Source organism: Gibbsiella dentisursi (assembly GCF_039539505.1).
Classification (GTDB): Bacteria; Pseudomonadota; Gammaproteobacteria; order Enterobacterales; family Enterobacteriaceae; genus Gibbsiella; species Gibbsiella quercinecans.
On sequence record NZ_BAABDG010000008.1, the window covers coordinates 1 to 57,671 of the forward strand.

Sequence of the window (57,671 nt, forward strand, 5' to 3'; positions counted from 1 at the left end):
TAGCGCCGATGGTAGTGTGGGGTCTCCCCATGCGAGAGTAGGACACTGCCAGGCATCAAATCCAGTAGAAAGCCCCGTACTTGCGTACGGGGCTTTTTGCGTTGTGGGCCACGCTTCGGCGCGGCCTATAGAATGCCTTGTGGCGATCTTCTCCACTAAAGCAGAGAAGAACAGGGTAGGACGTTAAGGGGGAAACTTATCCTGCGCCAGGCGTAAGTCCAGCGGCGTTTTGCTGGGTTCACCGCCAATCTCGCGTGTCAGGCGGGGTACCAGATAACCAGAAACCTTGCGCAGCAGCGCATGCATAATCGCCCTGGCTTCATCATCGCTCACCATAAAGTGTGCCGCGCCTTGCACTTTATCCAGTACGTGAAGGTAATAAGGCAGAATGCCGGCATCGAACAGGGCATTGCTTAATGCCGCCAACGTATCGGCATTATCATTGATGCCCCGCAGCAGAACGCTCTGATTCAGTAACGTTACCCGGGCCTGCCGCAGCCGCGCCATGCTGCTGCGCACCGCACGATCGATTTCGTTGGCATGGTTGATATGCGTGACCATCACCACCTGCAGATGGGTGCTTGCCAGGCGCTGGCATAAATCGGCGGTGATCCGTGCCGGGATCACTATCGGCAGGCGGCTATGGATGCGCAGCCGCTTCAGGTGGTTGATGCTTTCCAATTCGCTAATCAGCCAGCTAAGTTCATGATCCTTGGCCATCAGCGGATCGCCACCGGAGAAAATGATCTCATCCAGCTCGGTGTGCTGGCGAATATAGGCCAGCGCCTGGCGCCAGTTGTTTTTATTGCCCTGGTTATCCTGGTAAGGGAAATGACGGCGGAAGCAGTAGCGGCAGTTAATCGCACAGCCGCCCTTGACCAACAGCAGCGCGCGGTTACCATATTTATGCAGCAGGCCCGGCACTGCGCTGCGTTGTTCATCTAGCGGGTCGTTACTGAACCCCGGTGCGCTGATAAACTCCTCTCTGGCGGTGAGCACCTGGCGCAGCAAAGGATCGTTGGCATTGCCCGGTTGTATTCTGGCGGCAAACGCTCTCGGCACACGCAGCGGGAACAGGCGACGGGCATCGCGCCCTAACGGCAGCTCCGGATGGTTTTCCAGAGACAGCAGTTGTAGCAGTTCGTCGGGATCGGTAATAACATCGGCGAGTTGCTGCAACCAATCTTCTCTATCTACCGTATTTTGGGTTATAATGTGTGCCATTTTTTTGGCTAAGTTACCAGTTTAAATTTTTTAGAGGGCCATCATGGCAACATATTCTAGCAACGATTTCCGTCCGGGTCTTAAAATCATGTTCGAGGGCGAGCCTTACGCGGTGGAGTCCAGTGAGTTCGTTAAACCGGGCAAAGGTCAGGCATTTGCGCGTGTAAAAATGCGTCGTCTGCTGACCGGCAAATTGTTGGAAAAAACCTTTAAATCCACCGATTCCTGCGAAGGCGCAGACGTGATGGATATGACCCTGACTTACCTGTACAACGACGGTGAGTTCTGGCATTTCATGAACAACGAAACTTTCGATCAGCTGGCTGCCGATGAGAAAGCTGTTGGTGATAACGCCAAATGGCTGCTGGATCAGGCCGAGTGCATTGTGACTCTGTGGAATGGTCAGCCGATCGCCGTGACTCCGCCAAACTTCGTTGAACTGGAAATCGTTGATACCGATCCAGGCCTGAAAGGCGATACCGCAGGCACCGGCGGCAAGCCTGCTACCCTGTCTACCGGCGCTGTGGTTAAAGTGCCATTGTTCGTGCAGATCGGCGAAGTGATCAAAGTTGATACCCGCTCTGGCGAATACGTATCCCGCGTTAAATAAAATAAGCGCGAATACCAGGGGTTAAGCCCCTGGTATTCAAATCTCTTCCTGCAGAGCGGCTATCCGCTTTCGCGCCAGCCCGCTTCCCATGTTATTGCCTGCCAGCATTGTTTACTTTATTGATGCAGAAAAATCCGTATAAAAAAAAAGCTTCCTGAATTCTTTACTAAACTTAGAAAGCTACACTTTTTCATCAAAACCAATAAGGATGATTTTATGCTGAAAAAAGGTATTATCGCGATTTTTTCTTTACTGATGCTGTCTTCTCTGGTGGCTTGCAACACGACGGAAGGTGTTGGTAAAGATGTTGAAGCTGGCGGTAAAGCGATTCAGCGCAGCGCGCAATAATGTTCCCGTAATGGTATTCCCACGAGCTGACATATTATGCCCGTGGGGGTACTTTCCCCGTAATTCTCGGTTAGCGCTCGTTCCCCAATTCTGCTTACCCCTACCTGCTGGCCGCTATCATTTATCGGCCGTCAGGGGCGCGCTTTTGGCACATGCTGAGCTAGGCCTGGGGATTGTGCTGCTTTACCCAAATGAGCTTTGAGGTGTCAAAGCCATAGCCTTGTGCTGTTTGCAGCAGTTTGGCGCGCACCCCGGCATCCAGGGTAGGTGTGCGTGACAGAAGCCACAAATAATCCCGGTTTGGCCCGCATACCAGCGCATAGCGATAGTCAGGATCCAGTTCAATGATGTTGTAGCCACCATAAAACGGACCGAAGAAAGAGACCTTCAGCGCGCCCACCTGTTCCGAACCGATAAAGTAGGCTTTGCCTACGCTTTCCTGCCATTTTTGCTTTTGGCTATTGAAACCACGGTTGATCACTTTCAGGCCGCCGTCTTCGCGCGGGCTGTAGTTGGCGGTAACCTGTTCCAGGCCGCGTTCAAAGCGGTGATTAAAACGCGCCACTTCATACCAGGTGCCGAGATAGCGTTGGCTGTCGAAATTATCGACGACCTTAACATCCTTGGGTGGGGTCACGTTGCTGCAGGCTACGGAAAGAAGGCTGGAAAACATTACGCAAAGCTTTGACCAGAAACGCATTGGCAACTCCTGTTTACCGAATGATAGGTAAACAGTGTAGCGGAAAATCAGGCAAGGCGGCCAACGGGCGCTGGCCGCCGAAGAAATTTATAGGGTAATCACCCCAATCAGGGTAATGACGCTGAGGATCGCCGCCAGACCGTAGAATACCCATTTGCCCGCGGGCACGTGAATTTTCAGATCGTGCATTCCGTGGTGGATACGGTGCAGGCCGCACCACAGCGGCAGAATGATCATCAGCAGCAGGAACAGCCGGCCAATCAGGCTCTGGCAAAACGCCAATACGCGATCGTAGCCCAGCGTATCACCGGGGAACAGGCCCAGCGGCAGAAGTATGCCGACCAGTAAGACGATGGCCGGTGCAACAATGGCGCTCCACATACCGCCGGCGCCGAATAATCCCCAAAAAACCGGCTCATCAGAGCGTTTGGGTGCTGGATTAATCATGTTTCCTCCAGATTACAGTAAGGCCACGGCCAGGATGATCACGCTGACGACAATCGTGACGGCCCACAGCGCTTTGATGACAGGCCCAGGCCCCATTTTCTCGTCGTGCACGACGATGTTGGCCGCTTTCGGCGCCAGTTCGAACCAGGTTTTGGTGTGTAGCAGCGCGGCCAGCAGCGCAATGAAGTTAATCAGCAGTACCAGCGGGTTTTGCAGGAAGCCGACAAAACCGGCCCAGCTTTCCGGGCCGCCTTTGAGCGCAAAAACGCCATACAGCAGCACGATACTGAACCAGACCGCCGGCACCGACGTGCCTTCGCGCAGCATATAAAAGCGGTAGAACCCCAGCTTCTGCCACCATGTCTGCTCCATGGGGCGCACATAAGGCTTACGTTGTGTTGTCATTGCCATTTCTCCCTTATTGCGGCTTCAGCATGGCGATCATGAAATCTTTGGCGCTTTCCACTTTGCCTTGCTGGATCGCGGCAGCCGGATCGACGTGTTTCGGGCAGACTTCGGAACAGAACCCAACGAAGGTGCAACTCCACACGCCGTTATCGCTGTTGATTTGCGCCATACGTTGTTTCTTGCCGTGATCGCGGTTGTCCAGGTTGTAGCGGTGGGCCAGCGTGATGGCGGCCGGGCCGATGAACTCTGGGTTGAGGCCGAACTGTGGGCAGGCGGCGTAGCACAGGCCGCAGTTAATGCAGCCGGAAAACTGGTGATACTTCGCCATCTGCGCCGGGGTCTGCACGTTGGGGCCTTCCTCCGGTTTGCGATTGTTGCCGATGATATAGGGCTTAATCGCCTCCAGGCTTTCGATAAAGTGGGTCATATCGACCACCAGATCGCGCTCGATCGGGAAATTACCCAGCGCCTCTACCCGCATACCGGCGGTGTAGTCGCGCAGAAAGGTTTTGCATGCCAGCTTGGGGATCCGGTTGACCATCATGCCGCAGGAGCCACAGATCGCCATGCGGCATGACCAGCGGTAGGAAAGATCGGGCGCCAGGTTATCTTTGATGTAGCCCAGCGCATCAAGCAGCGAGGTTTGCTCATCATAAGGGACGGCATACATCTCGGCGTGCGGCTCAGCGTCGCTTTCCGGGGTGTAGCGCACGATCTCTATGTTCAGCGTCTTTGTCTCAGCCATTTGCCTGCTCCTTATCCTTCTTGTCCTGCGCGTCGGCAGCACCACCATATACACGTTTGGCCGGAGGCAGTTTGGTGATCTTCACATCGCTGTATTCAAGGCGCGGCGCGCCGTCCGCGCTATGGAACGCCAGCGTATGCTTCAGGAAATTCACATCATCGCGCTCGGTGCAGCCCTCATCCAGGCGCTGGTGAGCGCCGCGCGACTCTTTGCGTTGGAAGGCTGAGTGCGCCATGCATTCCGCCACATCCAGGCCGTAGCCCAATTCGATGGTATACAGCAGGTCGGTATTGAAGACGCTGGAGTTGTCGGTAATTTTGACGCGTTTGAAACGTTCTTTCAGCTCGGCCAGTTTATCGATGGTCTTTTGCATCAGCTCCGGCGTGCGGTAAATGCCGCAGCCTTCTTCCATCGAAAGCCCCATTTCGTCGCGAATCTTGGCCCAGTTCTCATTGCCTTCCTGCTTCATGAGGTTAACCAGGCGGGTGTTTACATCGCGGCTCTGGGCATCCAGCGCGCTGCCGTTGGCCGGGTTGGCTTCCAGCGCGCGTTGCGCCGCCTGTTCGCCGGCCAGACGGCCGAACACCACCAGTTCGGCCAGTGAGTTGGAACCCAGGCGGTTGGCGCCGTGCAGGCCCACTGATGAACATTCGCCGATGGCAAACAGCCCTTTGATGCGGGTTTCGCATTGCTGATCGGTTTCAATGCCCCCCATGGTGTAGTGGGCGGTGGGGCGGACCGGGATAGGATCGGTGACCGGATCGACGCCGACATAGGCCTTCGCCAGCTCACAGATAAACGGCAACCGTTCGCGCAGCTTTTTCTCGCCCAGATGGCGCAGATCCAGATACACCACATCGCCGCGTGGCGTGGCGATGGTGCGGCCGGCGCGCCATTCATGCCAGAACGCCTGTGAGACTTTATCGCGCGGGCCCAGTTCCATGTATTTGTTCTTGGGCTGGCCGAGCGGGGTTTCCGGGCCCATCCCGTAGTCTTGCAGGTAGCGGTAGCCATCTTTATTGACCAGGATGCCGCCTTCGCCACGGCAGCCTTCGGTCATCAGGATACCCGAACCCGGCAGGCCGGTTGGGTGATATTGCACAAACTCCATGTCGCGCAGAGGAACGCCGTGGCGGAACGCCATGCCCATCCCGTCCCCGGTGACGATGCCGCCGTTGGTGTTGTAGCGATAAACCCTGCCGGCGCCGCCGGTGGCCATAATGACGGCGTTGGCGCGGATTTGCACCTGCGTTCCTTCCATCATGTTCAGCGCCACCAGGCCGCGGGCCTGGCCGTCATCGATCAGGATATCCAGCACGAAATGCTCGTCGAAACGTTGAATCTGGGGATATTTGAGCGAGGTCTGGAACAGGGTATGCAGCATATGGAAGCCGGTTTTATCGGCGGCGAACCAGGTGCGTTCTATTTTCATGCCGCCGAAACGGCGTACGTTAACGGAGCCATCGGGTTTACGGCTCCATGGGCAACCCCACTGTTCCAACTGGGTCATTTCACGCGGGCATTGATGCACGAAGTGATCGACGACGTCCTGTTCACAAAGCCAGTCGCCACCGGCGACGGTATCGTTAAAGTGGTAGTCGAACGAATCGTGATCCTGCGTGACGGCGGCAGAGCCCCCTTCCGCCGCCACCGTATGGCTGCGCATCGGGTAGACCTTCGAGATCAGTGCGATTTTTAATTGGGGATTGGCTTCCGCTGCGGCGATAGCTGCACGTAAACCAGAACCCCCGGCGCCAATAATGGCAAGGTCGGCATTAAAGGTTTGCACTGCATTCCTCCAGTATTCTTGTGAAAACGGCAAATTAGAAATCTATGCTTAACGTTTATAATTTGGACCTATAAAACCGGACGACGATCTGCTCTAAACATTAAGGATAGATAACTCACAATAAATATAGGGTTAACTATACCTAAAGTTAGTGAATAGAAATTTGACATGAACGATTGTTTTGTTGTTTATCGCGTGAGCAGTTGCACGTAAAAAAGTGGCATCGCATCTGGGAGAATTGGCCCTGCGATCGCAGGCACGAAGGGTTTCTGCCCGGGGTTTTTTACCCTGACAGTTTGCGCTAGGGTGAAGCGTTTGTTTGCGCAGCCGGATACGGGTAGACTGCATCCCCTGTTTGATTTCGGAGTAATAATCATGAGCGAAACGGCAAGCTGGCAACCTAGTGCACCCATCGCCAATTTGTTAAAGCGCGCAGCCATTCTGGCGGAGGTCCGGCGGTTTTTTGCCGATCGTGGGGTGTTGGAAGTTGAAACGCCGACCATGAGCCAGGCGACGGTGACCGACGTTCAACTGTTCCCGTTCCAGACGCGTTTTGTTGGCCCGGGGGCCGCTGCCGGCATGACGTTGTACATGATGACCAGCCCGGAATATCACATGAAACGCCTGTTGGCGGCAGGCAGCGGCCCCATCTACCAACTTGGGCGTTCGTTCCGTAATGAAGAGGCCGGGCGTTATCACAACCCGGAATTCACCATGCTGGAATGGTATCGCCCGCACTACGACATGTACCGCCTGATGAATGAGGTGGACGACTTATTGCAGCAGGTGCTGGATTGCGACAGCGCGGAAACCCTGTCCTACCAGCAGGCGTTTTTGCGCCATCTGGATGTGGATCCGCTGTCGGCCGATAAGGCCCAACTGCGGGAAGTGGCGGCCAAGCTCGATCTGAGCAACATCGCCGATACGGAAGAAGATCGCGATACGCTGTTGCAACTGCTGTTCGTCATGGGGGTTGAACCGCATATTGGCCGTGAAAAGCCAGCGTTTGTTTACCACTTCCCGGCGACGCAGGCTTCGCTGGCGGAGATCAGCACCGAAGATCACCGGGTGGCGGAGCGTTTTGAGGTGTATTTCAAAGGCATCGAGCTGGCGAACGGCTTCCGTGAACTGACCGACAGTAGCGAACAGCGCAAACGCTTTGAGCAGGATAACCGTAAGCGTGCGGCACTGGGCCTGCCGGAGCACCCCATCGACAACTATTTACTGGATGCTCTGAAGCACGGCATGCCGGAGTGTTCCGGCGTGGCGCTGGGGGTCGATCGCCTGGTGATGCTGGCGCTGGGTGCCGAAAGCCTGGATGAAGTTATCGCCTTCCCGGTGATGCGCGCCTGATGCTCCCCGCGCCCGTACAAGTGCGGGCCATCACCCGTTCTTGAACCATGCCAGCCGCGGTAAACGGGCTGGCATGGTTCGTTTTAGCCTGCGCCGCTCATGATTATCTCAATTATCTCCTTACCACTCCGATGGCTTATCCCCTGCGGCGCGCGTAATGAAACATTTTCACCTACCGGTTGAATACTCGACATTCAATGTGAAAAACGCTATCTTCGGGCATCTAGAAGTCTAAACGTATAAACGGATGTGAGAGGATCAAGCAATGCCGATTCGTGTGCCTGACGAGTTACCTGCAGTTAATTTTTTGCGCAATGAGAATGTCTTCGTCATGACATCCTCGCGGGCAAAGACACAGGAGATCCGGCCGCTAAAAGTATTGATCCTCAATCTGATGCCAAAGAAGATTGAAACGGAAAACCAGTTCCTGCGCCTGCTGTCCAATTCGCCGTTGCAGATTGATATCCAACTGCTGCGTATTGACCGCCGTGCGCCGAAAAACACCCCGGCTGAGCACCTGAATAACTTCTACTGCAACTTTGAAGATATTCAGCATGAAAACTTCGATGGCCTGATTGTCACCGGGGCACCGCTGGGGCTGGTGGATTTTTGCGATGTGGCTTACTGGCCGCAGATTGAGCGCGTGATTGACTGGGCGAAAGAACACGTTACCTCAACGCTGTTTGTGTGCTGGGCGGTGCAGGCGGCGCTGAACGTGCTGTACGGCATCCCCAAGCTGACGCGCGACGTGAAGCTGTCTGGGGTCTATCTGCACCACACGCTGCAACCGCATGCGCTACTGACGCGCGGCTTTGATGAAACCTTCCTGGCGCCGCATTCGCGCTATGCGGATTTCCCTACGGACGTGATCCACGACTATACCGATCTGGATATTTTTGCTGAATCCGAGCAGACGGGCGCCTACCTGTTCGCCAGCAAAGACAAGCGGATGGCGTTTGTCACCGGGCACCCAGAGTATGACGCGCTGACGTTGGCAGGGGAGTTTTGTCGGGACAAAGCCGCTGGCCTCAATCCCACCGTTCCGCTGAATTATTTCCCCAATGACAACCCCGAACTGGCACCAAAAGCTTCCTGGCGCAGCCATGGCCACCTGCTGTTTTCCAACTGGTTGAACTATTACGTGTACCAGATTACGCCGTTTGATCTGCGCCAGATGAATCCTACCCTCGATTAGTTTTTTGCATGTTTAAGGCGGCTGAATCGTGGCCGCCGTTGCGCTTCCTCGGTTTTTCCTTCCCGCGTTGTTGACTTTCTTGCCGTGAAAATCCCTGTATAAACAAACGAATAACGCCATTTCTTTAGCCTGTGGGAAACGATTTCCTATCGATTTTTTATGCATTTTTTTATTAATACATTGAAAGTAAAAGGGTAAATAAAAATGTTTTATAAAAATGGAAATCGTTTTTGATTTTTTTATTTTATTGGTTAATCTTAAATCGGAAAGGGTAATAAATGAGCATGCGTTGGCGTTTGATCGGCGGTGAACCGTCATTTTTTCTGATGAAAACCCACTGCCCACTGTTCAACATTCGGGCGGTTAGATGGAGGGGAGCAAGACCATGACGCAACAGATAGTGGGCACGGAATTAACCTTCAACCAGGCTTTTGGCGCCGCAGAGCGGCAGATCCTCACGGATGACGCCGTTGATTTTCTGGCTGAACTGGTGGGGCGATTCACCCCGCGGCGTAATACATTATTGGCCGCACGTTCGGCCTGGCAGGAGAACATCGATCGCGGCGCGCTGCCGGTTTTTATTTCGGAAACGGCTTCCATTCGTGAATCGGACTGGAAGATTCGCGGTATCCCGAGCGATCTGCAGGACCGCCGGGTAGAGATTACCGGGCCGGTGGAGCGCAAGATGGTGATCAACGCGCTGAACGCCAACGTGAAAGTGTTTATGGCGGACTTCGAAGATTCGCTGGCGCCCAGTTGGGACAAAGTGATCGACGGGCAAATCAACCTGCGCGATGCGGTCAACGGCACGATTTCCTACACCAATGAAGCCGGGAAAATTTACCAACTGAAACCCAACCCGGCGGTGCTGATTGCCCGGGTGCGTGGCCTGCATCTGCCGGAGAAGCACGTGCACTGGCAGAGGGAGGCGATCCCCGGCGGCCTGTTTGACTTTGCGCTGTACTTTTTCCACAACTATCGCCAACTGCTGGCGAAAGGCAGCGGCCCTTACTTCTATCTGCCCAAAACCCAATCCTGGCAGGAAGCGGCTTGGTGGGGCGATGTCTTCAGCTTCACGGAAGACCGCTTTGGCCTGCCGCGCGGCACCATCAAGGCCACGGTGCTGATCGAAACGCTGCCTGCTGTATTCCAGATGGACGAAATTCTCTATCACCTGCGCGATCATATCGTGGGGCTTAACTGCGGGCGTTGGGATTATATCTTCAGCTATATCAAAACGTTGAAAAATCATAGCGACCGTGTGCTGCCGGATCGGCAGTCGGTCACCATGGATAAACCGTTCCTTAGCGCCTATTCACGGCTGCTGATCAAAACCTGCCATCAACGCGGCGCCTTTGCCATGGGCGGCATGGCGGCGTTTATCCCCAGTAAGGATGCTGAAAAAAACGCCTGGGTGTTGGACAAAGTGAAAGTGGACAAAGAGCTTGAAGCGACTAATGGCCACGATGGCACCTGGATCGCCCACCCGGGGCTGGCGGATACCGTTATGGCGGTGTTTGACCGCATCCTGGGCGAGCGCCCGAATCAACTGGGGGTGTTACGGGAAAGCGATGCCTCAATCGGCGCGGCGCAACTGCTGGAGCCCTGCGAAGGGGAGCGCACCGAAGCCGGGATGCGCGCCAACATTCGCGTGGCGGTGCAATACATCGAAGCCTGGATCTCCGGCAACGGCTGCGTGCCGATTTACGGCCTGATGGAAGATGCGGCGACGGCGGAGATCTCGCGCACCTCGATCTGGCAATGGATCCACCATGAAAAAAGCCTGAGCGATGGTCAACCGGTCACCAAAGCGCTGTTCCGCCGGATGCTGGCGGAAGAAATGTTGGTGATCCGCGAAGAAGTGGGCGCGGCGCGTTTTAACGCCGGGCGTTTCGACGATGCGGCGCGCCTGATGGAGCGCATCACCACGCAAGATAAGCTAATTGATTTCCTGACCTTGCCGGGCTACGAACTGTTGGCCTAAGAACGGCGGTCTACGCGGTGGCTATCTGTGCGCCACAGCCGTAAACGCCGGTGCGTTACCCCTACAACTGACAACGTAAGGATAAGAATGATGACGACCTCTCGTACCCAACAGATTGAGCAACTGCAACAGGAATGGCAATCAGCCCGCTGGGAAGGCATTACCCGGCCCTACAGCGCCGAAGAGGTGATTTCTCTGCGGGGTTCGGTTAACCCGGTGTGCACGCTGGCGCAAAACGGTGCGGCCAAGCTGTGGCACCTGCTGCATGGCGAATCACGCAAGGGTTATGTCAATTGCCTGGGGGCGTTAACCGGCGGGCAGGCGTTGCAACAGGCAAAGGCCGGCGTTGAAGCCATCTACCTTTCCGGCTGGCAGGTGGCGGCGGATGCTAACACCGCTTCGGCCATGTATCCGGATCAGTCGTTATACCCGGTGGATTCGGTGCCGGCGGTCGTCACGCGCATCAACAATACTTTCCGCCGAGCGGATCAGATCCAGTGGGCGAACAATATCACCCCCGGCAACAAGGGCTACGTGGATTATTTCCTGCCGATTGTCGCCGATGCCGAAGCCGGTTTTGGCGGCGTGCTGAACGCGTTTGAACTGATGAAGGCGATGATCGAAGCCGGCGCCGCCGGGGTGCATTTTGAAGACCAACTGGCGGCGGTGAAGAAGTGCGGCCATATGGGCGGCAAGGTACTGGTGCCCACGCAGGAGGCGGTACAGAAACTGGTGGCTGCACGGCTGGCAGCCGATGTGCTGGGCGTGCCGACGCTGCTGATCGCCCGTACCGATGCGGATGCGGCGGATTTGTTAACCTCCGACAGCGATCCGTACGACAGCGAATTCGTCACCGGCGAGCGCACTGTGGAGGGGTTCTTCCGCACCCGTGCCGGCATTGAGCAAGCCATCAGCCGTGGTCTGGCCTACGCGCCTTACGCCGATCTGGTGTGGTGTGAAACCTCCGTGCCCGATCTGGCGGCGGCTAAACGTTTCGCAGAAGCGATCCATGCCCGGTATCCCGGCAAACTGCTGGCCTATAACTGTTCGCCGTCGTTTAACTGGAAAAAGAACCTGGATGACCAGACCATCGCCCGCTTCCAGGATGCGTTGAGCGCCATGGGTTACAAGTACCAGTTCATTACCCTGGCGGGCATCCACAGCATGTGGTTCAACATGTTCGATCTGGCCCATGCCTATGCGCAGGGCGAAGGCATGCGTCACTACGTTGAAAAAGTGCAGCAGCCGGAGTTCGACGCCGCCTCGCAGGGCTACACCTTTGTCTCTCACCAGCAGGAGGTGGGCACCGGGTACTTTGATAAAGTCACCAACGTCATCCAGGGGGGCGCCTCGTCGGTGACCGCGCTAACCGGTTCAACGGAAGAGCAGCAGTTCTAGGCGGTACAGCAGGCTGGCGCGTGAGTCTGGATGGGGGCGATATGGCGGAAAAACGGGCATTGTTGATTGCACAAACGATTCTGCAGGGCTTTGATGCACAGTACGGCCGCTTTCTGGAGGTGACCGCCGGCGCGCAGCAGCGTTTTGAGCGGGCGGATTGGCCGGCGGTGCAGCAGGCGATGAGAAAGCGCATCCACCTGTACGATCACCACGTCGGCCTGGTGGTGGAGCAGCTCAAATGCATTTCCGGGCCGGACGTGCTGGATCCCCAGTTCAGCCGCCGGGTCAAGGCCGTCTATACGGAACTGCTGCCGGACTATCCGCGCTTTGAGATTGCCGAAAGCTTTTTTAACTCGGTGTATTGCCGCCTGTTCCAACACCGCGATCTCACGCCGGAAAGGCTGTTTGTGTTTAGCTCGCAGCCGGCGCAGCGCTTTCGTGAAATCCCACGGCCGTTGGCGCGGGATTTCACCCCCAATGGCGAACTGGCCGGCATGTTGCAGGCGATGCTGAATGATTTGCCGCTGCGTTTGCCCTGGGAGGATCTGCCGCGCGATATCGGCTATATCATCCGGGCGTTGCAGCAGGCGTTCAGCGTCCGGCAACTGGCCGGGGCACGTTTTCAGATCGCCAATGAGCTGTTTTACCGCAACAAGGCGGCCTGGCTGGTGGGCAAGCTGCGCTTGGCGGATGCCGTATATCCCTTCCTGCTGCCGATCCACCATAATGAGTCGGGCGCGTTGTTTATTGATACCTGCCTGACCAGCAAAGCCGAAGCCAGCATTGTCTTTGGCTTTGCCCGTTCCTATTTCATGGTGTATGCGCCGCTGCCGGCGGCGCTGGTGGAATGGCTGCGGGAAATCCTGCCGGGCAAAACCACCGCCGAACTGTATATGGCGATTGGCTGCCAAAAACACGGGAAAACGGAGTGTTATCGTGAGTATTTGACCTATATGGCGCACTCGGACGAACAGTTTATCGTTGCGCCGGGGGTGAAGGGCATGGTGATGCTGGTGTTTACTCTGCCGTCGTTCGATCGGGTGTTCAAAGTGATCAAAGACCAGTTTGCGCCGCAGAAAGAGGTGACGCAGGCCCAGGTAATGGCCTGTTATCGGCTGGTCAAAGAGCACGATCGGGTCGGGCGCATGGCCGATACCCAAGAATATGAGAACTTTGTGATTGATAAGGCGCGCATCAGCCCGGCACTGCTGGCGGAGCTATGGCGGGAGGTGCCGGAAAAGCTGGAGGACCTGGGGGAGCGCATCATGATCAAGCACCTCTATATGGAAAGGCGCATGACGCCGCTGAATCTGTATCTGGAGCAAGCGAATGACCAGCAGATGCGCGAGGTGATTGAGGAGTATGGCAACGCGATCAAGCAGCTGGCGGCGGCCAATATTTTCCCCGGCGATATGTTGTTCAAGAACTTCGGCGTTACCCGCCACGGGCGCGTGGTGTTCTATGACTACGATGAAATCTGTTATATGACCGAGATTAACTTTCGCGATATTCCGCCGCCACGTTACCCAGAAGATGAACTGGCCAGCGAACCCTGGTACAGCATTTCCCCCAACGATGTGTTTCCAGAAGAGTTCCGCCATTTCCTGTGCGGCGATCGGCGTATCCGGCAGGTGTTTGAGGAAATACACGGTGATCTATTCGAAGCGAGTTATTGGCGCGGTCTGCAACAGCGTATCCGCGAGGGATATGTCGAAGATGTGTACGCCTACCGCAAAGCCCGGCGTTTTAGCCAGCGAACCGACGCGTGCTTCGCGGTGGCGGAGGGAACCTCCTAGGGGCCGGCAAGCGGCCCCGGGCAGGCTTACGCTTTCGCGCCGGCGATGGCTGCGCGCGCCAGTTCGGTGATGCGGGCGTAGTCGCCGGTTTCCAGCGCGTCTGCCGGCACCAGCCAGGAGCCGCCGATGCACAGCACGCTTTTCAGCGCCAGGTAGTCACGGTAGTTGCCTGGCGAGATGCCGCCGGTGGGGCAGAAGCGCACCTGCGGGAACGGGCCGCCGATCGCCTGCAGCGCCTTCACGCCGCCGTTGGCTTCCGCCGGGAAAAATTTGAATTCACGCAGGCCGAAATCGAGGCCCTGCATCAGTTCTGAAACGGTGCTGATGCCTGGGATCAGCGGAATGCTGCCTGCGGTGGCGGCTTTCAGCAGATCTTCGGTCAGGCCGGGGCTGATGGCAAACTGCGCGCCGGCTGCGGTCACTTCCTGCAGTTGGCGGGCATTCAGCACCGTGCCGGCGCCGACGATGGCTTCCGGCACTTCCCGGGCGATGGCGCGGATGGCGTCCAGCGCGCACGGGGTGCGCAGCGTGACTTCCAGCACCTTGACGCCGCCGGCAAGCAGCGCTTTCGCCAGCGGCACGGCATGCTCCAACTGCTTAATCACGATGACCGGCATGACCGGGCCGGCGGTCAAAATCTGTTCTGGGTTGGTCTTCCAGTTATTCATGGGTGTTTCTCTCCGTTATACCCCAGGCTGCGGGGTTAAAAATGAATGCAACTTGCGCCCTGCTCGGCGCCGGAAAGCTGGCTGCGCAAAGCGCTGAACAGTTCACGGCCGCAGCCGATGTGCTCTGCGCTTAGATCGGGATGGTAAGGCTGGCGTTCGGCCAGTTCGGCGGCGGCCACCAGCAGCGCCAGCTCACCGGTAACGCCGTTGACGCGGATCAGATCGCCGTTTTGTACCTTGGCCAGCATGCCGCCGGTATAGGCTTCCGGCGTAACATGGATGGCGGAGGGCACCTTGCCGGAAGCGCCGGACAGGCGGCCATCGGTGACCAGCGCCACCTTGAAGCCGCGGTCCATCAATACGCCCAGCGGCGGCATCAGCTTATGCAGTTCCGGCATGCCATTGGCCTGCGGCCCCTGGAAACGCACCACGACCACACAGTCTTTGTTCAACTGGCCGGCTTCGAACGCCGGCACGATGTCATGCTGGCTTTCAAACACCACCGCCGGCGCTTCGATAATCTGGTTATCTGCCGGCACCGCCGAGGTCTTCATGACTGCGCGGCCCAGGTTGCCGCTTAGTACTTTGGTGCCGCCGTGGTGGGCGAAGGGCTGCTCGGCGCTGGCGATCACGCTGGCATCCAGCGAGCGTTCCGCACCGTCGCGCCAGGCCAGTTGGCCGTTCTCCAGCCACGGTTCCTGGGTGTAACGTTCCAGCCCGAAGCCGGCGACGGTATGCACGTCCTGGTGCAACAGGCCGAGCTTCAACAATTCGCGCACCACCAGCTGCACGCCGCCGGCGGCCTGGAACTGGTTGATATCGGCCGGGCCGTTCGGATAGATGCGGCACAGCTGGGGGACGGCATCGGACAGCTCGGAAAAATCATCCCAGTTGATGATGATGCCCGCCGCGCGCGCCATCGCCACCATATGCATCGTCAGATTGGTGGAGCCGCCGGTGGCCAGCAGCGCAACGATGCCGTTGACCACCACTTTTTCATCCAACAGTTGGCCGATCGGCATATAGCTGCCGCTGCGGTCGGTCAGGCGCGTCACCTGGCGTGCGGCGGCGTCGGTGAGGGCATCGCGCAGCGGGGTATCCGGTTGAACAAACGAGGCGCCGGGCAGGTGCAGGCCCATCATTTCCATCACCATCTGGTTACTGTTGGCGGTGCCGTAGAACGTACAGGTGCCGATGCCGTGATACGAGGCGGATTCCGCCTCCAGCAGGGCCATGCGGTCAACTTTGCCTTCGGTGTACAGTTGGCGTATCCGCACCTTTTCCTTGTTCGGCAAACCGCTGCTCATCGGCCCGGCAGGAACGAACACCGTGGGCAAATGGCCGAAGGAGAGGGCTGACATCACCAGCCCCGGCACGATCTTATCGCAGATGCCGAGGAACAGGGCGCCATCAAACATATTGTGGGAAAGCCCGACGGCGGCGGACATGGCGATCACATCGCGGCTCATCAGCGACAGTTCCATGCCGTCTTGCCCCTGCGTCACGCCGTCGCACATGGCCGGCACGCCGCCGGCGACCTGGCCGACGGCGCCCACGGCGTGCAGTGCCTGTTTCAGCCGTTCAGGGTAATGTTCGTACGGCTGGTGGGCGGAGAGCATATCGTTGTAGGCGGTGACGATCGCAATGTCGTTGCGCACCATATTCTTCAGCGCGGCCTTATCGTCCGGCTGGCACGCGGCAAAACCGTGGGCCAGGTTGCCGCAGGCCAGTTGGGCGCGGTGTACGGTTTGGCTACGCGCGGCCTCAATGCGTGCCAGATAAGCGGCGCGCGCCGCTTTGGAACGTTCGATGATGCGTTGCGTGACACGGGATAGGGTCGAATTAAGCATACCGTCCTCACATTGTTTCATAATCATTGCCGCCAATGGCGGTGCCTTCCCGGCGGCTGTCAGCCGGGGAGATTCGTGTTGTTATTGCCGTGCGAAGGCTATTATTGCTGCCGTGTGGAACCGCCATGCGCGGTATGAACAGCGCATGGGGCCGTTGGCGATGCCGCCGCTGCTCGGGTGCATTACGGCGGCTAGCGGTACTGTGGCATTGGCGCGCCACCGCGGCGCGTTTCCCGCCACGGCGATGCCCTGCGTGTAGTGTGCCTTATTTTGGCTAAACCGGTTCAGTAAATGCACTGCAATTTGATCCAGCCCCCCGCTTTTTAGCAAGGTTTTATCGCCGGCAGCGGAAAATGCCGCCGTTTTCACGTGCAGGCCTCCTGCGGCATAACGCGTTGGATATGCTGTAGGGTAGCGGCGATAACGCCTTCCAGGGGTTGATTGATATCAATGGCCGCCACGTCTTTTTCATTCGGCCCGGGCTGTTCCAGCGTGGCGAACTGTGAAACCAACATCTGCGGTTTGAAAAAGTGCCCCTTGCGTGCCGCCATGCGGGCTTGGATCAGCGGGAAATCACCGTGCAGGTAGATAAAAGACAGGTTGTCGTTGCCGGCGCGCAGGCGATCGCGGTAGTGCTTTTTCAAGGCCGAACACACGATGATGGATAGGCGGTTGGTGCGCTGCATGGCGAACGCTGCGTCGTTCAGGGCATCCAGCCACGGCGCTCGATCGTCATCGGTCAGGGCGGTGCCCGCCGCCATTTTCATGATGTTGCTGCGCGGGTGCAGAAAATCCCCGTCAAGAAAGGCGGCGGAGAGCCGGCGCGCCACCGCATCGGCCACGGCGGATTTCCCACTGCCGGAAACGCCCATGATGACGTAAATTCGGTTGTATTCATTGCTCATGGTTGGGCTCCAAGCCTGATGACGGCGTTGTTAATTGGATTGTTACCGGTAACATGTTATCGGTAACATTAACGAGGGTTTGCGGTAGTTGCAATCGGCTTTTCTTATCGCAAGCGCTAATTGTGATCGGCCTCATATTTCTTGTGGGTAGTGAAACAGGCGGCCAACAGCCCGTTACAGGAATGCAACTTCTCCCTCACCCCAGCCCTCTCCCAGGGGGAGAGGGAGCGACCGTGCTTACCGTTGGGTTAAGAAGAGGCTTCATGAGCCCTCACCCCAGCCCTCTCCCAGAAGGGCGAGGGAGCGACCGTGCTTACCGTTGGGTTAAGAAGAGGCTCCATGAACCCTCACCCCAGCCCTCTCCCAGGGTGAGAGGGAGCGGTCCGTGCTTACCGTTGGGTTAAGAAGAGGCTTCATGAACCCTCACCCCAGCCCTCTCCCAGAGGGCGAGGGAGCGGACTGTGCTTACCATTGGATTTATAAGAAACCGCTCATCATGCAGGTGCACAGGCCTTAATGCCATCTCGGGCTACTCCCTCTCCCTCCAGGGAGAGGGTTGGGGTGAGGGTGAAGGGCGTGGAAAGAACTAGCGCACTCCGCCGTATTCCAGACTGATCTCTTTAGCCGCATGGATCACCAGCGCGCCCAGCTCAATCACACGATCGTCGGTAATGCGCGACACCGGGCCGGAAATGGAAATGGCGGCAAAGGCCTCGCGGTGCTCATCGAAAATGCAGGCCGCGACGCAGCGCAGGCCGAGCGCATGTTCTTCATCGTCAAAAGAAAATCCCTGTTTACGGATCTGCGCCAAACCCGCTTTCAGATTGTGCGGCGTCAGGGTTTGCGGGGTGTAAGTCTGCATGCCTTTTTTATGCAGCAACTGGGTAACCTGCTCATCCGGCAGGGTGGCGAGGAAAGCTTTGCCCGCGCCGGAGGCATGCATCGGCAGTTTGCCGCCGATCGGCGCCGACATGCGCATCAGCGCCGTACACTGCACCTGATCGATAATAATCGCCTGGTGCTCGGCCTGATCCATCACCGCCAGGTTGACCGTTTCGCCGGATTCTTCCATTAGCCGGCGCAGGATCGGGTGCACCATCGCCAGCAAATTGCGGCTTTGCAAAAAGCTGCTGCCGACCACAAAGGCATGCGCGCCGATGGTCCACAGGCCAAGATCGCCCACCTGGCGCACAAAACCCTGCTGCTGCATGGTGCTAAGCAGGCGATGGGTGGTGGAGTTGGGCAGCCCGGCGCGCTGGGCCAGATCGGTCAGCGCAACGCTGCCCTGCGCTTCGGCGATGAATTCTAACAGTTTCAGGCCGCGGGTCAGGGACTGAACCTGCCCGGTGGCGGTGCTGGCGGCGGGCGCTGCTGCTCTGGGCTTCTTGCCGCGTTTGGCGGGAACGGGAGTGGCCATGGCTGTGCTTCCTTTTTCCGTATTATGGAATCCATTTTCGTTTTTTAAGTGCGAATTGCAATACACTTATCCGCTCATCGGATCTGTTCATGGCATAAGCTGAAAAACTCTCAATTAACGGCCGCCGCTTAACCCTTACAACCTGTGCTAGGATGGCTGTCTGCCTTGGGCGCCCGCGATTGCCGGCGGCAAAGGCGGGGAAACGGGATCACCATGTGTGAAGAGGCGACAGTGACGAATCGAGCAGAGCAATTACGGCAGCAGCTAGCCCAGCGTATTTTAGTGTTGGATGGCGGCATGGGCACCATGATCCAGAGCTACAAACTGGCAGAGCAGGATTACCGCGGAGCACGCTTTGCCGATTGGCACAGCGATCTGAAAGGCAATAACGATCTGCTGGTGTTGACCAAGCCGGACATCATTAGCGCTATCCATTACGCCTATCTGGAAGCCGGCGCCGATATTCTCGAAACTAACACCTTCAACGCCACCCCGATCGCGATGGCCGACTACCACATGGAAGCGCTGTCCGCCGAGATTAACTACCAGGCGGCCTGCTTGGCGCGCGCCTGCGCCGATGAATGGACGGCGCGCACGCCGGAGAAACCACGCTATGTGGCCGGGGTGTTGGGGCCGACCAACCGAACGGCGTCGATCTCCCCGGACGTCAACGATCCGGCATTTCGTAATATTTCATTCGACCAATTGGTGGCCGCCTACCGTGAATCGACCCGCGCATTGGTTGAAGGCGGCGTTGACCTGATCATGATCGAAACCATCTTCGATACGCTGAATGCCAAGGCGGCGGCTTTTGCCGTGGAAAGCGAGTTCGAAGCCCTGGGTGTGGCGTTGCCGATCATGATTTCCGGCACCATCACCGATGCCTCCGGCCGCACCCTGTCCGGCCAGACCACCGAAGCATTTTATAACTCCCTGCGCCATGTGCAGCCGCTGAGTTTTGGCCTTAACTGCGCACTTGGCCCGGACGAACTGCGCCCATACGTGGCGGAACTGGCGCGCATCGCGGAAGGCTACGTCAGCGCCCACCCCAACGCCGGCCTGCCCAATGCCTTTGGCGAATACGATCTGGATGCCGCAGAGATGGCGCGGCAAGTGGGGGAATGGGCGCAGGCGGGTTTCCTGAATATCATCGGCGGCTGCTGCGGCACCACACCGGCGCATATTGCGGCGATGGCGCAGGCGGTGGCCGGGGTACCGCCGCGCCGGCTGCCGGCGATACCGGTGGCCTGCCGCTTATCCGGCCTGGAGCCGTTGAACATTGATGCCGATACGCTGTTTGTCAACGTGGGCGAACGCACCAACGTCACCGGTTCCGCCCGCTTTAAACGGCTGATCAAAGAAGAGAAATACGACGAGGCGCTGGAAGTGGCGCGCCAACAGGTGGAAAGCGGCGCGCAGATCATCGATATCAACATGGACGAGGGGATGCTCGACGCCGAAGCGGCGATGGCGCGCTTCCTTAACCTGATCGCCGGCGAGCCGGACATTGCGCGCGTGCCTATTATGATCGATTCCTCGAAGTGGGATGTGATCGAAACCGGCCTGAAGTGCATTCAGGGCAAGGGCATCGTCAACTCGATCTCGATGAAAGAGGGCGAAGCGGCCTTTATCCACCATGCGAAGCTGGTGCGCCGTTACGGCGCCGCCGTGGTGGTGATGGCGTTTGATGAAGTGGGCCAGGCGGATACTCGTGAACGTAAATTCTCCATCTGCCGCCGTGCTTATCAACTGCTGACGGAAACGGTCGGCTTCCCGCCGGAAGACATTATCTTCGATCCGAATATTTTCGCCGTCGCGACCGGCATTGAAGAACACAACAACTACGCCGTCGACTTTATCGAAGCCTGCGCCGATATCAAAAGCCAACTGCCGCACGCGCTGATTTCCGGCGGGGTGTCCAACGTCTCGTTTTCATTCCGCGGCAACGATCCGGTGCGCGAGGCAATCCACGCGGTGTTTCTGTATCACGCCATTCGCAACGGCATGGATATGGGCATCGTCAATGCCGGCCAATTGGCGATCTATGACGATCTGGCCGCCGAACTGCGCGAAGCGGTGGAAGATGTGATCCTGAACCGTCGCCCGGACGGCACCGAGCGCCTGCTGGAACTGGCGGAAAAATACCGCGGCGGCAAAGATCGGGAAGCCGATGTCCAGCAGGCCGAATGGCGCGGCTGGCCAGTGACCAAACGCCTGGAGTACGCGCTGGTGAAAGGCATCACCGAGTTTATCGAACAGGATACCGAAGAGGCGCGCCAACAGGCTGCGCGACCGATCGAAGTGATTGAAGGCCCGCTGATGGCCGGGATGAACGTGGTCGGCGATCTGTTCGGCGAGGGCAAAATGTTCCTGCCGCAGGTGGTGAAATCGGCGCGCGTTATGAAGCAGGCGGTGGCCTATCTGGAGCCGTACATCCAGGCCAGTAAACAGCAGGGCAGTGCCGCCGGCAAGATCCTGCTGGCGACGGTCAAAGGCGATGTGCACGATATCGGCAAGAATATCGTCGGCGTGGTGCTGCAATGCAACAACTACGAGATTATCGATCTGGGCGTGATGGTGCCGGCCGACAAGATCCTGAAAACCGCCCGTGAACAACAGGTGGATATTATCGGCCTGTCGGGCCTGATCACCCCATCGCTGGATGAAATGGTCAATGTGGCGAAAGAGATGGAGCGGCAGGGGTTTACCATCCCGTTGCTGATCGGCGGCGCTACTACCTCGAAGGCGCATACCGCGGTGAAGATCGAGCAGAATTACAGCGGGCCGACTACCTATGTGCAAAACGCGTCGCGCACCGTCGGGGTGGTGGCCGCGTTGCTATCGCCCACCCAACGCGATGAGTTCGTTGCCCGCACCCGCCGGGAATATGAAACCGTGCGTATTCAGCACGGGCGCAAAAAGCCACGCACCGCGCCGGTCACCCTGGAACAGGCGCGCGCCAATGCGATGGTGCTGGACTGGGCGAGCTATACGCCGCCGGTGCCGAAGCAACTGGGCGTATTCCCGGTGGCGGCGAGCATCGGCACCCTGCGTGAGTATATCGACTGGACGCCGTTCTTCATGACCTGGTCGCTGGCGGGTAAATACCCGCGCATTCTGCAAGATGAAGTGGTGGGCGAAGAGGCGACGCGTCTGTTCCAGGATGCCAATCATATGTTGGATATGCTGGATGCCAGCGGCAGCCTGAACCCGCGCGGCGTGTACGGCCTGTTCCCGGCCAACCGCGTGGGCGACGACGTCGCGGTGTATCGCGACGAGACGCGTGAACAGGTGTGGGTGGTTAGCCATCACCTGCGCCAGCAGACGGAAAAGACCGACTTCCCCAACTATTGCCTGGCGGATTTCATCGCGCCGCAAAGCAGCGGCAAGGCCGACTATCTGGGCGCCTTCGCCGTTACCGGCGGGCTGGAGGAAGACGCACTGGCGGCGGCGTATGACGCCCAGCACGATGACTACAACAAAATCATGCTCAAAGCGCTGGCCGATCGGCTGGCGGAGGCGTTTGCCGAATACCTGCACGAGCAAGTGCGCAAACTGCACTGGGGCTATGCCGCCGATGAAAACCTCAGCAACCAGGAGCTGATCCGCGAAAACTATCAGGGGATCCGCCCGGCGCCGGGCTACCCGGCCTGCCCGGAGCACACTGAAAAAACGCCGATCTGGCAACTGCTGGACGTTGAACGCCATACCGGCATGAAACTGACCGAGTCGTTCGCCATGTGGCCAGGGGCGGCGGTTTCCGGCTGGTACTTCAGCCATCCGCAGAGCAAATACTTCGCCGTGGCGCAGATCCAGCGCGATCAGGTGGTGGACTACGCAGCGCGCAAAGGCATGAGCGTCAGCGAGGTTGAACGCTGGCTGGCGCCAAACCTGGGGTATGACGCGGATTAATCTGCTTAAGCCGCGCCCGGCGCGGCCTAAGCCTGCCCCTCTGTGGCTTCCACATCAATATGCAGCGCGTCGTAGCGCCAGTATTCCAGATCGCAGTCAATCACTCGATCGTGCTGATCGCGGTTAATGCGGGTGATAAACAGCGCCGGGCTGCCGTAGGTGACCTTGAGCAGCGCCGCTGCCTCTTGCGGCAGCAGTGTTGGCAGCATGTCAAAACGCACCCGGCCGTAACGAATGCCATAGCGCTCGGCGTACATACCGGTGAGCGATTGGCTGAGATCGGCATTGAGGATGTCGGGGAAGTAGGCGGGGTTCAGGTAATGTTCGCAATACAGCACCGCCCGGCCGTCGATGTAGCGCAGGCGGCGGATGCGGTACACCGGCGTGCCGTCGGGTAGCTCCAGCCGCTGGCTTAGCGGTGCGCACAGCGCCACCGTGGCGGCGTCAATGGTTTCCGTGCGCGCCTGGCGCCCCTGCTGTTGCGCCATTTCATGGAAGTGGCTGCGCTCCAACGGGTTATACAGCAGCCGCGGTGGCGAAATAAACCAGCCGCGGCGCACCTGGCGGTAAATGATGCCCTCGGCTTCCAACTGGCCAAGCGCTTCCTGCAGCGTAATGCGGGTGGTGGAAAACTGCTCGCTCAGTACGCGCTCCGACGGCAGTTTGTCGCCAGCATGCAGCTCCCCGCCCGCAATGCGCGCATGCAGCGCCTGGCAAATGGCCGCCGCCGTTGTGGGTATCTCACTCATTCAACTTTCGCCTCATTATAGTGCAAAACGCCCTCCATGAAGGCAGCTGTTGCCTCGTCGTTCAGGCCGGTTAGCGCCGTTGCCGAAATGTCGGCTTGCCTGCAACTCGAATTATTTTGGGTGTATGCCGGTGGTTTAACCGCCGTTTCATTGGCTGACATCTGTTTATCACATTTATTCGCTAGATTGGCGTGGTTCTTGCTGGACTAGTCCAGCCCCGACTACACACTACCATCTGGAGCATAAGTGATGAAACGACGTTTGTACGCCTCCGTTTTAACCAGTGCCATGCTATTGGCCAGCCAGATGAGCTGGGCCGCTGATGCCGATTTGGCCGCGCTTGAACAGGCCGCCAAACAGGAAGGCGCTGTTAACAGCGTCGGCATGCCAGACAGCTGGGCCAACTGGAAAGATACCTGGAAAGATTTGCAGGAAAAATACGGCCTGCAGCATCGGGACACCGACATGAGCTCGGCTCAGGAGATTGCCAAGTTTGACGCCGAGAAAAACAACGCCACGGCCGATATTGGCGACGTCGGGGCGGCATTCGGCCCGATTGCGTTACAAAAAGGCGTTACCCAACCGTATAAGCCCACCACTTGGGATCAGATCCCTGACTGGGCGAAGGATAAAGACGGCCACTGGGCGCTGGCTTACACCGGCACCATCGCCTTCATCATTAACAAACAGCAGGTTAAGGATGTCCCACACAGCTGGGCCGATCTGCTGAAAGGCACTTACCAGGTGACCATCGGCGACGTCAGCACCGCTTCACAGGCGGCGAGCGGCGTCTTGGCGGCCACCTATGCGATGGGCGGTGACGAAAAGAACCTGAAGCCGGGGCTGGCGTTCTTCGGCAAGCTGGCGAAGGCCGGCCGCCTGAGCCTGACCAACCCGGTTATCGCTTCATTGGAAAAGGGCGAAGTACAGGTTGGCGTAGTGTGGGATTTCAACGGCCTGAACTACCGCGATCAGATCGATCCGGCCCGCTTTGAAGTGCTGATCCCCTCCGACGGCACCATCACCTCCGGCTATACCACCATCATCAACAAATACGCCAAGCACCCGAACGCCGCCAAGCTGGCGCGTGAATATATCTTCTCGGATGCCGGCCAAATCAACCTGGCGCGGGGCTACGCCCGCCCGATCCGTGCGGAACACCTCACCTTGCCGGATGATGTAAAAGCCAAACTGTTGCCGGCGGAACAATACAAAAATGCGCACCCTATCGCCGATCCGGCCGCCTGGGAAAAAAGCGCCAAACTGCTGCCGCGTCTGTGGCAGGAAAATGTCATTATGTTTATGCAACAGTGAGTTAGAACGTTATGAAAACGATCCTCGTACTGCTGGACGGCCTGAATTATTCAGTGGCGCATGACGCCATGGGCTATTTACAGGCCGAATGTGCGGCAGGGCGTGGGCGGTTATACAAAATGGAGAGCGAGCTGCCCTCGCTCTCCCGGCCACTGTATGAGTGCATTCTCACCGGCGTTACGCCGGTGCTGAGCGGCGTGGTGCATAACAATGTTTCGCGTTTGTCGCATCAGCAGAGTGTGTTCCACTATGCGCGTGCCGCCGGTTTGTGTACGGCGGCTGCAGCTTATCACTGGGTCAGTGAACTGTATAACCGCACCCCGTTCAATGCCGCGCGCGATCGCCACACTGACGAACCGGCGCTGCCGATTCAACACGGTCATTTTTATTACGATGACCGCTATCCGGACTCGCATCTGTTTGATGACGCGGAGAGCCTGCGCAGCCGGCACCAGCCGGATTTCCTGCTGATTCACCCGATGAACATTGATGACGCCGGGCACCGCTTTGGGCTTTCTTCCCCGCAGTACCGCAACGCGGCGCGTAATGCCGATGGCGTGCTGTCGCGTTATCTGCCGGGCTGGCTGGAGGCTGGCTACCAGGTGCTGGTGACCGCCGATCACGGCATGAATGACGATCGCAGCCACGGCGGCGTGCTGCCGGAAGAGCGCGAAGTGCCGCTGTTCGTGTTCGGCAGCGCCTTCAGCCAACAGGAAGCCAGCCCGTTGCAGACCGAACTGTGCGGCACGCTGTGCGAACTGCTGGCCGTTGCCCATGACAAACCGAGCTGCCGCGCACTGCTGGCATGAAGGAGCAAGATGAAAGCTAAATGGATTGCTGCGCTGTGCCTGGTGCCGTTTATCGTACTGTTTGGCGCGTTTCAGGTTGCGCCGCTGATCTGGATCGCCATCAACAGTTTTTTCAGCGAAAGCAGCGGCTGGGGGTTAGGCAATTATATCGACGTGCTGACCTCGCCGTTTTATCTGCAAGCCTTCCAGTTCTCGCTGGAAATCTCCCTGTGGTCGAGCGTCTATGGCCTGTTGATCGCTTTGATCGGCAGCTATTCCCTACGCCAGTTAGGCCCAACCCGGCTGCATGATTTCGTGATGTCGTTTACCAACATGACCAGCAACTTTGCCGGCGTGCCGTTAGCGTTCGCTTTCGTGATTCTGCTGGGGCTGAACGGCTGCCTGACGCTGCTGCTGCGTAAATACGGCCTGATGGAAAGCTTCAATCTGTATTCGAAAAGCGGGCTGATCGTGCTGTACACCTATTTTCAGATCCCGCTGGGGGTTTTGCTGTTGTACCCGGCGTTTGATGCGCTGCGCAGCGATTGGCGCGAATCGGCCGCGCTGCTCGGCGCCAGCCCGTGGCGTTTTTGGCGTTACATCGGCCTGCCGGTGCTGGCGCCGGCGTTGATGGGCACCTTCGTGATTCTGCTGGCCAATGCGCTCGGCGCTTATGCCACGGTATATGCCCTGACCACCGGTAACTTCAACGTGATCCCTATCCGTATTTCGGGCCTGGTGGCGGGGGATATTTCGCTCGATCCCAACCTGGCCAGCGCGTTGGCGATGTTGCTGGTGGCGATGATGGCGTTGATCACCCTGATTCACCAGTGGCTGTTACGCAGGAGCTATACCCGTGCACGTTAGCGGCCTGTGTGCTGCGTCCTGCAGGTTGCCGCGGCGTAAGCCGCAACGCGAAATCTATGGGGTTTAATGGAGGTTGCCGATGCCGCGTTTTGAATTTTTTTATCACCGGGTGGTGACCGGCGTATTGCTGTTGATCCTGCTGTTGCCGCTGGCGGCGACGCTGGTGTATGCGCTGGCTACGCAGTGGGGGGCCACCATTTTGCCGGACGGCTTCACGCTGAAATGGATGACGGCGCTGTGGGCCGATCCACGCTTCCTGCAGGCGCTGTGGCACTCGTTGCTGATTTGCTTTGGCACGCTGGTGCTGGCCGTGGTGGTGATTCTACCGCTGATGTTTGTTATTGCTTACTACTTCCCGAAGCTGGATGCGGTGATGAATATCCTGATCCTGCTGCCTTTCGCCGTGCCGCCGGTGGTGTCGTCGGTCGGGCTGATGCAACTGTTTGCCGCGGATCCGCTGCCGTTGCTTGGCACGCCGTGGATCCTGATCGGCTGTTACTTCACCATCGCGTTGCCGTTTATCTACCGCGCCATCAGCAACAACATGCAGGCGATTAACCTGCGCGATCTGATGGATGCTGCCCACCTGTTGGGCGCCAGCACCTGGCAGGCGGCGCTGTTGGTGGTGCTGCCTAATCTGCGCAAGGGCGGCATGATCGCGGTACTGCTGTCGTTCTCTTTTCTGATCGGTGAGTTTGTGTTCGCTAACCTGTTGGTGGGCAGCCAGTATGAAACGCTGCAGGTTTATCTCTACAACATGCGCAATGGCAGCGGCCATTTCACCAGCGCGCTGGTGATTTCCTATTTCGCGGTGGTGCTGGTTGTCACCTGGCTGGCAAACCTACTGAACAAAACAAAGGGCTAACCTTATGGCATATCTCAACATCACACGCCTGAATAAACACTATGGACCGACCCAGGTGTTTCACGACATCGATTTCAGCGCTGAAGAGGGCGAGTTTGTTACGCTGCTAGGCCCCAGCGGCTGCGGTAAATCCACGCTGTTGCGCTGCCTGGCGGGGCTGACCCCGGTCGACAGCGGGCAGATCTTGCTGCAGGGCGTCGATCTGGTGCCGCTGGCGCCGCAAAAGCGCGGCATCGGCATGGTGTTCCAAAGTTATGCGCTGTTCCCCAATATGACGGTGGCGGGCAACGTGGCGTTCGGCCTGAAAATGCAGCGCCTGGCGAGCGGCGAAATCCAGCAGCGGGTGCAGGAAGCGCTGGCGTTGGTCGAGTTGACCGAACTGGCCAAGCGCTACCCGCATCAGCTTTCCGGCGGCCAATGCCAGCGGGTGGCGCTGGCGCGCTCGCTGGTGACGCGCCCGCGTTTGCTGCTGCTCGACGAGCCGCTTTCGGCGCTGGATGCGCGCATCCGCAAACACCTGCGCGAGCAGATCCGCCGTATCCAGCGTGAGCTGAACCTTACGGCGATCTTCGTCACCCACGATCAGGAGGAGGCGCTGACGCTCTCTGACCGTATCGTGCTGATGAATAAAGGGGAAATTGTTCAAAGCGGCGATGCCGTCACCCTGTATACGCAGCCGGCCAACGCCTTCGCCGCTGGCTTCATCGGCAGTTACAATTTGCTCGAGGCGGAACAGGCCACCGCTTTGACCGGGAATCTGTACCGCGGTAAGGTGGCTATTCGGCCGGAATCCATCACCCTGTTGCCCGCCGGCCAGGGGATTGCCGCTAGGGTGATGAACCACAGCCTGCTCGGCAACGTGGTGCGTTACCGCATTCAGGCGCAGGGGGTGGAGCTATTGGTGGATGTGCTCAACCGCTCGGCGGGCGATTTACACCCCGACGGCGGCGAAATTGGGCTACACTTAGAACCCGTTACATTACGGGAAGTTGCATGACCGTGCTGCGGCATTTGCCGTTATAGCCGAGAGATTTCAACTTGCTGCCGACGCGGCGGCGATTTGAAAGGTGGAGGGTATAACAACAGGGAACCCCGCCAGGCGCCCGCAGCCCGTTGCCGCTGTCCTGCTAAATTGGCGCCCGGCAGGCAGGATAGCCGCCTTACCTTGCCGGGCGTTTAATGGAGCGTTCTTTCCGTGTTGACCCTTCTTCACCTGCTTTCTGCCGTGGCGCTGTTGGTGTGGGGCACCCACATTGTGCGCACCGGTATCATGCGAGTCTATGGCGCCAATTTGCGCCGGGTGCTAAGCAGCAGCGTTGAAAAGAAACCGTTGGCGTTCGCTGCCGGCATCGGCGTTACCGCGCTGGTACAGAGCAGCAATGCCACCGCGATGCTGGTCAGTTCCTTTGTGGCGCAAAACCTGGTAGGGCTGACGCCGGCGCTGGTGATCATGCTTGGCGCCGATGTGGGCACCGCGCTGATGGCGCGCGTGCTGACCTTCGATCTTTCCTGGCTTTCTCCGTTGCTGATTTTCATCGGCGTGATCTTTTTCCTTAGCCGCAAGCAGACCCGCATCGGGCAGATTGGCCGGGTGGCGATTGGCCTGGGGCTGATCGTCCTGGCCTTGGAACTGATTGTGGCCGCCGCCACGCCGATTACCCAGGCCGCCGGGGTGAAAGTGCTGTTCTCTTCGCTGACGGGCGACGTGATGCTGGATGCGCTGACCGGGGCGCTGTTCGCCATTGTCAGCTATTCCAGTCTGGCCGCCGTGCTGCTGTCGGCCACCCTGACCGCTTCCGGCGTGATCTCGCTGAAGGTGGCGCTGTGCCTGGTGATCGGCGCCAATCTGGGCAGCGGGCTGTTGGCAACCATCAACACCAGCGGTGAGAACGCCGCCGGGCGCCGGGTGTCGCTCGGCAGCCTGTTGTTCAAAATCGCCGGCTGCGCGCTGGTGCTGCCGTTTATTTCCTATCTGGCCGATATGATGAGCCGTTTGCCGGGTAAGAATGAAGATCTGGTGATTTACTTCCACATGTTCTACAACCTGATCCGTTGCCTGGTGCTTATCCCGTTGGCCGGCCCGATGGCGCGGTTGTGCGGCATGCTGATTGCCGATACGCCGGAGGACGATCCCCGTCTGCGGCCGCGCCATCTGGACAGCAGCGCGCTGGATACGCCGACGCTGGCGCTGGCCAACGCAGCGCGGGAAACGCTGCGTATGGGCGACGTGGTGGAGCATATGATGATCCTGCACCACGAAGTGCTGCATGGCAAACTGGCGCGGGAAAAGGAAGTGCGCCGCCTTGATGACGATGTGGACGTGCTGTACACCGCCATCAAACTGTATCTGGCGCAAATTCAGAAAGAGGATCTGGGCGAACAGGATTCACGCCGCTGGGCGGAAATCATTGAGATGGCGCTCAACCTGGAGCAGGCCGGGGACATCATCGAGCGGATGACCGACGATGTGGCGGCCAAGTCCCATGCCGTGCGGCGCGCCTTTTCGGCTGAAGGGTTGGCAGAGCTGGATGCCTTGCATGAGCGCCTGGTCGGCAACCTGCGTCTGAGCCTGTCGGTGTTCTTATCCGGCGATCTCACCAGCGCCAGGCGGCTGCGCCGTTCCAAACACCGCTTCCGTATTCTCGATCGTCGCTATGCCCATGCCCACGTTAACCGGCTGCACCAGCAGAACGTGCAGAGCATTGAAACCAGCTCGCTGCATCTGGGGCTGTTGGGGGATATGAAGCGTTTGAATTCGTTGTTCTGTTCGGTGGCATATAACGTGCTGGAGCAGGATGAGCGGGAAGATGAGCGTGACTGGGAGGAAAAAACCAGCGCGTTGTAAACGCCCGGTCTATCTGGTTGCGGGGCGCCGATCGGCGCCCCGCGTGCGTTTACTTTTGTTTCTTGATTGGCCGGCCGGACCAGTAGCCCGCCAGCAGCGAGCCGGAAAGGTTGTGCCAAACCGAGAACAATGCGCCTGGCAGGGCCGCCAGCGGCGAGAAGTAGAGCTTGCCGAGCGTGGCCGCCAGCCCGGAGTTTTGCATACCTACTTCAATCGCCAGCGTGCGGCAGGTGGATTCATCAAAGCCGAACAGTTTGCCCCCCCAATAGCCGCTCAGCAGGCCAATGCCGTTATGCAGAATCACCGCGACAATCACCACCAGGCCAACGGAGGCAATGTGGCTCTGGCTGCCGGCCACCACGGCGCTGATGATCGCCAGGATGCACACCATCGACAGCGCCGGCAGGAAGGGCTCAATGCGTTTAACGGTTTTGGTGAAGGTATGATGCACAATCAGCCCCAGGCCAATCGGCACCACCACGATCTGCAAAATACTCAGCAGCATGCCCATGATATCGACGCTGATTTTGGCATCGACATACAGGCGCGTCAGTAGTGGCGTGGCGAACACCCCGACCAGCGTTGACACGGCCGAAATGGTGACCGACAACGCCACATCGCCCTTGGAAAGATAGATCATCACGTTGGATGCGGTCCCGCTGGCAACACTGCCGACCAGCACCATGCCGGCCGACAAATCCGGCGGCATATGGAACAGCATCGCCAGTAGCCAGGCAGCCAGCGGCATCACCAGATAATGCAGAAAAATGCCGGCGGCCACCGGCGCAGGGCGCGAAAGCACGCGCTTGAAGTCATCCAGCCGCAGCGTGACGCCCATAGCGAACATAATCAGCATCAGCAGCGGGCTGACGTAGGGGCCGACGCCGCTGAACGACGACGGCGTGTAATAGGCGGCGAGCGAGAGCAGGATTGCCCACAGCGGGAACAGACGAGTTACTTTTGCCAGCATGAATGAATTTCCTTAGCCAAGCGGGAACAAGGGGAATGGTGGTCGGTCGTTATGTTGGAGGTGTGGAACATTATTTTTGATATATGTATGTGATTGCAGTGCGGGCACGCGGTGGGTGCCCGCAGAACAGCGCTTATTCGAACAGGTTGCGGTGCAGGGTGCGAACCACTTGCTCGGCATCGTCGCCGGGCACCAGGAAGCACAGGTTATGGGTGCTCGCGCCGTAGCAAATCATGCGGATGTTGAACGGTTCGAGTACGCCAAAGACTTCTTTGCCCACGCCGCAGGCCTGCGACAGATTGTTGCCGATTAGCGCCACCAGCGCCAGGTTTTCTTCAACTTCAACCCGGCACAGCGAGGAAAGCTCGGTCAATAGCGCGGTGGTCAGCAGGCTGCCGCCGGTCGAGGTGGAGCCGGTGGTGTCCATGGTGAGCGCCACGTTAACCTCAGAGGTGGTGATCAGATCCACCGAAATGTTATGGCGCGCCAGAATGCTGAATACCTCTGCCAGGAAGCCGCGTGCGTGCAGCATGTTCAGGCTGTGCAGGGTCAGCAGCGTTTGTTTGCGGCGCAGGGCCAGCGCGCGGAACAGCGGTGGGTTTTCCGTGCCGTTACACACCAGCGTACCGCCGGCGGCAGGATCCTTACTGGAGCCGACGAACACCGGGATATCGCAGCGCACCGCCGGCAGCAGCGTGGCCGGGTGCAGCACTTTGGCGCCAAAGGTCGCCATTTCCGCGGCTTCTTCGAACGCAATGCGGTCGATACGCTTGGCTGAAGGCGCCACGCGGGGGTCGGTGGTGTAAATGCCCGGCACGTCGGTCCAGATATCCACCCGGCTGACATTCAGCGCTTCACCCAGCAGCGCCGCGGTGTAGTCGCTGCCGCCGCGGCCCAGCGTGGTCGTGCGGCCTTTCGGCTCGCAGCCGATAAAACCCTGGGTGATCACCAGGGCTTCTTCAACACGCGGCTGCAGCAGCGTTTGTGCCAGCTCTTTCAGCGCGGCTGTATCTGGCGTGGCACGGCCAAAGTTATCGGTGGTGCGCATCACCTTGCGCACGTCGAACCACTCGGCCTGAACCTGGCGCTGGCGCAGCACTTCCACAAACAGCAGGGTAGACATCAGTTCGCCGTGGCTGACCAGCTCATCGGTCAGTGCCGCCGAGGTGGCCAGTGCGGCGGCTTCCGACAGCATGGCGATGTTTTCCAGCATGCGGTCGATTTCGTCGCGCACGACCTGGGGATTATCCAGGCGATCGAGGATGGCGTACTGGATGCGGCGAATTTCATCGAGGTAATAGCTGCGTTTTTCGGTTTCGTTGCCTTCGGCCAGCGCCACCAGCAGGTTGGTAATGCCGGCGGAAGCGGAAAGCACCACCAGGCGCACATTGGGGTTGGCCAGGACGACGTCCGCGCTGTGGTTCATGGCGTCAAAATTGGCGACGCTGGTTCCGCCGAATTTGGCCACGATGGTGGCATGTTGAGATGCTGCTTGAGTCATGTAAAAAAACCTCGTGTCAGGGAGTGCCGTTTTGACGGCATTTTATTTCCAGAGCCTTGGCACAAGGGAAGAGCGGTAAACAGGGAGCAGGCGTAGAGATGAAGGCTACGGTACACCCAGAAGCGCCCCACCTTGCCGGCCACCTGTGGTGGCCTAGGGTGACAACCCAGGGGATTCAGCCCCTGTAGCCGATACGTTGGCCGCCGCTGGCCGCTGTACCTCGGCGTCGCTCCCCCTCCGGTGCCGTCATGGGAGTACGGCTCCTCTGACACTTTACCTGGGCGACGCGCCTCTTCTGGCTTGCGCACAGGGTGCGCAAGTAGGTTGTTAGGAATAACGGGTTTAGGCCCAACTGTCAACGGCCGGAGGGTGAGGGATTTTCATTTTTATCCTTTGCGGCGGGCGTCGTGCGCCCGGCGTTAAATCCCGCCGGCGTTTGTCGCACAGAGTTAACCGAAGTGCGGACTGTTTGTTGAATAAAGGTAAATGTGATGTGCATGACGTGGGCTGCGTGCGCCTATTGCAAGAAAAGAGATCATAATCATCGGCGTTCAGGCTACAATCGGACGATTACGTCACCTTCATCTCAAGCATAAGAGCGTTGCTATGAAAAATATTAATCCTAGTCAAACCGCTGCTTGGCAAGCCCTGCAGCAACACTTTGAACAAATGAAAGACGTACAGATCCGCGATCTGTTTGCCCAGGATGGCGATCGCTTCGCCAAGTTTTCCGCTACCTTCAACGATCAGATGCTGGTGGATTTCTCCAAAAACCGCATCACGTCGGAAACTCTGGAAAAACTGCTGGCGCTGGCTGAAGAAACCGATCTGCAGGGCGCAATCAAATCCATGTTCGCCGGTGAGAAAATCAACCGCACTGAAGATCGCGCCGTGCTGCACGTTGCGCTGCGTAACCGCAGCAATACCCCGATTGTGGTCGACGGCAAAGATGTGATGCCGGAAGTGAACGCCGTGCTGGCGAAAATGAAGCAGTTCTGCGAGCGCGTGATTGGCGGTGAATGGAAAGGCTATACCGGCAAACCGATTGCCGACGTGGTGAACATTGGCATCGGTGGTTCCGATCTTGGCCCTTATATGGCGACCGAAGCGCTGCGCCCCTATAAGAACCACCTGAACATGCACTTTGTTTCCAACGTTGACGGCACCCATATTGCGGAAACCCTCAAAACGTTGAACCCGGAAACCACGCTGTTCCTGGTGGCCTCCAAAACCTTCACGACGCAGGAAACCATGACCAACGCCCACAGTGCGCGCGATTGGTTCCTGAAAACCGCTGGCGATCAACAGCACGTCGCGAAACACTTTGCCGCGCTGTCCACCAACGGCAAAGCGGTGGCGGAATTCGGTATCGACACCGCCAACATGTTCGAATTCTGGGATTGGGTGGGCGGCCGTTACTCCCTGTGGTCCGCCATCGGCCTGTCGATTGCGCTGTCTATCGGTTTTGACAACTTCGAACAACTGCTGAGCGGTGCGCATGAAATGGACAAACATTTCTCCACCACGCCGGCGGAGAAAAACCTGCCGGTGCTGTTGGCGCTGATCGGTATCTGGTACAACAATTTCTTCGGTGCCGAAACCGAAGCAATCCTGCCGTACGACCAATACATGCACCGCTTTGCCGCGTATTTCCAGCAGGGCAATATGGAATCCAACGGCAAATATGTCGATCGCAACGGCAAACCGGTGGACTACCAAACCGGCCCGATCATCTGGGGCGAACCAGGTACTAACGGCCAACACGCGTTTTATCAACTGATCCACCAGGGCACCAAACTGGTTCCTTGCGATTTCATCGCACCGGCGATCAGCCACAACCCACTAAGCGATCACCACGCCAAACTGTTGTCTAACTTCTTTGCTCAGACCGAGGCGCTGGCCTTTGGGAAATCGTTGCAGGTGGTGGAAGAAGAATTCGCCGCACAGGGCAAGAAACCGGAAGACGTGAAGCACGTGGCGCCGTTCAAGGTATTTGAAGGCAACCGCCCAACCAACTCTATTCTGCTGCGCGAAATCACCCCGTTCAGCCTGGGTAGCCTGATTGCCCTGTATGAGCATAAAATCTTCACCCAGGGGGCGATCCTCAATATCTTCACCTTTGACCAATGGGGTGTGGAACTGGGCAAACAGTTGGCGAACCGTATTCTGCCGGAACTGGCAGGCGCGGACGCCGTCAGCAGCCATGACAGTTCAACCAACGCCCTGATTAACCGCTTTAAAGCGTGGCGTTGATTTATACTCTAAATAATTCGAGTTGCAGGACAGCCAACACGCCTGCAACTTGAAGTATGACGAGTATATCGCCGTTAAGGCGATGCTGTGACAAATGCCGGCCGTGAGGCCGGCATTTGCGTTTATCGGCAACGCTCACCGGTGAGAATGTAATACCCGTGCCCCATGCCGAGCGGCAGATAGCGCGCTCCTTCCCGAATATGCCACGTTGTTTGCCGTCGGCGATGGCGGCCGCGGATAGGCTACCAGCAAAATAGAGGAAGCTAAGAATCATCTCAATGTGTGGGGTTGATGCTGGGGAAAAGGGCGGCTGGCCTGGCGAATGGGCGAGGGGTTTTTCTATCTACTTGAAAATTAAAGATTTATTCTGTGAATGAGCTTTTTCTGAATTTGCACACATCGGCTTTTTTCATTTTTGTTTTATTATTTATTGTGTTATACAAATTAAAACCATCGCTAATGGTTATTTGTCCTGCCTAAAGGATATGACTTATTTTTAGATAATAGCGATGTTTTTTTAACATGATACCTTATACTAGTAGGGCCTAAAAAGTGATCTTTAGGCCGTAGGTTCATTACTGAAAGAGGGTTGTGTATGAAAAAGGTATTATATTCAGCATTAGCCGCAATGGCGCTGCTGGGTGCCTCCAATTCCTGGGCAGCCTTTGATCCAGCCGGGTCAAAAGGTGATGCAGTGATTGTTGGCACTGGCGCGGTTGCTGCTGTAGCAGCGGCTGCATTGGTTGCTCAGAGCAATAGCGATGACGGCAGCTCAACCAGCACCAGCACCAGCACGACAACAAGTACAGCGGGCTAAACCGTAAAAGAATAACCACCTAGTGGTTATTCTTTTTTTTCTTTTTCTTAATGTGCCGGGATTGCTCAGTTGCGCCATCTATTATTATTATTCATATGTTTATCCCTTCAGGCCTGTACCTCAGCCCAAAACAGCGTCAATGATACTGTCTATCACGTATTGTTTGAATCATCGGGCGTTGAGCTGACAGATCAAGAGATCCAGGATTTATCCAGGCCCAGCGTCTATGTCACCATTAACGATCAGCCACAGATCATGATGGTGCTCGGGGCGTTTGAAAACGGCGAAGAAAAATGGGTGAGCCAGGACCGCACGTTAATGACGTTACGCCATGGGCGCCTGGTGAAAACGCTGGGCTGGCATGACAATTTAACCAGCGTCTCCAACCTCGAACAAGATCCTCTGGCAGCGCCTTTGCGGATTATCGACGGTGCGCGCTGGCTGCGCCAAATGTCCTGGACGGAAAATAACCAAACGCGCTTTGGGCTGGCCGAATCCACCTTCCAACGCCAGGAAGATGAAGCCCTGACTATCGGCGGCCAACGTAAGACCTATCGCGTGATTGAAGAACAGGTTGCGGTCAGCGGCTTGAATAAGAACTGGGAAAACCGTTTCTGGGTTGATCCGCAAACGGGCGTGGTTATCAAGTCCGAGCAATATCTGGGTGCGGACTATTTCCCGGTTGAAATTACCCTATTGAAGCAGAGGGACAATGAGAAAAATTAATCTGCTCTTAAGTGCATCACTGTGCCTCTTGCTGAACACTGCCCATGCAGATAGCCGGGTAACCGTGTTTTATCCGAACAGGGCAGCGGTCACGATCAAGGATGCGGCGACGCTGCAAAGCCTGGTGGTGGGTAACCCGGCGTTGCAAGGCAACATCTGGTGGCCGGGGGCGGCGATTGCGGAGCGCAGCGCCACCCAGTTGCAAAAACAGAAGCAACAGCAATTGTTGGCGCGGCTCAGCGCACTGAGCGCCGAACTGCGCCAGGATGGGGATACCACGGTCGCGGCTACGGTGGACAGCGTGCGTACGCAGCTCGCCGGGCTGAACATCGTCGGCCGTCAGTTTGTGTCGCTGGATCCGGATTGGCTGCAGCTGCGCCCGGATTTGGATCGCCGTCTGGCGGGGGAATATCAGGTCTTCGTGGCGCCGGAGCCGAAAGACGTCAGCCTGCTGGGGGCATTGGCGCCCGCCGGCAAACATGATTTTCTGCCTGGCAAAGACGTCAGTGATTATTTAAGCGGGCTTCAACGCCTGGATGGCGCTGAACGCAGCACCGCCTGGTTAATCACGCCTGAAGGTGAGGCCCAGAGCGTTCCAATTGCTTACTGGAACCGGCGGCATCATGAAATGACGCCAGGGAGTCTGCTGTTCCTCGGGTTTGCCTCATCCGCTCTGCCCAGGAGCTATAAAGACATCAATGAGCAAATCATTTCGTTATTGACGCACCGGATCCCTGACTGATGAAAACACGTTACTTACTTAGCTTGGTTGCGCTGTCTGTCGCGAGTGCGTGTCAGGCGGCGTCATATCCTGAACCACTGGGGCCTTCTCAGTCTGATTTCGGTGGCGCGGGGCTGTTGCAAATGCCGAGCGCCCGTATGGCGAAAGAGGGCGAATTCAGTTTCAACTACCGTGATAATGACCAATATCGGTTTTATTCGGTCTCTATTCAGCCGTTGCCCTGGCTGGAAACCACCATTCGTTATACCGACGTGCGGACGCGTCAATACAGCAGCAATACGTCATTCAGCGGCGATCAAACCTATAAAGACAAATCTTTTGATGTGAAGCTGCGCCTGTGGGAAGAGGGCTATTGGTTGCCGGAAGTGTCCGCCGGGATACGGGATATTGGCGGTACGGGGTTATTTGACGGTGAATACCTGGCCGCCAGCAAGGCGTGGGGCCCGTTTGACTTCACGCTGGGCATGGGTTGGGGCTATCTGGGCAACAGCGGCAATGTGAAAAACCCGTTCTGTGAAGCCAGCGACAGCTATTGTAATCGCGGCAACGGCGGCAGAACCGCCGGCTCCGTCGATCTCAACAACTCCTTCAAGGGGCCGGCATCGCTGTTCGGCGGTATTGAATACCAAACGCCCTGGCAGCCGCTGCGCCTGAAAGTGGAGTACGAAGGGAATAATTACCAGGATGATTTTGCCGGCGCGTTGCGCCAGGACAGCAAATTCAACTTCGGCGCCGTTTACCGCATAACGAATTGGGCGGATGTGAACGTCAGCTATGAGCGCGGCAATACCTTTATGGCCGGCTTTACCCTGCGCACCAACTTTAACGATATGAAACCGTCGAATATCGATCAGCCTAAGCCTGCCTATCGGCCGCAGCCGCAGGATAGATACCTGCAGCATGACGTCGTAGCGAACCAACTGACCGATCTTAAATACAACGCGGGTTTCAACGCGCCGAAGATTCAGGTGAAAGACAACACGCTGTATATGACCGGCGAGCAGAGCAAATATCGTTATTCCGAAGACGGTGTTGAGCGTGCGAACGTTATCCTGATGAACCACCTGCCGGAAGGCGTGGATACCCTGGATGTGACCGAAACGCGTTACCACATGCCGCAGGTGACCACGCGTACCGACGTGAACAGCCTGCGCCAGCAGTTGGAAGGCTACCCGCTGGGGCATGAGCAGACGTTGCAGCAAAAACGCATCGATCCCGATCTGCCGAAAACCACCGAACAGGGCTATTACATCGATGATGAAGCGCTGTCCTTCAGCCTGTCACCGACCTTAACCCAATCGCTGGGCGGGGCGGAAACCTTCTACATGTACCAGGTGGGCCTGCTGGGCAGCGCCAACTGGTGGGTGACCGACCATTGGTTGAACAGCGGCAGCGTATTCGTCAACCTGTTCAATAACTACGATAAATTCAACTATACGGCGCCGCCTTCGGACAGCCATCTGCCGCGCGTGCGTACGCACATTCGTCAGTATGTGCAGAACGACGCGTACATTAACGATTTGCAGACCTCTTACTTCCAGGACTTCGGCCAGGGATTCTATGGCCAGGTCTACGGCGGTTACCTGGAAAGCATGTTCGGCGGCGTCGGCGGTGAAGTGCTGTATCGGCCACTCGATAGCAATTGGGCGGTGGGGGCTAATGCCAACTGGGTGAAACAGCGTGACTGGGACGACATGATGCGCTTCACCGACTACAGCACCGCAACCGGCCACATTACTGGCTACTGGATGCCGCCGTTCGTCGATGGCGTGCTGGTCAAACTGAGCGTGGGCCAATATCTGGCCAAAGATAAGGGCGCGACGTTGGATCTGTCCAAACGCTTTGACAGCGGGGTTGTGGTGGGCGCCTATGCGACGGTCACCAACGTATCGAAAGAAGAATACGGTGAGGGTTCATTCACCAAAGGCTTCTATGTCTCTATCCCGCTGGATCTGATGACGGTATCGCCTTCGCGCAGCCGTGCTTCCGTAAGCTGGACGCCGCTGACCCGCGACGGTGGCCAGATGCTGGGCCGCAAGTATCAGCTGTATAGCATGACTTCCGATCGCAACGATAGCTTCCGTTAAGCCGGTCGCCAACCTGCGCACGAGGGGGAGATGACTCCCCCTCATTTATTTCCCAGCACGACATCCCTCTCTTGCCGTTAAATGCGCCCTGTTCGGGTGTTTGGCGCTGCATCCCATCTGCACCTTGTCAGGTTAACAGTATACAATGCGTTTGGGCTGGACTTGCCGCCGGCGGCAATGCCGTGGCCTGACGCCGGCCAAACGAATAATATCCGGATGGGATACCGGGCAATATCACTTTTAACCATGTTGTATAAGGTGGACTATTTTATGGCGAAAACATCACGCTCTATCCTGGTAGCGAAAACCCTACAGCGCGTACTGAACCTGGGGTTGCTGCTGTTGGCCGCCATACTGGTGGTGTTTCTGGGCAAGGAAACCATTCACCTGGCACAGGTGTTGTTTATGAATAACGAAGCTTCATCATCGTATCTGTTGATTGAAGGCATCGTGATTTACTTCCTGTATTTTGAATTTATTGCGTTGATCGTGAAGTATTTCGAATCGGGTTATCACTTCCCGCTGCGCTATTTTATTTATATCGGCATTACCGCGATTATCCGCCTGATTATTGTGGATCATAAAAACCCGGTGGATACGCTGATTTATTCCGCCGCCATATTATTTTTGGTTATTACCCTGTACCTGGCCAATACCGAGCGCCTTAAGCGCGAATAATGCACGCGTCAATGATAAAAAAAGGCGGCCGGTAGGGCCGCCGAGACACAGAGAATGCGTGGTAAGAAAGTACAGCAAAGATTGCAGTGGCTAAAATGAATTACCCCTTCACCCCACCTGCCGTGAGGCCGCCGACCAGCCAACGCTGGGCCAGCAGGAACACCACGGTAATGGGGATGGCCGAGAGTACCGCCGCGGCGGCGAAGTCGCCCCACAGGTAGTTCTGCGGGTTCAGATATTGTTGCATCCCCACCGCCAGCGTATAGCTGTTAACGTCGCGCAGCAGTAGCGAGGCGACCGGCACTTCGGTAACTGCCGCGATAAAGGACAGAATAAACACCACCGCCAGGATCGGCACCGACAGCGGCAGCAGCACCAGGCGGAACGCCTGCCACGGGCTGGCGCCGTCCAGCGCGGCGGCCTCCTCCAGCGAATTATCGATGGTTTCAAAATAGCCCTTGATGGTCCAGACGTGCAGCGCGATGCCGCCCATATAGGCGAAAATCACGCCGCCATGGGTATTCAGGCCGAGAAACGGCACGTACTGGCCCAGACGATCGAACAGGGCATACAGCGCCACCAACGACAGCACCGCCGGGAACATCTGAAAAATCAGCATGCCTTTCAGCAGGCTGCTTTTGCCGCGAAAGCGCATGCGGGCAAAAGCGTAGGCGCAGGTGGTGGAAAGCGCCACGATGCCGATGGCGGTGATCGCCGCCACTTTCACCGAGTTCCATAACCACAGCAGCACCGGGAACGGCGGCGGGGTAACGCTGCCGTCGGCGTGCGTCACGCTCATGCCGAGCGCCAGCCGCCAGTGATCCCAGGAAATCTGTTCCGGGATCAGGCTGCCGGTGGCGAAGTTGCCGGAGCGCAGCGAAATGGCGATCACCATCAGCAGCGGGAACATAATCAAAGCGATAAAGCACAGCATCAGTATATGGGTGATCCACAGGCGCACGCGCTGGGATTTGGGTTGAACCATGGCCATCTTGCTTACTCCTCATGTTGGCGTGGCTGCCGCCGGCAATGAATTAATCAAAGTTCATCTTGCTGGCTTTCAGGTTGAGAATGGCCAGCGCTCCCACCAGCAGGAAGATCAACGTAGCGATTGCCGCCGCCAGGCCAAAGTCCTGGCCGCCGCCGCCTTCAAAGGCGATGCGGTAGGTATAGCTGACCAACAGATCGGTATAGCCGGCCGGCGTGGTGGTGCCGATCATATCCGGGCCGCCGTTGGTCAGCAGTTGAATCAGCACGAAGTTGTTAAAGTTGAAGGCGAAGCTGGCGATCATCAGCGGCGTCAGCGGTTTAATCAGCAGCGGCAGGGTGATGCGAAAGAAGTTCTGCAGCGGCCCGGCGCCGTCCATTGCCGACGCTTCGTACAGATCGTCCGGGATCGCTTTCAGCAGGCCCATGCACAGGATCATCATATAGGGGTAACCCAGCCAGGTGTTGACGATCAGGATCATGCTCTTGGCGGTGAGCGGATCGCTAAACCAGGCCGGTTTGATGCCGAACAGGTGGCTGAGCATCATGTTGATCTCGCCAAAGCTCTGGTTGAACAGCCCCTTGAAGATCAGGATCGAGATAAACGACGGCACCGCGTAGGGCAGTATCAGCAGCACCCGATACAGCGCCTTGCCTTTCAGCGCCTCCCACTGCACCACGCAGGCCAGGACCATGCCTACCGCCACGGTCAGGATCACCGTCATCACCGAAAAGACGATGGTCCAGATAAAGATCGAGACAAAGGGTTTCTGGATGCCTTCGTCATGCAGCACGCGCAGGAAATTCTGCCAGCCGATGGTGACGGTATAGCCGGGGCTGAGGGTTTCCTGCGCCCAGTTGCCGTCTGCGTTCACCGCCTGGTAAAAGCCGATGTCGTCGTTCGGGCGATACTGCACCTGCGTTTGGTTGTTGGTCAGGGTCGTGCCGTCGGCGGCCAGGCTATACAGCGGGCTGGTGCCGGAGAACTGGCGCAGCGAGCTCATGCGCAGTTCGCCGCCGTCGGGCATTTTAGCGACAATCTGGCTCAGCGCCTGGCGGTTTTGCGTGATCACCCGCAGCGTGGCGCGTTCTTCACTGGGCGCGGCGCTGACTGTGGCCATGGCCAGCGTTTGCGGCTGGGCGGCGTTAAAGCTGAACGGCTCGGACAGCATCTGCTGGCCGCTGGCCGGATCGGTCAGTTGCAGCCGCCATTGCTGGGCCGGCGCCGGGAAAAGGGCGAAGGTGAAGGTTTGGCCGCTTTGGAACTGGCGCTGCATCAGCACCGATTGCGCCCGTTCAAAGGTCAGTTGGTTGGTGCTGCTGTAATTGGTAAAGGCGATAGCAATGGTGCAAATCAGTGGGAACAGAACGAACAATCCCATGCCGGCAACGCCGGGGTAGACATAGCGCCAGGCGTAGGCGCGGCGGTTGGCGAAAACGTATATACCGGCGCTAATCAGGAGCAGCGTGATGATGGCGAATAGGTATTCACCCTGTGCATACATCAACACAATCAGATAGCAGGTAAACAGGCTGAGCAGGCCGACTACCAGCCATTTCAGACTATCGTTTTGCCACCACTTCGATTTTTTGCGCACGGATGAACCGGCGTGAGCTAATTGCATGGGGTGTTCCTTTCTTGGCGACAACGGCGGAGCGCCGCCAGGCGCCCCGCACGGCTTGGCTTACTTGGTAATCCGGGTTTGCACATCGTCCAGCGCGGCTTTTACCGTCTGGCGGCCATGGATGGCATTGAGCACGGCGCTGCGTTCGGCATACCAGAAGGCGCTCATCTGCGGAATGTTAGGCATGATTTCGCCATTTTGTGAGTTCTGCATGGTGGCGGCGATCTTCGGATCCTTCGCCAACTGCTCCTGGAACGATTTCAGCGCCACGGCGCCCAGCGGTTTGTCGTTATTGACCTGCGCCAGCCCCTGATCGGTCAGCAGGTAGTTTTCCAGAAACTCGGTGGCCAGTTCCTTGTTCGGGCTGGCGGCGTTGATGCCGGCGGTCAGCACGCCAACGAACGGCTTGGACGGCTGGCCTTTGAAGGTCGGCAGCAGCGTTACGCCGTAGTTGATCTTGCTCTGCTCGATATTTGACCATGCCCACGGGCCGTTGATGGTCAGCGCGGTTTGGCCCTTGTTGAAGGCGGCTTCGGCGATGGAATAGTCGGTATCGGCATTGATGTGTTTGTTGTTTACCAGATCGACGATGAATTGCAGCCCGGCCTGGGAGCCGGCGTTCGCAACGCCAACGTCTTTGATGTTGTATTTGCCGTCTTCATACTTGTAGGCATATCCACCGGCGGCGGCAATGATCGGCCAGGTGAAGTAGGGTTCCTGCAGGTTCCACATGATGGCGCTCTTGCCTTTGGCGCGCAGTTCCTTATCCAGCGCCGGAATTTCTTCCCAAGTCTTTGGCGCTTCCTTGATCAGGTCTTTGTTGTAAATCAGCGACAGCGCTTCCACGGCGATCGGGTAGCCGATCAGCTTGCCGTCGTAGCGTACGGCGTCCCAGGTAAAGGGATAAACTTTATCCTGGAATGCCTGGGAGGGGTGGATCTCCGCCAGCAGGCCGGACTGGGCATAACCGCCGAAGCGATCGTGGGCCCAGAAGATAATATCCGGGCCGTCGCCGGTGGCGGCCACCTGCGGGTATTTTTCTTCCAGCTTGTCCGGATGTTCGACGGTCACTTTAATGCCGGTGTCCTGCTCAAATTTTTTGCCGACCTCGGCCAGGCCGTTGTAACCTTTATCGCCGTTGATCCAAATAACCAGCTTGCCTTCTTCAATCTTGGCGAAAGCCGGGGCAGAGAGCACTAACGTGGTCAGCGCGGAAAGCATCAGCGTACGGGCAGTGCGATTCATAAGCCAGTCCTTCTATTATTGTGGGCACTTCGTGTAAGGAAAGTGGTTTCCTGAGCATAGTGGGTCACAACGCGCCCTTTTCTCATCCTCCCCCCCTCTACGCCCCGCGGCCCGGTAGTGTGATCCAGATAACATTGCGCTCTATTCTGTGGCCTCAGACACAAAAAAGGGGGGCTATTTTTGTCAGGCAGATCACAGAATTGAATTCGGCAGGGAACTTCTCATCCACTTCATCGTTCCCTCATCCTCCCATCTCCTCCCCCATGAAAAAGAACCTCACGGATGATTCCCCCGTGCGCCGATTACCGCACTATCGCCAGCATTGATTTTCGTTATCAGCCGCTGCGGGAGCCGGTCTTATGTCGTCAACACCCATCGCCAGCCAGCCTACGTTGTACCGGATCCATCCGGTGAGTTTCCGTGATGGCAACGGAGATGGCGTTGGGGATCTGTACGGCATGCTCGGCGCGCTGCCTTACCTGCACGCGCTCTCTGTCGACGGCCTGGTGCTGCCGCAAACGTGGCGCGATGAAGCCGGCAGCGTGGTGGCCGCACGCGGATTGGCGCTGTGGGCCTGCGACGGCCAAGGGCGGATACATGGGCCGGGGCGTCAGCCCTATGCCAGCAGCCCGCTGGCGCAGGCGGTGGCGCCGTTCAGCATTGAAAAACTGGTCATGGTGCTCCATGCCCACCGCCGGCGCCTGGCGGACAGTGTATGGAGCACGGGCAGCGCCGATCAGCCGCGGGTGGTCAGCCACTGGGGGCAAGGGGATCTGCGTTCCGCCGCCGCCTTCCTGACGCTGTTGGCGCTGCTGCCGGCGCCGATCTGCCTGTATCAGGGGGAAGAACTGGGCTTGCCCCACGCCGCCGGGCTGCATGAGCTGCAGGGCGCTCAAACGCCGATGCCCTGGCACGAAGCGCCGGAACAGGTGACCGCCGGCGAGAGCCACTGGTACCAGCGGGTCGCCATTGAGCACCGGGCGCTGGCCATCAGCCGCCAGCAGCACGATCGTAATTCGACATTGCGTTATTGCCAGTCACTGTTGGCGCTGCGCCGTTTAGCGGTGATCCAGCAGGGGGAGTTGAGCGCAGTTAGCCAGAACAATGGGGTGGTTCGTTTGCTTATAACCCATCAGGAACAATGCCTTGAAGCGCTGATTAATCTGCAGCCTTATACTCAGCCGGCGGCGCCGTCTGAGGCGACCCTGCCTCTGGCAGGACAGGCGGTGCACAGCCAAGAGGGTCATCAATGGGTTTTGGCAGGGTTTGCCTCTGCCATTTTCACGAAAAATGTTAACTGCGAAAGCAGGGGAGTAACGCATGGCTAGCGTCACACTGCGCGGCGTTTATAAAGCATTTGGCGAGACGGTGATTTCCAAAGACGTCAATTTAACGATCGATGACGGTGAGTTTGTGGTGTTTGTCGGGCCGTCCGGCTGCGGCAAATCCACGCTGTTGCGCATGATTGCCGGGCTGGAGGATATCACCGCCGGCGATCTGTTCATCGGCGAAACCCGGATGAACGACGTGCCGCCCGCCGAACGCGGCATTGGCATGGTGTTCCAGTCCTATGCGCTCTATCCGCACCTGTCGGTGGCCGACAACATGTCGTTCGGCCTGAAGCTGGCCGGCGCCAAAAAGGTGGAAATCACCCAGCGGGTGAACCAGGTGGCCGAAGTGCTGCAACTGGCGCACCTGCTCGATCGCCGGCCGAAAGCGCTGTCCGGCGGGCAGCGCCAGCGCGTGGCAATTGGCCGCACGCTGGTGGCGGAGCCGGCGGTATTCCTGCTGGACGAACCGCTGTCCAACCTGGACGCCGCGCTGCGCGTACAGATGCGCATCGAGATCTCCCGCCTGCATAAGCGCCTGCAGCGCACCATGATTTACGTCACCCACGATCAGGTCGAAGCGATGACGCTGGCCGACAAGATCGTGGTGCTCGACGCCGGGCGCGTCGCGCAAATCGGCAAGCCGCTGGAGCTGTATCACTACCCGGCCAACCGCTTCGTCGCCGGGTTTATCGGCTCGCCCAAAATGAATTTCCTGCCGGTCAAAGTGACCGCCGCAGAACCGCAACAGGTGCAGATCGAACTGCCCAACCGCCAACGGGTATGGCTCCCGGTGGAGGGCTCGGGCGTTCAGACCGGCGCCAACATGTCTCTGGGGATCCGCCCGGAACACCTGCTGCCGAGCGATGCCTCTGAAGTGCGGCTGTCAGGTGATGTACAGGTGGTAGAGCAGCTCGGCAACGAGACGCAAATCCACATCCAAATACCGGCAATACGTCAGAACCTGGTGTACCGCCAGAACGACGTGGTGCTGGTAGATGAAGGTGCCACATTCGCCATCGGCCTGCCGCCGCACCGTTGCCATCTGTTCCGTGAGGACGGTACGGCATGCCGGCGGCTACATCAGGAACCGGGCGTTTAACCGCATCAAGGTCTGTAGAACAGGAGAATAATGATGACTACTCTGCGCAAACTTCCTCTGGCACTGGCTGTCGCCGCCGGTGTTCTCTCTTCACAAGCCATGGCGTTGGATTTTAAAGGCTATGCGCGTTCCGGTATCGGCTGGACCGGCAGCGGCGGTGAGCAACAATGCTTCCAGGCTACCGGGGCTTCGAGCAAATACCGTCTCGGCAACGAATGCGAAACCTACGCTGAATTAAAGCTGGGCCAGGAAGTGTGGAAGGACGGCGATAAAAGCTTCTACTTTGATACCAACCTGGCGTATTCCGTTTCCCAACGTTCAGACTGGGAAGATGTTACTCCAGGCTTTCGTGAAGTGAACGTTCAGGGTAAAAACCTGATCGAATGGTTGCCTGGCTCCACCATCTGGGCCGGTAAGCGCTTCTACCAGCGCCATGACGTCCACATGATCGACTTCTACTACTGGGATATTTCCGGCCCGGGCGCCGGCCTGGAAAACATCGATCTGGGCTTTGGTAAACTGTCTCTCGCGGTGACCCGTAACTCTGAATCCGGCGGCTCTTACGGCTACCTGGACAACGAATGGGATCAGCGGCCGACCATCAACGATACCTTCGACGTACGCTTGGCGGGGCTGGAAACCAACCCGGGCGGCACGCTGGAATTCGGCGTCGACTATGGCCGGGCCAACGTTCAGGATCACTACAGCCTGGCCGACGGCGCTTCCAAGGACGGCTGGTTGTTCACCGCCGAACACACGCAAAGCATCCTCAACGGCTACAACAAGTTTGTGGTGCAGTACGGCACTGACGCCATGACCTCGACCAACAACGGCCGTAACCAGGGCGCCACCATTGATAACGACGGTTCGATGCTGCGCATCCTGGATCACGGCGCTATCGACTTCAACGACAAATGGGCGCTGATGTACGTCGGCATGTACCAGGATATCGACCGCGACAACAATAACGGCACCACTTGGTACACCGTGGGCGTGCGGCCAATGTACAAATGGACGCCGATCATGAGCACCCTGCTGGAAGCCGGCTATGACAACGTCAAGTCACAGCGCACCGGCGAGCGCAACGGCCAGTACAAGGTCACCCTGGCGCAACAGTGGCAGGCTGGCGACAGCATTTGGTCGCGCCCGGCAATCCGCCTATTCGCCACCTATGCCAAATGGGATGAGAAGTGGGGCTACGCCACCAGCAGCGATACCGGCTACAGCACCGGCACAGCCTACAGCGACACCAGCCTGCACACCTTCAGCCGCGGCAAGGATGACGAAGTCACCTTCGGCGCCCAAATGGAGATCTGGTGGTAATAGCGTTACCGCGGGAGAGCGCCACGCGCTTTCCCACGCCTGATTAACCGGCAGCGGGCGCTTGCCTGCCCGCTGCCGGCCTGCATGCTTGATGCGAGAGGGTATAACGATGAAAAAGAATCTACTGGCTCTTTGCCTGTCCGTAGCGCTGGCCGCCGGTGTGCCGTTAGCCGCCTATGCCGCCACGCCAACCAACGTTTCCGTCGCGCCCGCCATTAACCCGGCCACGCTGCAAAACCTGCCGTGGCAACCGCTGGTGCCGCCGGCCAATCAGGATGTCAAACTGGATGGCAGCAGCCCGCAAATCAATCAGGGCGATATTCAGGGCGCGGTGGCCGCCTATACGCTGCCGGCGGATCGCGGTTCACTGGAAATTACCTTAAGCAGTATCGCCAGGGATAGCCGGGTGTACTCGCCGAGCGTGCTGGTGCTGGATGAACATCAGCGGCCGGCGGCCTACTACCCGTCCAGCTACTTTAGCTACCAGCCGCCGGGCGTGATGTCTTCCGATCGTCTGGAGGGTACGCTCAAGCTGACGCCGGCGCTGGGGCAACGGCAGATTTACCTGCTGGTTTACACCACCCGCCAGGATGTGGGCAAAAGCACCCGCCTAACCAACCCGGCGAAAGCCTATGCGCAAGGGGTGGGCAACGCGGTGCCGGACATTCCCGATCCGATCGCCAGCCACAGCAACAGCGGGCTGCTGAAGCTGAAAGTGACGGCGGAACAGGGCAGCGGCAACGTGATGATCGGCATGTTGCAGCCGGCGCCGGCCACCACGCCGGTGGTGGTGGGAGCCAATGCGCCAACGGCGGTGCCTGCGCCGCGACCGGCCGCGGCGAAACCCGCCGAGCCGATGTTGAATGACACCGAGGCCTACTTCAATAACGGTATCAAACAGGCGGTTAAGGCCGGAGATATCGATAAAGCGCTGAAACTGATGAATGAAGCGGAAAAACTGGGTTCCACCACTGCGCGTGAAACGTTTATCAGCAGCGTGAAAGGCAAGGGCTAATACCCCGCGCTGCCGATGCTGGCTGGAGGGTTGGTGCGCCGTGGCGCACCTTTTTTCATGCGCGGGCGAGCTGGCTGGCGATCAGCGCCAGCAGGTGCGCGTTGTCCACGCTTTCCATCACCTGTATCGGTTTCCCCTGCGGTTCCGGCATCCCCAGAGCCAGGCGCAGGCTATCGGGCCGCCAGCGGCGCGAACTGCCGCGTGTCACGCCACCTTCCAACGCCACATCGACAAAATAGTCTTGCGTGGTGACCAGATCCGGTTCCAGCAGCCACGCCACCACCAGCGCGTCATGGATCCAACAGCCCGGCAGTTGGCGGGTGTGGCGCGAATAATCAACCCAGGGTTGCGTGGTCGCGCGCAGGTAGCGGCACAACGGGGTGTCCGGCTGCGTAAGGCGAGTGAGATCCTGCTGCGTCAACATGGTTTGGGTGGTGACATCGAGCGGGGCGAGCGTGATATTGGCGCCGCTGTTCAACACCAATTGCGCAGCCTCGGGATCCAGGCCGAAGTTGGTGTCCTTGATATAGCCTTCCACCGCGAACACCCCGCCCATGATCACGATGGTTTTCACCGCTTGCGCCATCTGCGGATAGAGCTGCAGCGCGTGGGCCACGTTGGTCAACGGGCCGATGGCGGCCAGCGTAATCTCACCGGGGTTAGCGCAAATCAATTCGCCGATGGCGATTGCCGCTTCCGGCCTGGCCGGCGTTGCAGGCTGCGGCGCCGGGGTGTTGCGCCACAGGGCCGCCAACGCCGGATCGGCGATGGTGCGATCCAGATAGGCGCGCCACGGCTCGGGGCGTTCGCACAGCGCCCGCGCCGCGCCGGCGATAACCGGTACGGCATGGCCGCTTTGTTCCAGCAGGGTATTGGCAACGGCGAAGCCCAGATCGCGCGGCGTATTGCCGGCCACAATGGTAATCAGTTCCAGCGCCAGCCGTGGGCGGGCCGCCAGCGCCAGGGCCAACGCCAGGCCATCATCCACATTGGCGCCGGGAACCCCGTTGCCGGGATCGCAATCAATAATCAAACGCATAATTTTACCTGGAAGAAAACGCACAGCCGCAGGAACGGCGGATGTGCAATTGGAAAGCGAATTCGTGCAGCACCGGCTCTTTAGCGCCGGCGGCCAGTATGGCGATCGCCTGTTGCGCCATGGCGTGAATGGGTTGCTCCACCGCGCTTAGCGGCGGCACGCTGAATTCGGACTGCGGCGTGCCGTTAAAACAGATCAGCGCCAGATCGTCCGGGGCGCGCAGATCGTGCTGCGCCAGCGCGGCCAGGCAGCCGAGCGCTTGCTGTTCGTTACTGGTGAATACCGCGCGCGGGCGGGGGCCGGCCAGCAGTTGCCGGGTGGCCTGGTAGCCGCCGGTGCGGGTATAAGGCACTTCAAAAATCCACTCTTCACGCGGCGTGATGCCGGCTGCCAGCAGCGCATCGCGCCAGCCGTTGAGCCGGTCTTGCGCGTTGAGCATGGTCAGCGGGCCGATGAAAATACCAATGTCGCGATAGCCGTGCTCGATCAGATGGCGCGTGGCCTGGCTGGCGGCGCCGCGCTCATCGACGCGGATGGCGCTGATGCCGGCGGCGGGATCAATGGTGTCGATCATCACGCAGGGCGTGCCTGCCGCGCGGATCACGTCGAACCACGGGTGGCGGTCGACGCTGGTGTACAGCAGCCCGTCCACCTGGCGGCGCAGCAGGTTGGTGATCAGTTCGTACTCGCGCTGGCGATCGTCGCCGGCGTCGGCCAGTAGCAGGGCGCGGCCGAATTTGAACGCTTCCTGTTGCAGCGCGCGCGCCATTTTGGCGAAGAAGGGGTTGGAGATGTCCGGCACCACCAGGCCGTAAGTCTGGGTGGAGCCAGAGGCCAGCGCGCGGGCAACGTCGTTTGGCTGGTAGCCGGTCTGCGCAATCGCCGCCAGTACCCGCTGGCGCGTCGCTTCCGCCACCGGGCGCGGGCCGTTATTGATGACATAGCTGACGACGGCAACCGATGTGCCCGCCGCGCGGGCGACATCGGCGCGGGTAATGCGCCGAGCGGGGTGATTATCCACGTTGTTTTCCTGGGCCAGGTTACACCGCATCCTGTGGCAGATTGAGATCGCGGCCGCGGGTTTCGGGTGCAAAGTAAGTGGTGATGAGACCAATGGCCGCCATTACAACAAAATAACTGGCGATAGGCCACCAGTGGCCAAAACCGGACAGCAGGGCGGTGGCGATCAGCGGCGCCGTGCCGCCCGAGAGGATAGAGCCCAGCTCTTTGGCGAAGGCCATCTTCGAGTAGCGGTTCTTCACCCCGAACAGCTCCACGCCATAGGCCGCCTGCACGCCGAAAATGCCCAGCGAGGCAATGCACATTCCGGTGACGATCACGCCAATCACGATAGCCGGCTCGCGGCTCTCCAGCAGCCAGAAGGCCGGGAAGGCATACAGCACCAGCAACAGGCAGAACCAGCGGTAGGTAATGCGCCGGCCGAAGCGATCGGACAGCCAGCCCGCCAGCGGGATCACCAGAAAGCCGCACAGGGAAGCGATCAACACCGCCAGCGCCGGCACGGATTTATCCACCATCAGGATCTTGGCGACGTAGCCGACGATAAATCCCTGACACAGGTAGGACGGCCCGTTTTCGCCGATCCGCAGGCCGAGCATCACCCAAAAGGCGCGGGTACGCTGCAAATAGCTGCGGTTATCAACCGGTTCCGTTTCCGCCGCCTGCAGCAACTGCTGGTGGTTTTGTTCCAGCTCACGCTGAAACACCGGCGTTTCCTGTACGTGGCGGCGCAGATACAGCGCGACGCCGGCGATCAGGATGCTGGCGAGGAACGGAATGCGCCAGCCCCAGCTCATCAGTGCGTCTTTGTCCAACTGCAGCACCAGCAGCCACACCAACGAGGCCAGCAGCGTGCCGCTGTTGGAGCCTAATGCGATGATCGAGGCAATCAGCCCCCGCCGTTGGGCCGGGGCGTATTCGGCCAGCATCACGGCGCCGCCGGACAGTTCGGCGCCGGCGCCGAAGCCCTGCATAAAGCGCAGGAACACCAGACACAGCGGCGCAAAAATGCCGATCTGCGCATAAGACGGGATCAGCCCGATCAGGGTAGTGGAAACCCCCATCATGGCGACGGTGGTGATCAGTACCACGCGGCGGCCTTTGCGATCGCCTATCCAGCCAAACACCAGCGCGCCGATCGGGCGGGCGATAAAACCGACGGAGTAGGTGGCGAAGCTCGCCAGCAGCGCCAGCAGCGGGGTGGCTTCCGGGAAGAATACGTCGCCGAACACCATGCCGGCCGCCAGGCCGTACAGGGCGAAGTCGACATATTCCATGGTGGTGCCAAGCCAACAGGAGAAGGTGGCGCGTATAAACTGGCTGCGCCCTTCTGGAGTGGCCAGCTTTTCATCGGCCGCCAGCGGTGCGCCGGCGACGCCTGGCTTGGCCAGCGTTGTCTCGCTCATCGTGTTATGTCCTCTTTTTTGCCGCGAGCGGCGTCGTTAAAGGTATTTCCCTGGTGTTGGCGAATCCGCCAACCGATGTGCCTGACCGGTAACGATTCAACGCTGAGCCGCAAGGTTATCTACGCGCGTAGATAAAGCAATATAGCCCTGCTTATTGCGTGCGTGCGATCACAGAATAGCGACCGATCAAGAGGAGGAATGTAGGGCACGCAGATGGCAGAAAGATGACATAGGGATACATTCACCGCCCGTTATTTGCCGGGTGTTGCATGATGAATCCGCCTGCCGCTTTTAGATTTCTGCGTTACAATGGCTTTCTGTTAACAGTTTGTGGTGCCGAGGGGTTGCCTGGCGCGTCTCTTTAGCATGGAGAAAGGTAATGTCTGGCAATAGGGGTTCCATCCTGCCACCCATCACGTGGTTGTCTGAACAACATCCTCCTGTGCCTGCTGGCATCAGCGACTGGCTGATGGAGTTGGGATCGATGACCCGCCGCTTTGAACGCCACTGTGCGTGCGTGCACGTTGAGCCGCAGCGTGAGTGTTTCGTCACGCGTGCCGAACTGGGTGAAGAGGCGCAACATCTGCCCGCGAGCCCGCGTTACTGGCTGCGTGAAATTATTTTGTTGGGGGACCATGTGCCCTGGCTGATCGGCCGCACGGTGATCCCGCAGGAAACCCTGACGGGTAAGGATCAGGCATTGGTGGATTTGGGTACCGTGCCGCTCGGCCGTTACCTGTTCAACAGCGGCGCCCTGACGCGGGATTACATTCATATTGGCCGGCATGGCGCGCAGTGGGCGCGGCGTTCCCGTTTGCGCCTGGCGGGCAAGCCGCTGCTATTGACCGAGCTGTTTTTACCGGCGGCGCCTGTGTATAACGCGGGCAATAGCGCACCGGCATGATGAGGGAGGAAAAACGTTGGAGAGTAGCGTGACTCAAAGCAAATGGCAGGCTTATAGCCATTTGATGCGCATTGATAAACCTATCGGCAGCTTGCTGTTGTTGTGGCCGACGCTGTGGGCCTTGTGGCTGGCGGGGCAAGGGGTGCCTTCATGGTCGGTGCTGGCGGTGTTTGTGCTGGGGGTCTTCCTGATGCGCGCCGCAGGCTGCGTGGTGAATGATTATGCCGATCGCGCCTTTGACGGCCATGTGAAAAGAACCGCTAACCGCCCGTTGCCGAGCGGCCGGGTCAGCGAGAAAGAAGCCAAGATCCTGTTTGTGACGCTGGTGCTGCTGTCGTTTCTGCTGGTGCTGACGCTGAACGCCATGACCATCTGGCTCTCGCTGGCGGCGCTGGCGCTGGCATGGATGTACCCGTTTATGAAGCGCGTCACCCATTTGCCGCAGGTGGTGCTGGGGGCTGCGTTTGGCTGGTCGATCCCGATGGCCTACGCGGCGGTCAGCGAGGCGTTGCCACTGAGTTGCTGGCTGTTGCTGCTGGCCAATATTTGCTGGACGGTGGCTTACGACACGCTGTACGCCATGGTTGATCGCGATGACGATGTGCGGATTGGCATCAAATCCACGGCGATTCTGTTTGGCCGCCATGACAAGCTGATCGTCGGCCTGCTGCAATTCGCCACGCTGCTGCTGCTGCTGTGGGTGGGCTACCTGTCGCAACTGGGCGGCGCCTATTACTGGTCACTGCTGCTGGGCGGCGCGCTGTTTATTCATCAACAGCGCCTGATCGCCACCCGCGAGCGCGACGCCTGCTTCCAGGCGTTTCTCAATAACAACTATGTCGGCCTGGTGCTGTTTATCGGCATCGCCCTAAGCTACTGGCAAGCCTGAACCCCAAACCGCCCCTCTCTGCGGAGCTTGCATATTTGGTGTCCCAGGTACTCACTCACAGAGTTCGAGAGTGAGTCGCTAAATATAAATGCAACTCCGGGCTGCTCCCTCTCCCGCTGGGAGAGGGTTGGGGTGAGGGCGTTATGTGACTACGACTCCGGGCTGCTCCCTCTCCCATTGGGAGAGGGTTGGGGTGAGGGCGTTACTCGCCCTTCGCCTCCGCCAGCATACTCACGCTTTCAATCGTCAGCTTGATCTCCGGGGTGATCAGATCGCTCAACATGGTGTAAACCTCCATGGTGTGCTCACGGATCGCGTCGCCGCTGTCGCTGATATATCCCTCTTCGCGCAATGTTCCCACCAGGGTGGCAAATACCGCTTTATCGAAGAACTCCGGCGCGTTGATGCCGTGCAGCACCGACAGGCGCTGGGCCATGATGCGGCTTTCTTTTTCCAGCGCGCCGCGGTTGATGCTTGGGTTGGCGCTGAGAATCGACATGGTAATCGCATAGCGTTGCAGCGTTTCACGCACACCGGCGGCCAGCAACTGCAGCGGGCGAATGCGCGCCGGGTTCAGTTGCAGCTCGTCATCGCTGTAGCTGATTAACTGCTGGCGCGCCAGCTCGTCGATCATCGGCTGCAGCACCTCCGGCAGTTGTTCCTTGCCGTAATGCAGGAACAGTTCCGCTTTCAGCATCGGATAAATCAGGCCGATCTGGCGCAGCAGTTCGCTGCGCGACACGCGGCGGTGATGCATCACGATGGTGGCGATCAGCGAAGGCAGCACCAACATATGGTGAATGTTGTTGCGATAATAGGTCATCAGCACTGCCTGCTCGCGCGGCAGGATGATGATGTCGCCGATGTTATCTTTTTCCACCCCGAACTTATCCATGCCCAGCGCGTGATCCAGCAATTCTTCCGCGGTTTGAGCCGGGACGGTGGCGTCGGCGGCGTAAGGCACGTTACGCATCAGCTGCAGGTAGCAATCCAACTGTTCGATCAACTGCTCGCGGGTCAGCGAACGTTGGCGCGAGGCCAGCAGGGCGGTGGCGCACAGGTTCATGGCATTGGCGGCGGCGGCATTGTTGATGCGCACCATGATTTTGCCGGCAAGATCGTTCACCGTTGGCGTCAGCCAGCTTGGGCGTTGGGCTTCGATCGGATCGATGGCGTCACGCCACTGAGGCACATGCTGGTTAAGATAGGTGGTCAACGGCAGCGGTTCGCCGAAGTTGACGTAGCCCAGGCCAAGATTGCGCAGTTTGCGCAGGCCACGCAGCATTTGCAGCAGACTTTCTTTTTCTTTGGTGGCGCCGCGCAGCTCTTTGGCGTAGGTGCCCACTTCCATCACGTGCTCGTAGCCGATGTAGATCGGCACCAGCGTGATCGGCCGGGTGCCGCCGCGCAGCATCGCCTGGATGGTCATCGCCAGCGTGCCGGTTTTCGGCTCCAGCAGGCGCCCGGTGCGGGAACGGCCGCCTTCGACAAAGTATTCCACCGAGTAGCCGCGGGTAAACAGTTCGCCCAGGTATTCACGGAACACCGTGGAATAGAGCTTGTTGCCTTTGAAGGTGCGGCGGATGAAAAAGGCGCCCAGGCGGCGGAAGATCGGCCCGGCTGGCCAGAAATTCAGGTTAATGCCGGCGGCGATGTGCGGCGGCACCAGCCCCTGGTGATACAGCACGTAGGACAGCAGCAAGTAGTCCATGTGGCTGCGGTGGCAGGGAACATAGACGATCTCGTGGCCGTCCTGCGCCAGTTGGCGCACGCGTTCGGCGTTGGTAACGTTGATCCCTTGATACAGGCGGTTCCAGGTCCAGCCCAGCACGCGGTCTGACAGGCGCACGGTTTCGTAGGAGAAATCGGCGGCGATCTCTTCCATCAGCGCAATGGCGTTCTGCTGCGCTTTTTCGTGAGAGATTTTTTTGCTGCGCGCTTCGTCCTCAACGGCTTTTTCAATCGCCTTGGAAGCCAGCAGCTTGTTGAACAAATCCTGGCGCGCCGGCAGGCTCGGGCCAACCGCGGCCAGGCGCTGGCGGGCGAAATGCATGCGCGCCACGCGTGCCAGTTTCTGCGCGATGGTTTGATCGGTGCCGTGTTCGTTCGCCATATGGCGCAGCGAAACGGTATTGGAGAAGCGGACGAAGCTGTCGCGCCCCAGCCACAGCACGGCGAAGAACTTCTGTATGCCATTCAGCAGGCGCAGGTGCGGGGTGCCGTGGCCTTCCCGGCCGGGGGAGCGGCCGAACATGACGGAAACCGGCAGCATCTGGATATCGAGATCCGGATTGTTGCGGTGCAGATCCAGATAGTCATGGAACAGCTTGACCGACTCTTCTTTCGGCGTGTAGTACCGGAACACGCGCGGGCCGTCGTGAATAAACACATAGCCGGGCAGCACGGTGCCGTCGATTTCCAGCGGAATGAGCGGATCGGGCAGATCCTGCGCCAGACATTGGGCCCGCAGCGTGAGTAAATCCGCCTTTGAGTTATAAGGTAAAACGTACAAAATCGGCCGAGTGGGATCCAACCCTAACTCCGCGACCGGATCTGACGGGATAACCTTACTTCTTACCAGCAGTTTTAGTGAAGAACTCAATAAGTTATAATAAATTTTACGCCAACTTGACATAACAACGTGAAGCCTCTTGTTAGCAACGCGCCGCAAGCATACCAGAAACCGCTTTGCAGATCTGTGGTGTTAAAAAAGCCGGTGCCGTTAAAATGATGTTTTACCCCTGAAAAAGGCGCCCGTAAATGGCAAATCAAGCAACCGGTCTAACGCGTATTATTAAGGCGGCAGGTTATTCCCGGCAGGGGTTTATTGCCGCCTGGCAAAATGAAGCGGCGTTCCGCCAGGAAACCCTCGCCGCCGTGCTCGCCATTATTTTGGCCGCCTGGCTGGACGTTGGGGCGATCGCCCGTATTTTACTGGTGGGTTCCGTGATCCTGGTGATGATCGTCGAGCTGCTTAACAGCGCAATCGAAGCGCTGGTCGATCGCGTGGGCACCGAGCACCACGTGCTTTCCGGCCGGGCAAAGGATATCGGTTCGGCGGCGGTGACGCTGGCGATCATACTGGCGCTGTTTGTCTGGGGCAGCGTGCTGTGGCAGCACTTTGCCTGAATGGCTGCCGCCATTGGGCCGTTTTTTGCCGGTTTTGCGCGCCTACTCCCTGATTTTTATTTATTCTGCGGTTCCCAATCCCCGCGTACCTGTATATACTCACAGCAAAACTGTATAAACAAACAGGGGGCGGGATGAAAGCACTAACTACCAGGCAGCAAGAGGTCTATGACCTGATTCGCGATCATATTTCGCAGACGGGCATGCCGCCCACGCGTGCCGAGATCGCATTGCGTCTGGGGTTCCGCTCGCCGAATGCGGCTGAAGAGCACCTGAAGGCGCTGGCGCGCAAAGGGGTGATCGAGATCGTCTCCGGCGCCTCGCGCGGTATCCGCCTGCTGATGGAAGATGAAGACGGCCTGCCGCTGATTGGCCGCGTGGCTGCCGGTGAGCCGCTGCTGGCACAGCAGCATATCGAAGGGCATTACAAGGTTGATCCTTCCCTGTTCAAGCCCAACGCCGATTTCCTGCTGCGGGTAAAAGGGATGTCGATGCGCGACATCGGTATCCTTGATGGCGATCTGCTGGCGGTGCATAAAACGCAGGACGTGCGTAACGGCCAGGTCGTGGTGGCTCGTATTGAAGATGAAGTGACCGTCAAACGCCTGAAAAAACACGGCAACGTGGTTGAGTTGCTGCCGGAAAACAGTGAATTCAAACCGATCGTCGTCGATCTGCGTGAGCAAAACCTCACCATCGAAGGGCTGG

48 protein-coding genes and 1 riboswitch (1 of these 49 running past the window's edge) are annotated in these 57,671 nt (G+C 58.4%); of the genes, 28 read left to right on the top strand and 20 right to left on the bottom strand.

Annotation, left to right across the window (positions count from 1 at the left end):
- Positions 1-183: 183 nt before the first annotated feature.
- On the bottom strand, positions 184-1,224 hold the full coding sequence (gene epmB / locus ABFX35_RS18165; RefSeq protein WP_346082392.1) for an EF-P beta-lysylation protein EpmB: 1,041 nt from the start codon (positions 1,222-1,224) through the stop codon (positions 184-186).
- A 43-nt stretch (positions 1,225-1,267) separates the two neighbouring features.
- Here epmB and efp point away from each other — a divergent pair, with 43 nt between their 5' ends.
- Both efp and ABFX35_RS18175 read left to right on the top strand, forming a co-directional pair.
- Positions 1,268-1,834 carry an elongation factor P gene (gene efp, locus ABFX35_RS18170; RefSeq protein ID WP_279027274.1) on the top strand — a complete coding sequence of 189 codons (567 nt, stop codon included), beginning with the start codon at positions 1,268-1,270 and terminating at the stop codon, positions 1,832-1,834.
- A 216-nt stretch (positions 1,835-2,050) separates the two neighbouring features.
- A complete protein-coding gene (locus ABFX35_RS18175; RefSeq protein WP_279027273.1) occupies positions 2,051-2,182 on the top strand; it encodes an entericidin A/B family lipoprotein in 132 nt (43 codons plus the stop codon).
- A gap of 160 nt (positions 2,183-2,342) precedes the next feature.
- Here ABFX35_RS18175 and blc read toward each other — a convergent pair whose 3' ends face one another.
- From blc to frdA, 5 genes are all read right to left on the bottom strand, one after another.
- Positions 2,343-2,882 carry an outer membrane lipoprotein Blc gene (blc, locus tag ABFX35_RS18180; RefSeq protein WP_279027271.1) on the bottom strand — a complete coding sequence of 180 codons (540 nt, stop codon included), beginning with the start codon at positions 2,880-2,882 and terminating at the stop codon, positions 2,343-2,345.
- An 87-nt stretch (positions 2,883-2,969) separates the two neighbouring features.
- Positions 2,970-3,329 (bottom strand): fumarate reductase subunit FrdD, encoded by a 360-nt coding sequence (gene frdD, locus ABFX35_RS18185; protein WP_279027266.1) that lies wholly within the window; start codon positions 3,327-3,329, stop codon positions 2,970-2,972.
- Positions 3,330-3,341: 12 nt separating this feature from the next.
- Complete coding sequence (gene frdC, locus ABFX35_RS18190; protein WP_279027265.1) at positions 3,342-3,734, bottom strand: fumarate reductase subunit FrdC; 393 nt, start codon at positions 3,732-3,734, stop codon at positions 3,342-3,344.
- A gap of 13 nt (positions 3,735-3,747) precedes the next feature.
- On the bottom strand, positions 3,748-4,482 hold the full coding sequence (locus tag ABFX35_RS18195) for a succinate dehydrogenase/fumarate reductase iron-sulfur subunit (protein ID WP_346082393.1): 735 nt from the start codon (positions 4,480-4,482) through the stop codon (positions 3,748-3,750).
- Positions 4,475-6,271, bottom strand: a complete 1,797-nt coding sequence (frdA, locus tag ABFX35_RS18200) for a fumarate reductase (quinol) flavoprotein subunit (RefSeq protein ID WP_279027263.1) — start codon at positions 6,269-6,271, stop codon at positions 4,475-4,477. The genes ABFX35_RS18195 and frdA overlap by 8 nt, the downstream gene beginning before the upstream one ends.
- A 375-nt stretch (positions 6,272-6,646) precedes the next feature.
- Here frdA and epmA point away from each other — a divergent pair, with 375 nt between their 5' ends.
- The 5 genes from epmA to aceK all read left to right on the top strand — a co-directional run bounded on the left by epmA (position 6,647) and on the right by aceK (position 13,997).
- Complete coding sequence (gene epmA, locus ABFX35_RS18205; RefSeq protein ID WP_279027261.1) at positions 6,647-7,624, top strand: elongation factor P--(R)-beta-lysine ligase; 978 nt, start codon at positions 6,647-6,649, stop codon at positions 7,622-7,624.
- Positions 7,625-7,889: 265 nt separating this feature from the next.
- Positions 7,890-8,819, top strand: a complete 930-nt coding sequence (metA, locus tag ABFX35_RS18210) for a homoserine O-acetyltransferase MetA (protein WP_279027258.1) — start codon at positions 7,890-7,892, stop codon at positions 8,817-8,819.
- A gap of 385 nt (positions 8,820-9,204) precedes the next feature.
- The gene (aceB, locus tag ABFX35_RS18215) at positions 9,205-10,803 is read left to right on the top strand and encodes a malate synthase A (RefSeq protein ID WP_346082394.1); all 1,599 of its coding nucleotides are present in this window, start codon (positions 9,205-9,207) and stop codon (positions 10,801-10,803) included.
- A gap of 90 nt (positions 10,804-10,893) precedes the next feature.
- Positions 10,894-12,201, top strand: a complete 1,308-nt coding sequence (gene aceA, locus ABFX35_RS18220; RefSeq protein WP_346082468.1) for an isocitrate lyase — start codon at positions 10,894-10,896, stop codon at positions 12,199-12,201.
- A gap of 41 nt (positions 12,202-12,242) precedes the next feature.
- Entirely contained in the window at positions 12,243-13,997 is a 1,755-nt protein-coding gene (aceK, locus tag ABFX35_RS18225; RefSeq protein ID WP_346082469.1) for a bifunctional isocitrate dehydrogenase kinase/phosphatase, read from the top strand.
- Positions 13,998-14,023: 26 nt separating this feature from the next.
- Here aceK and ABFX35_RS18230 read toward each other — a convergent pair whose 3' ends face one another.
- The 4 genes from ABFX35_RS18230 to iclR form a co-directional block, all read right to left on the bottom strand.
- Positions 14,024-14,665 carry a bifunctional 4-hydroxy-2-oxoglutarate aldolase/2-dehydro-3-deoxy-phosphogluconate aldolase gene (locus ABFX35_RS18230; RefSeq protein ID WP_095846838.1) on the bottom strand — a complete coding sequence of 214 codons (642 nt, stop codon included), beginning with the start codon at positions 14,663-14,665 and terminating at the stop codon, positions 14,024-14,026.
- 35 nt (positions 14,666-14,700) lie between these two features.
- Entirely contained in the window at positions 14,701-16,515 is a 1,815-nt protein-coding gene (gene edd / locus ABFX35_RS18235) for a phosphogluconate dehydratase (RefSeq protein ID WP_279027252.1), read from the bottom strand.
- Between the two features lie 365 nt (positions 16,516-16,880).
- A complete protein-coding gene (gene gntK / locus ABFX35_RS18240) occupies positions 16,881-17,420 on the bottom strand; it encodes a gluconokinase (protein WP_346082395.1) in 540 nt (179 codons plus the stop codon).
- A gap of 586 nt (positions 17,421-18,006) precedes the next feature.
- Positions 18,007-18,837, bottom strand: a complete 831-nt coding sequence (gene iclR / locus ABFX35_RS18245) for a glyoxylate bypass operon transcriptional repressor IclR (protein ID WP_121555322.1) — start codon at positions 18,835-18,837, stop codon at positions 18,007-18,009.
- A 213-nt stretch (positions 18,838-19,050) separates the two neighbouring features.
- Between iclR and metH the strand changes: the two genes are divergently transcribed.
- A complete protein-coding gene (gene metH, locus ABFX35_RS18250; RefSeq protein WP_279025517.1) occupies positions 19,051-22,749 on the top strand; it encodes a methionine synthase in 3,699 nt (1,232 codons plus the stop codon).
- 26 nt (positions 22,750-22,775) lie between these two features.
- Here the strand turns inward: metH and ABFX35_RS18255 are convergent, their stop codons facing one another.
- The gene (locus ABFX35_RS18255; protein ID WP_346082396.1) at positions 22,776-23,498 is read right to left on the bottom strand and encodes a UTRA domain-containing protein; all 723 of its coding nucleotides are present in this window, start codon (positions 23,496-23,498) and stop codon (positions 22,776-22,778) included.
- Positions 23,499-23,747: 249 nt separating this feature from the next.
- Between ABFX35_RS18255 and ABFX35_RS18260 the strand changes: the two genes are divergently transcribed.
- The 6 genes from ABFX35_RS18260 (at position 23,748) to ABFX35_RS18285 (ending at position 30,177) form a co-directional block, all read left to right on the top strand.
- Positions 23,748-24,812 (top strand): ABC transporter substrate-binding protein, encoded by a 1,065-nt coding sequence (locus ABFX35_RS18260; RefSeq protein WP_346082397.1) that lies wholly within the window; start codon positions 23,748-23,750, stop codon positions 24,810-24,812.
- A gap of 11 nt (positions 24,813-24,823) precedes the next feature.
- Positions 24,824-25,621 carry an alkaline phosphatase family protein gene (locus tag ABFX35_RS18265; protein WP_279025512.1) on the top strand — a complete coding sequence of 266 codons (798 nt, stop codon included), beginning with the start codon at positions 24,824-24,826 and terminating at the stop codon, positions 25,619-25,621.
- Positions 25,622-25,630: 9 nt separating this feature from the next.
- Positions 25,631-26,467 carry an ABC transporter permease gene (locus tag ABFX35_RS18270; protein ID WP_279025510.1) on the top strand — a complete coding sequence of 279 codons (837 nt, stop codon included), beginning with the start codon at positions 25,631-25,633 and terminating at the stop codon, positions 26,465-26,467.
- 79 nt (positions 26,468-26,546) lie between these two features.
- Positions 26,547-27,332: an ABC transporter permease gene (locus ABFX35_RS18275; protein ID WP_279025508.1), complete on the top strand. Its 786-nt coding sequence runs from the start codon at positions 26,547-26,549 to the stop codon at positions 27,330-27,332.
- Between the two features lie 4 nt (positions 27,333-27,336).
- Entirely contained in the window at positions 27,337-28,329 is a 993-nt protein-coding gene (locus ABFX35_RS18280; protein WP_346082398.1) for an ABC transporter ATP-binding protein, read from the top strand.
- A gap of 198 nt (positions 28,330-28,527) precedes the next feature.
- Complete coding sequence (locus ABFX35_RS18285) at positions 28,528-30,177, top strand: Na/Pi cotransporter family protein (protein ID WP_346082399.1); 1,650 nt, start codon at positions 28,528-28,530, stop codon at positions 30,175-30,177.
- 49 nt (positions 30,178-30,226) lie between these two features.
- On the opposite strand, the gene panS is transcribed toward ABFX35_RS18285, so the two are convergent.
- Both panS and lysC read right to left on the bottom strand, forming a co-directional pair.
- Positions 30,227-31,147, bottom strand: coding sequence for a ketopantoate/pantoate/pantothenate transporter PanS (gene panS / locus ABFX35_RS18290; RefSeq protein ID WP_095846850.1), 921 nt, complete (start codon positions 31,145-31,147; stop codon positions 30,227-30,229).
- Positions 31,148-31,280: 133 nt separating this feature from the next.
- Positions 31,281-32,648, bottom strand: coding sequence for a lysine-sensitive aspartokinase 3 (lysC, locus tag ABFX35_RS18295; RefSeq protein ID WP_279025501.1), 1,368 nt, complete (start codon positions 32,646-32,648; stop codon positions 31,281-31,283).
- Between the two features lie 112 nt (positions 32,649-32,760).
- A riboswitch (Lysine riboswitch) is annotated at positions 32,761-32,951 on the bottom strand.
- Between the two features lie 303 nt (positions 32,952-33,254).
- Between lysC and pgi the strand changes: the two genes are divergently transcribed.
- From pgi to psiE, 6 genes are all read left to right on the top strand, one after another.
- Positions 33,255-34,901 carry a glucose-6-phosphate isomerase gene (gene pgi, locus ABFX35_RS18300; RefSeq protein ID WP_279025499.1) on the top strand — a complete coding sequence of 549 codons (1,647 nt, stop codon included), beginning with the start codon at positions 33,255-33,257 and terminating at the stop codon, positions 34,899-34,901.
- A gap of 595 nt (positions 34,902-35,496) precedes the next feature.
- The gene (locus ABFX35_RS18305) at positions 35,497-35,718 is read left to right on the top strand and encodes a hypothetical protein (protein WP_121525898.1); all 222 of its coding nucleotides are present in this window, start codon (positions 35,497-35,499) and stop codon (positions 35,716-35,718) included.
- 69 nt (positions 35,719-35,787) lie between these two features.
- Positions 35,788-36,444 (top strand): YjbF family lipoprotein, encoded by a 657-nt coding sequence (locus ABFX35_RS18310; RefSeq protein WP_279025497.1) that lies wholly within the window; start codon positions 35,788-35,790, stop codon positions 36,442-36,444.
- Positions 36,431-37,186, top strand: coding sequence for a capsule biosynthesis GfcC D2 domain-containing protein (locus ABFX35_RS18315; protein WP_279025495.1), 756 nt, complete (start codon positions 36,431-36,433; stop codon positions 37,184-37,186). Before ABFX35_RS18310 ends, ABFX35_RS18315 begins: the two co-directional genes overlap by 14 nt.
- A complete protein-coding gene (locus ABFX35_RS18320; protein WP_279025493.1) occupies positions 37,186-39,273 on the top strand; it encodes a YjbH domain-containing protein in 2,088 nt (695 codons plus the stop codon). Before ABFX35_RS18315 ends, ABFX35_RS18320 begins: the two co-directional genes overlap by 1 nt.
- A 270-nt stretch (positions 39,274-39,543) precedes the next feature.
- On the top strand, positions 39,544-39,951 hold the full coding sequence (gene psiE, locus ABFX35_RS18325; protein ID WP_279025491.1) for a phosphate-starvation-inducible protein PsiE: 408 nt from the start codon (positions 39,544-39,546) through the stop codon (positions 39,949-39,951).
- A 100-nt stretch (positions 39,952-40,051) separates the two neighbouring features.
- Here psiE and malG read toward each other — a convergent pair whose 3' ends face one another.
- From malG to malE, 3 genes are read right to left on the bottom strand one after another with little or no spacing between them, the layout of a single operon-like run.
- Entirely contained in the window at positions 40,052-40,942 is an 891-nt protein-coding gene (gene malG / locus ABFX35_RS18330; protein WP_346082400.1) for a maltose ABC transporter permease MalG, read from the bottom strand.
- Positions 40,943-40,985: 43 nt separating this feature from the next.
- Positions 40,986-42,563 carry a maltose ABC transporter permease MalF gene (gene malF / locus ABFX35_RS18335; protein WP_279025456.1) on the bottom strand — a complete coding sequence of 526 codons (1,578 nt, stop codon included), beginning with the start codon at positions 42,561-42,563 and terminating at the stop codon, positions 40,986-40,988.
- Between the two features lie 60 nt (positions 42,564-42,623).
- The gene (gene malE, locus ABFX35_RS18340; protein ID WP_279025455.1) at positions 42,624-43,808 is read right to left on the bottom strand and encodes a maltose/maltodextrin ABC transporter substrate-binding protein MalE; all 1,185 of its coding nucleotides are present in this window, start codon (positions 43,806-43,808) and stop codon (positions 42,624-42,626) included.
- A gap of 359 nt (positions 43,809-44,167) precedes the next feature.
- Between malE and ABFX35_RS18345 the strand changes: the two genes are divergently transcribed.
- The 4 genes from ABFX35_RS18345 to malM all read left to right on the top strand — a co-directional run bounded on the left by ABFX35_RS18345 (position 44,168) and on the right by malM (position 48,576).
- Entirely contained in the window at positions 44,168-45,136 is a 969-nt protein-coding gene (locus ABFX35_RS18345; RefSeq protein ID WP_279025454.1) for an alpha-amylase family glycosyl hydrolase, read from the top strand.
- A complete protein-coding gene (malK, locus tag ABFX35_RS18350; protein WP_279025452.1) occupies positions 45,129-46,238 on the top strand; it encodes a maltose/maltodextrin ABC transporter ATP-binding protein MalK in 1,110 nt (369 codons plus the stop codon). The genes ABFX35_RS18345 and malK overlap by 8 nt, the downstream gene beginning before the upstream one ends.
- A 30-nt stretch (positions 46,239-46,268) precedes the next feature.
- Positions 46,269-47,561: a maltoporin gene (locus ABFX35_RS18355; protein ID WP_279025450.1), complete on the top strand. Its 1,293-nt coding sequence runs from the start codon at positions 46,269-46,271 to the stop codon at positions 47,559-47,561.
- Positions 47,562-47,670: 109 nt separating this feature from the next.
- Positions 47,671-48,576, top strand: coding sequence for a maltose operon protein MalM (malM, locus tag ABFX35_RS18360; RefSeq protein WP_346082401.1), 906 nt, complete (start codon positions 47,671-47,673; stop codon positions 48,574-48,576).
- 55 nt (positions 48,577-48,631) lie between these two features.
- Here malM and ABFX35_RS18365 read toward each other — a convergent pair whose 3' ends face one another.
- From ABFX35_RS18365 to ABFX35_RS18375, 3 genes are read right to left on the bottom strand one after another with little or no spacing between them, the layout of a single operon-like run.
- Entirely contained in the window at positions 48,632-49,615 is a 984-nt protein-coding gene (locus tag ABFX35_RS18365) for a nucleoside hydrolase (protein ID WP_346082402.1), read from the bottom strand.
- Between the two features lie 4 nt (positions 49,616-49,619).
- On the bottom strand, positions 49,620-50,636 hold the full coding sequence (locus ABFX35_RS18370) for a LacI family DNA-binding transcriptional regulator (protein WP_279029765.1): 1,017 nt from the start codon (positions 50,634-50,636) through the stop codon (positions 49,620-49,622).
- Positions 50,637-50,655: 19 nt separating this feature from the next.
- Entirely contained in the window at positions 50,656-52,041 is a 1,386-nt protein-coding gene (locus tag ABFX35_RS18375) for an MFS transporter (protein ID WP_346082403.1), read from the bottom strand.
- Between the two features lie 379 nt (positions 52,042-52,420).
- On the opposite strand from ABFX35_RS18375, the gene ubiC reads away from it, so the two are divergent.
- Positions 52,421-52,945, top strand: coding sequence for a chorismate lyase (ubiC, locus tag ABFX35_RS18380; protein WP_279027120.1), 525 nt, complete (start codon positions 52,421-52,423; stop codon positions 52,943-52,945).
- A 16-nt stretch (positions 52,946-52,961) separates the two neighbouring features.
- Positions 52,962-53,834 (top strand): 4-hydroxybenzoate octaprenyltransferase, encoded by an 873-nt coding sequence (gene ubiA, locus ABFX35_RS18385; protein WP_279027118.1) that lies wholly within the window; start codon positions 52,962-52,964, stop codon positions 53,832-53,834.
- Between the two features lie 202 nt (positions 53,835-54,036).
- Here the strand turns inward: ubiA and plsB are convergent, their stop codons facing one another.
- Positions 54,037-56,469, bottom strand: a complete 2,433-nt coding sequence (plsB, locus tag ABFX35_RS18390; RefSeq protein ID WP_279027117.1) for a glycerol-3-phosphate 1-O-acyltransferase PlsB — start codon at positions 56,467-56,469, stop codon at positions 54,037-54,039.
- 125 nt (positions 56,470-56,594) lie between these two features.
- On the opposite strand from plsB, the gene ABFX35_RS18395 reads away from it, so the two are divergent.
- Together ABFX35_RS18395 and lexA are read left to right on the top strand one after the other, a co-directional pair.
- Positions 56,595-56,963 (top strand): diacylglycerol kinase, encoded by a 369-nt coding sequence (locus ABFX35_RS18395; protein WP_095846866.1) that lies wholly within the window; start codon positions 56,595-56,597, stop codon positions 56,961-56,963.
- Between the two features lie 134 nt (positions 56,964-57,097).
- Positions 57,098-57,671: the 5' portion of a transcriptional repressor LexA gene (gene lexA, locus ABFX35_RS18400; RefSeq protein WP_279027116.1), read on the top strand. The gene runs 35 nt beyond the window's last position; the window shows 574 of its 609 coding nt (coding positions 1-574); its start codon is at positions 57,098-57,100; the stop codon falls past the right edge of the window.

Excerpts from the sequence above, each read along its gene's own strand:
- ABFX35_RS18375 (WP_346082403.1), bottom strand. The coding sequence starts at position 52,041 with ATGAGCGAGACAACGCTGGCCAAGCCAGGCGTCGCCGGCGCACCGCTG.
- frdD (WP_279027266.1), bottom strand. The coding sequence starts at position 3,329 with ATGATTAATCCAGCACCCAAACGCTCTGATGAGCCGGTTTTTTGGGGA.
- pgi (WP_279025499.1), top strand. The coding sequence starts at position 33,255 with ATGAAAAATATTAATCCTAGTCAAACCGCTGCTTGGCAAGCCCTGCAG.
- ABFX35_RS18270 (WP_279025510.1), top strand. The coding sequence starts at position 25,631 with ATGAAAGCTAAATGGATTGCTGCGCTGTGCCTGGTGCCGTTTATCGTA.
- efp (WP_279027274.1), top strand. The coding sequence starts at position 1,268 with ATGGCAACATATTCTAGCAACGATTTCCGTCCGGGTCTTAAAATCATG.
- blc (WP_279027271.1), bottom strand. The coding sequence starts at position 2,882 with ATGCGTTTCTGGTCAAAGCTTTGCGTAATGTTTTCCAGCCTTCTTTCC.
- lysC (WP_279025501.1), bottom strand. The coding sequence starts at position 32,648 with ATGACTCAAGCAGCATCTCAACATGCCACCATCGTGGCCAAATTCGGC.
- ubiC (WP_279027120.1), top strand. The coding sequence starts at position 52,421 with ATGTCTGGCAATAGGGGTTCCATCCTGCCACCCATCACGTGGTTGTCT.
- malG (WP_346082400.1), bottom strand. The coding sequence starts at position 40,942 with ATGGCCATGGTTCAACCCAAATCCCAGCGCGTGCGCCTGTGGATCACC.
- aceK (WP_346082469.1), top strand. The coding sequence starts at position 12,243 with ATGGCGGAAAAACGGGCATTGTTGATTGCACAAACGATTCTGCAGGGC.
- aceA (WP_346082468.1), top strand. The coding sequence starts at position 10,894 with ATGACGACCTCTCGTACCCAACAGATTGAGCAACTGCAACAGGAATGG.
- malF (WP_279025456.1), bottom strand. The coding sequence starts at position 42,563 with ATGCAATTAGCTCACGCCGGTTCATCCGTGCGCAAAAAATCGAAGTGG.
- epmA (WP_279027261.1), top strand. The coding sequence starts at position 6,647 with ATGAGCGAAACGGCAAGCTGGCAACCTAGTGCACCCATCGCCAATTTG.
- metA (WP_279027258.1), top strand. The coding sequence starts at position 7,890 with ATGCCGATTCGTGTGCCTGACGAGTTACCTGCAGTTAATTTTTTGCGC.
- panS (WP_095846850.1), bottom strand. The coding sequence starts at position 31,147 with ATGCTGGCAAAAGTAACTCGTCTGTTCCCGCTGTGGGCAATCCTGCTC.
- ABFX35_RS18315 (WP_279025495.1), top strand. The coding sequence starts at position 36,431 with ATGAGAAAAATTAATCTGCTCTTAAGTGCATCACTGTGCCTCTTGCTG.
- ABFX35_RS18195 (WP_346082393.1), bottom strand. The coding sequence starts at position 4,482 with ATGGCTGAGACAAAGACGCTGAACATAGAGATCGTGCGCTACACCCCG.
- ABFX35_RS18255 (WP_346082396.1), bottom strand. The coding sequence starts at position 23,498 with ATGAGTGAGATACCCACAACGGCGGCGGCCATTTGCCAGGCGCTGCAT.
- aceB (WP_346082394.1), top strand. The coding sequence starts at position 9,205 with ATGACGCAACAGATAGTGGGCACGGAATTAACCTTCAACCAGGCTTTT.
- malK (WP_279025452.1), top strand. The coding sequence starts at position 45,129 with ATGGCTAGCGTCACACTGCGCGGCGTTTATAAAGCATTTGGCGAGACG.
- malE (WP_279025455.1), bottom strand. The coding sequence starts at position 43,808 with ATGAATCGCACTGCCCGTACGCTGATGCTTTCCGCGCTGACCACGTTA.
- ABFX35_RS18355 (WP_279025450.1), top strand. The coding sequence starts at position 46,269 with ATGATGACTACTCTGCGCAAACTTCCTCTGGCACTGGCTGTCGCCGCC.
- ABFX35_RS18320 (WP_279025493.1), top strand. The coding sequence starts at position 37,186 with ATGAAAACACGTTACTTACTTAGCTTGGTTGCGCTGTCTGTCGCGAGT.
- psiE (WP_279025491.1), top strand. The coding sequence starts at position 39,544 with ATGGCGAAAACATCACGCTCTATCCTGGTAGCGAAAACCCTACAGCGC.
- ABFX35_RS18395 (WP_095846866.1), top strand. The coding sequence starts at position 56,595 with ATGGCAAATCAAGCAACCGGTCTAACGCGTATTATTAAGGCGGCAGGT.
- frdC (WP_279027265.1), bottom strand. The coding sequence starts at position 3,734 with ATGACAACACAACGTAAGCCTTATGTGCGCCCCATGGAGCAGACATGG.
- ABFX35_RS18230 (WP_095846838.1), bottom strand. The coding sequence starts at position 14,665 with ATGAATAACTGGAAGACCAACCCAGAACAGATTTTGACCGCCGGCCCG.
- ABFX35_RS18365 (WP_346082402.1), bottom strand. The coding sequence starts at position 49,615 with ATGCGTTTGATTATTGATTGCGATCCCGGCAACGGGGTTCCCGGCGCC.
- ABFX35_RS18345 (WP_279025454.1), top strand. The coding sequence starts at position 44,168 with ATGTCGTCAACACCCATCGCCAGCCAGCCTACGTTGTACCGGATCCAT.
- plsB (WP_279027117.1), bottom strand. The coding sequence starts at position 56,469 with ATGTCAAGTTGGCGTAAAATTTATTATAACTTATTGAGTTCTTCACTA.
- ABFX35_RS18280 (WP_346082398.1), top strand. The coding sequence starts at position 27,337 with ATGGCATATCTCAACATCACACGCCTGAATAAACACTATGGACCGACC.
- metH (WP_279025517.1), top strand. The coding sequence starts at position 19,051 with ATGTGTGAAGAGGCGACAGTGACGAATCGAGCAGAGCAATTACGGCAG.
- edd (WP_279027252.1), bottom strand. The coding sequence starts at position 16,515 with ATGCTTAATTCGACCCTATCCCGTGTCACGCAACGCATCATCGAACGT.
- ABFX35_RS18275 (WP_279025508.1), top strand. The coding sequence starts at position 26,547 with ATGCCGCGTTTTGAATTTTTTTATCACCGGGTGGTGACCGGCGTATTG.
- epmB (WP_346082392.1), bottom strand. The coding sequence starts at position 1,224 with ATGGCACACATTATAACCCAAAATACGGTAGATAGAGAAGATTGGTTG.
- ABFX35_RS18305 (WP_121525898.1), top strand. The coding sequence starts at position 35,497 with ATGAAAAAGGTATTATATTCAGCATTAGCCGCAATGGCGCTGCTGGGT.
- iclR (WP_121555322.1), bottom strand. The coding sequence starts at position 18,837 with ATGGCCACTCCCGTTCCCGCCAAACGCGGCAAGAAGCCCAGAGCAGCA.
- gntK (WP_346082395.1), bottom strand. The coding sequence starts at position 17,420 with ATGAGCAATGAATACAACCGAATTTACGTCATCATGGGCGTTTCCGGC.
- malM (WP_346082401.1), top strand. The coding sequence starts at position 47,671 with ATGAAAAAGAATCTACTGGCTCTTTGCCTGTCCGTAGCGCTGGCCGCC.
- ABFX35_RS18265 (WP_279025512.1), top strand. The coding sequence starts at position 24,824 with ATGAAAACGATCCTCGTACTGCTGGACGGCCTGAATTATTCAGTGGCG.
- ABFX35_RS18260 (WP_346082397.1), top strand. The coding sequence starts at position 23,748 with ATGAAACGACGTTTGTACGCCTCCGTTTTAACCAGTGCCATGCTATTG.
- ABFX35_RS18175 (WP_279027273.1), top strand. The coding sequence starts at position 2,051 with ATGCTGAAAAAAGGTATTATCGCGATTTTTTCTTTACTGATGCTGTCT.